Source organism: Dyella sp. C11 (assembly GCF_003121485.1).
Lineage (GTDB): Bacteria > Pseudomonadota > Gammaproteobacteria > Xanthomonadales > Rhodanobacteraceae > Dyella.
Window position 1 is genome coordinate 1 of sequence record NZ_QAVX01000023.1, and the last position, 57,671, is coordinate 57,671.

A 57,671-nucleotide genomic window follows, 5' to 3' on the forward strand; every position below is an offset into this window, starting at 1 on the left:
GGCAGCGGCAGAGGTGTATAACAGACATGGCGATCGCAGACAGGGGTGGCAGGCAGAGTTCAATGCAGAACTCGCGGGTACAGATAATACGCCTGCCTCGATCCAAGTCAATACCCGTCAGTTCAAAAATTCCCGGTATCCCGCCCGGGGCGAACCCATGACCTCAGAAACGGCGATACATCAGGGCTTCGGCAAGATGTGTGCGGTCCAGCAACGCGGCCCCGCCATCCAGGTCGGCAATGGTCCGCGCAACGCGCAGCGTGCGGTGATAGGCGCGGGCGGAGAGCCCAAGGCGCTCCAGGGCACCTTCGAACCAGCGCCGCTCGGCTGGCCCCAGCGCGCAGTCGCGCTCCAGTTCGCGCGTGCTGATATCCGCATTGGCGCGGCCAGCCCGCATCAACCCGTGATGGCGGGCCCGGATCACCCGCGAGCGTACGGTGGCCGAATCCTCGTCGCTGGCGCCCCGCGGTGCGCCGATCTCGCTCAACGGCACGCGCGGCACTTCCACGCCCAGATCAATGCGATCCATCAGCGGCCCGGAACTGCGGCTGCGATAACGCTGCACCTGGTCCGGCGTGCACTGGCAGCGGCCGCGCGGGTCACCCGCGTAACCACAAGGACAGGGATTCATGGCCCCGACCAGCTGGAACTGGGCGGGAAACGTCGACTGGCGTGCGGCCCGGGAAATCACGATATGCCCCGATTCCATCGGCTCGCGCAGCACATCCAGCACGTGCCGGCCAAATTCGGGCAGTTCGTCCAGGAACAGGACGCCGTTGTGGGCCAGCGAGATTTCCCCCGGCCGCGGCACGGCACCGCCGCCCACCAGGGCTATCGCGGAACTGGTGTGGTGCGGCGCTCGGAACGGGCGCCGGCGCCACAGCTTGGGATCGACCGCCTGGCCCGCCACGGACAGCACCGCGCAGGTTTCGAGCGCCTCGGATTCGCTGAGCGGCGGAAGGATGCCCGGCAACCGTTCGGCCAGCATGGTCTTGCCCGTGCCCGGTGGCCCCAGCAGCAACAGGTGATGGCCGCCCGCCGCCGTGATTTCCAATGCGCGACGCGCCTGAAGCTGGCCGCGCACGTCGGACAGATCGGGGCCAATGATGTCGTCATAAATGCCAGATGCTTCGCCCGGGGGCGCCAGCTCCTGCGCACCGCGCAGCCATCCGCAGACGTCGGCCAGCGTGTCCGCCACCAGCACATCCGCATCGGAAACCAGCGCTGCTTCCGCCGCATTGGCACGCGGCACCACCACGCGACGGCCCCGCGAGCGAGCGCGCAGCAAGGCGGGCAGCACGCCCGACACGCCGCGCAATGCGCCCGTAAGCGCCAGCTCACCCAGAAACTCGCAGTCGTCGAGCTTTTCGCGGGGCACCTGGCCGCCTGCCGCGAGGATGCCGAGCGCAATGGCCAGGTCGAAGCGGCCGCCATCCTTGGGCAGCTCCGCCGGAGCCAGGTTCACCGTGACCTTGCGGTTGGGGTATTCGAATGCCGTGTTCTGGATGGCCACCCGCACGCGGTCACGCGCCTCGCGCACGGCGGCCTCGGGCAAGCCCACGATGTTGGTGCCCGGCAGGCCGCCGGACAGGTGCACTTCCACCATGACCTGGGGCGCCGCCACGCCTTCCTGGGCACGGCTGAGGGTGACGGCAAGGCTCATGGCGCTCGCTCGACACGGGCGCGGGAGTGGCTGCCAGGCTGAAACACGGAGCGACTCCCTCAAGCGGCGTGCAGAAAAATAGCCGCCCCCGATCGTTCTCGGGGTGAGGGTGACGGATCGGGGGCGGCTCCCGGGACATGGGCCCGTGCCGCACCGGATCAGTCAGGTGCCAGCACCAGCCTCAAGATCTGCGATTCGCTTTTCCAGGGCTTCGACCTTGGCGCGGGTGCGCGCCAGGAGCTGGCTCTGGACTTCAAACTCTTCGCGGGTGACTAGATCAAGGCGGCGCAATCCCTGCGCCAGGACATCGCCGAAGTTGGTGCGCAAATCCTGATGCGCCTGAGCCAATCCCTGTGGAACCAACGAAACAAGACGCTGGGCAAGTTGATCGATATCCTGCCTATCCATCATGGATAGCACCTCGAGCTCGTCGGACTGAAGTTTAGGTTCATCTCTTTAAATGCCACTATCGGCACGCTCCGCTGCAATGTGTAGGAATTTTCCTACATGTAGCCCGCAGGCGACAGCCGAGGGGTGGGGAAGGCAAAATGCCACTTCTGGCCCCGTGACACGGGCGCCCCACGATTGAGAGGAATACCCATGAAGCTGGTCGTTGCGATCATCAAGCCGTTCAAGCTGGACGACGTGCGCGAGGCGCTGGCCGAAGTGGGCGTGCAGGGCATCACCGTGACCGAGGTAAAGGGTTTCGGTCGCCAGAAAGGCCATACCGAGCTCTACCGCGGCGCCGAGTACGTGGTCGATTTCCTGCCCAAGATCAAGCTGGAAGTCGCGGTGGCTGACGACCAGGTGGACCGCGTCGTCGAAGCCATCCAGTCCTCGGCCAAGACCGGCAAGATCGGCGACGGCAAGATCTTCGTCAGCTCGCTGGAACAGGTGATCCGCATCCGCACCGGCGAGATGGACGGCGACGCCCTCTGAGCCCTCAGGTGGCCGGCTGCGCCCGCTCGAAGCGGCGATGGTGCACCAGCAGGCCAATGAAGTAGCTGATGTAGTAGCCGAAGATGAGCCCGAAGATGGCCAGCGTCAGCGGGCTGTTGCCCATGGCGGGCGTGGCATGCGCCATTGCCGGATCCTGCAGCTGCGGCATCGACACGAACAGGCGCCACGCCAGGCGCCCGACCAGCAGCACGGTAAGAATGCCGCCGATCCACGGATTGGGAATGTAGAGATCGTTGCCGCTGGCATCGCGTTCGAAACGCGTCAGTCGCAAGCCGACGAATCCGAACAGGGCGCCGACCATGGCACCGCCAAGCAGGCCTTCCAGCAGGCGCGGGTTGTGCAGGCCGCTGAAGCCGAATACGCACAGGATGACGGCGAGGAAGACGATGCGCGTCATCATGCGCTGCCGACGGATGGGTTGACGTCCGAACGTGCTGCGTACACGGCGAAAGATGGCAAAGGCCATCAGCGGAACCATGAACGCCCAGATCATGTTCGGAGTCATCGCCATCACCTGTTGAGGGAATGGCGGAAGCTTAGCGAGAGAGCGCCCCAGACACGACTGACGTGCCGCAGCCATCGCGGATGACGCCTGTCATCCGCGATGCGAAAACACTTGCGACTTACTTGGCCTTGCCCTGGTTGGCCACGGCGGCCATCTTGGCGGCGATGGCATCGGCATCGCCCAGGTAGTAGTGGCGGATCGGCTTGAGGTTGTCGTCGAACTCGTACACCAGCGGCACGCCGTTGGGGATGTTGAGTTCCACGATTTCTTCCTCGGACATGTTGTCCAGGTACTTCACCAGCGCGCGCAGCGAATTGCCGTGCGCAGCCACCACCACGCGCTGGCCGGAGCGAATGGCCGGCGCCAGCACGTCGTGCCAGTAGGGCAGCACGCGGTCGACGGTGTCTTTCAGGCACTCGGTATCCGGAATCATCGACGGATCGAGATTGGCGTAGCGCGGATCGGTCACCGATTCGTTCTTGTCGCGCTCGAGCGGCGGCGGCGGGATGTCGTAGCTGCGGCGCCACACCTTCACCTGGTCTTCGCCGTACTTGGCGGCCGTCTCGGCCTTGTTGAGGCCGGTGAGGCCGCCGTAGTGACGCTCGTTGAGGCGCCAGTCGGTCACCACCGGCAGCCACATCTGGTCCACGCCTTCCAGCACGCCCCACAGGGTGCGCACGGCGCGCTTGAGCACGGAGGTGTGGGCCACGTCGAAGGCATAGCCTTCGGCCTTGAGCAGGCGACCGGCCTCGGCGGCTTCGGCTCGACCCTGTTCGGTGAGGTCCACGTCGGCCCAGCCGCTGAAGCGGTTGTCGAGGTTCCACTGGGACTGGCCGTGACGGATGAGTACGAGCTTGTACATGGCTGAGTTTCGCGGCGAGAAACCCAAGATGGTGATGCCCCGCCTGGGTTCCGTCAAATCAGGGGCCCATGTCGAAGGTCATGCTAAACCCCTGGCTATGCAGGTGCATCCTACGTAGGTCCCTACTTACACGGAGTTCGTCATGCGTCGTCATTTGCTAGCCATCGCCCTTGCGCTGACCCTGCCCGTCGTGGCCCAGGCCAGCGACAACGATATCGACAAGGTCAACGGCACCGTCCATGTGGACGCGGGCCAGCACGTCGGCAACGTGAGCACCGTCAACGGAGCCGTACGCGTGGGCGACAACGCCGTGGTGCAGAAGGCCAGCACCGTGAACGGTTCCGTGGAGCTTGGCGACCACGCGCAGGCCACGGGCGTGAATACCGTCAATGGCGCGGTGACGCTGGGCTCGGGCAGCCGCATCAGTGGCCTGGTCGACACCACCAACGGCTCGATCCATCTGAACAAGGGTGCCGACGTGGCCGGCAAGGTCGGCAACGTCAACGGCGGCATCAACCTGGACGCGGCGCATGTGGGCGGCGGTCTTCAGACCACCAATGGCGACATCATCGTGGGTGCCAACTCGCACGTGGAAGGCGGCATCCTGATCGACAAGCCCGGCGGCTGGTTCAACTTCAACACCAACAGCCGCCTGCCACACGTGGTGATCGGTCCGCACGCCGTGGTGCAGGGCACGCTGGAATTCCGCCGCGACGTGGTGCTGCAGGTGAGCGACACCGCGCAGATCGGCGCGGTGAAGGGCGCCACGCCGGTGAAGTTCAGCGGCGATGCGCCGACGGAGTGACGGGTATTGGGCGTGTCACGTGCAGACGCGTGACACGCCTTCGCATCACACCCAGTCCCGCGGCTTGAGGTAATCCGCCAACCGCGCTTCCGGCGATTCGGGTTCCGGCTGGTAGTTGTATTCGTAGCGCACGCGCGGCGGCAGGCTCATCAGAATCGATTCGGTACGTCCGCCCGACTGCAGGCCGAACAGGGTGCCGCGGTCGTAGACCAGGTTGAATTCCACGTAGCGACCGCGACGATACAACTGAAATTCGCGCTCACGCTCGCCATAGGCCTCGTGCTTGCGGCGTTCGACGATGGGCAGGTAGGCATCGAGAAAACCCTGCCCCACATCGCGCGTGAAAGCGAAGCAGCGTTCGAAGCCACCTTCGTTCAGATCGTCGTAGAAAAGACCGCCCACGCCCCGCGTTTCGGCGCGGTGCTTGAGATAGAAATAGTCGTCGCACCATTTCTTGTAACGCGGGTAGACGTCATCGCCATACGGTGCGCACAGGTCGCGCGCGACCGTGTGCCAGTGCATCACGTCTTCATCGCGCGGATAGAACGGCGTGAGATCGAAACCGCCGCCAAACCACCACACCGGTTCCACGCCTTCCTTGCTCGCTTCGAAATAACGCACATTGGCGTGCGTGGTCGGAATGTGAGGGTTGCGCGGATGCAGCACCAGCGACACGCCCGTTGCCACGAAACTGCCGCCGGCAAGATCAGGGCGATGCGCCGTGGCACTGGGCGGCAACTGGTGCCCGTACACGCGCGAGAAATTCACGCCCGCCTGTTCGAACAGGGCGCCATCGCGCAAGACACGCGTACGACCACCACCGCCCGCCGGGCGCGTCCATGCGTCTTCCTCGAAGCGCGCCTTGCCGTCGATCTGCTCGATCGCCGCACAGATGCGGTCTTGCAGTTCGCGCAGGAACAGTTCGGCTTGGTCGGCTTGCTGGCTCATGGGGCGGTCCGTCGTCGTTCGAAATACCGCAAGCTTAGCAAGCGCGGCTCGGGCCACTGCTGTGGCAGCGCGCCGCGGCGTGGTCAGCTCAGGCGCGCGGCGATGCGTCGATGGCCGATCAGCTTGGCCCAGCGCATGCCGATGTCGATCCACATGAGATAACCCGATTCGGCCAGCATGCGAATGACGTAACGTCGGTTGAGCACGAGCGACGGTTCCGCCGCCACGGGCACACTGTCAAAACCCAGTCGACGTGCCAGCAACTGGCAACGCGCCAGGTGATAACGGCTGGTGACCAATGCCACCGGCGGCAACGCGCGCATGATCGGCCCATCCTCCTGCAACAGGCTGCGCGCGTGGCGCAGGTTTTCCAGCGAATCCACCGAAGCCTGTTCCAGCTGCATCACCACACCAGGCGGCAACTCGTGCTGCGCCAGCCAGTCGCGTCCTGCCGCCGCTTCACTGACGGCACCACCGCTGCGGCCACCGAGCAGCAGCACGTGCTCAGTCTCGCGCGCACGCATCAGCGCCAGCGCGCGAAGCAGGCGCTGCTGGTAGTCCTTTTCAGGTTCGTCCCGCACCAGCCGGCGGCCGAATACCAGGACCGTCATGGGGCGCCCCAGCGCTACCGGACTGCGCGACGCCACCCGCCATACATGAACGAGATAACCGACCCAGACCAGGCCCAGGCTGAGCATCACGGCGGCCACCATCACGGCGAAGGCGTGCAGCACATCCCGGTCGCTGAGATAGCGCCAGGGGCCACGTCGAAGGGGTGCGGTGATGGGAGGCACGGGCGGGCAGGGAGGCGAAGGCCGGCACCCAGTGTGCGCAGGCGGCAGAAAGGCTGCAACGGCCAGGTGAAGAAGGCCATGACAAACATGAACGCGATGACCGCCATCGCCTGTCCAGACTAGGAAATGGGGGATCCCCTCGCTAGGCTCGCGCGATGTCAGTACTGATCCAACCCCTTGCCGTCAGCGCCTACACGGCCACTTCGGCGCTAGGCCACGGTTTAGAAAGTCATCTCGCCGCCCTTTCCACGCAACGAGGCGGCCTGCGTGAAAACGACTTCAGCAGCGCCCCGCTGGCGTGCTGGATAGGCCGTGTCGAAGGCGTCGAAGACGCCCCGCTGCCCGCTGCTCACGCCGCATGGGAATGCCGCAACAACCGCCTTGCCTGGCTGGGCCTCCAACAGGACCGCTTTCTCGACCGGGTGCTGGACGCCCGGCAGCGCTACGGTGCCTCGCGCGTGGCCCTGGTGCTGGGTACCTCGACCGCCAGCATCGGCGCCACCGAGGAAGGCTATCGCCACCTCGACGACGAAGGCCGCATGCCACCGGAACTGCGCCGCCCGCCGGTGCACGCCCCGCACTCGCTGGCCGGCTTCGTGGCCGAGGCGCTGGGACTGGAAGGCCCTTGTCTTACCGTGTCCACGGCGTGTTCCTCCAGCGCCAAGGTGTTTGCGAACGCCGAACGCCTGATCCGCCTCGGCCTGGCGGATGCTGCCGTCGTCGGCGGCGTGGATACGCTGTGCGATAGCGTGCTGTTCGGTTTCAACGCGCTGGAACTGGTGTCGCCCGAACCGTGCCGCCCGTTCGATCAGGCGCGCCACGGCATTTCCATTGGCGAAGCCGCTGGCTTTGCGTTGCTCGAACGCGTGAACGCAGCGCCTGACGCGCCGCGCTTGCTCGGTTATGGCGAATCCAGCGACGCGCATCACATGTCCACGCCCCACCCGGAAGGCCTCGGGGCCGAGCTCGCGTTGGGCGATGCACTCGCACGCGCAGGACTCAGGGCATCGCAGGTGGATTACATCAACCTGCACGGCACCGCGAGCCAGAAGAACGACGAAGTGGAGGCGGCCCTGGTGGCTCGCGCCTTTCCTGCATCCACGCGCGCCAGCTCCACGAAAGGCTTCACCGGCCACACGCTGGGTGCCGCCGGCATTCTCGAAGCCGTGGTCGCGCTGCTCGCCATCCGCGAGAACTTCGTGCCCGGCAACCTGGGCTGCACGCATCCGGACGAAGCCTGCGGCCCGCAACTGGCGCTGAAGAGCGAACCGCACACCGTCAACGTGGCACTGAGCAACTCGTTTGGTTTTGGCGGCAACAACGCCTGCCTCGCCTTTGGAAGGGCACCAGCATGAGTACGCTGAACGTCTGCGTGGAAGGCATGGGCGTGTGGTCGCCTTTGGCTGGCGATTTCGAGGCGCTGAAGGCCATGCTGGCGGGCGCCCCCACGGAAGCACCTCCGGCACGGCCCACGGCATCGACGCTGCCGGCCAACGAACGTCGTCGCGCGCCGGAAAGCGTGCTGCTGGCGGTGGAAGTGGCTGGGCAAGCCGTGGCCATGAGCGGCTACGACGCGGCCGAGCTGCCGTGCGTGTTCAGTTCCGCGTATGGCGACCAGCTCATCTCCGACTACATGTGCGCCACGCTGGCCTCGGCGCCGGCCGAGCTTTCGCCCACGCGCTTCCACAACTCCGTGCACAACGCGCCTGCCGGTTACTGGACCATTGCCACGGGCTGCCACGCCACGTCGAGCGCCATTTCCGCCGGACGGGCCAGCCTGGGCGCCGGCCTGCTGGAAGCGGCCACCCTGTGCGCTGCCGAAGAACGCCCGGTATTGCTGGTATGCAGCGACATCAAGGGCAACGGGCCGCTGGGCGACATGAGCGGCACCAAGAGCTCCTTCGGCATCGCCCTGGTGCTTTCGCCCGCGGCCACATCACGTACCGTGGCCCAGCTGGAACTGCACCTGGTGCCACACGCCAACCACGCCTTGCGACCGGCCCCCGCGACCGGCGCCTGGTACGAAACCAATCCCATTGCCGCATCCGCGTGGCCACTGATGCAGAATCTCGCCAAGGGCGAAGGCGAATGCACGCTTGCTGCCGCTGAAACCCTGGCCCTGAGAGTTGTGCTGGAGACATCTGCTTGAATACGTCCGACGCCCGCTGGTGCGTGCTGATTCCCTGCCTCAACGAAGAAGCGGCCATCGGCAACGTGGTCCAGTCCGTGCTCTCGCTCGGCCTTCCCGTCATCGTCGTCGACGATGGCTCGGACGACCGCACGCCCGACATCGTGAGCCAACTCCCGGTGACGCTGCTTCGCCACCCTCAACGCATGGGCAAGGGCGAAGGCCTGCGCACCGGTTTCCGCGAAGCCGTGCGCCAGGGCTTCGATGCCGTGCTCACCATGGATGGCGACGGTCAGCACCTGGCCAGCGACATCCCGCGCATTGCCGCCGCCGCGCAGCGTTATCCCAACCACATCGTCATCGGTGCGCGCCTGCTCGAACGCGAGCAGCAGCCCAAGGGTCGCCGACGCGCGAACGCCGTGGCCGACTGGGGTATCTCGTGGGCCTGTGCGCAACCGGTGGCGGACACGCAAAGCGGCCAGCGCTGGTATCCGCGCGCCGCGCTGGACCTGGCGGACCTGCCGGCCGAGAACTTCGTGTTCGAAGCGGCCATCCTGATTGCCGCGACGCGTGAGAAAGGACTGGGCGTGGTATCGGTGCCGATCGCCTCGCGTTATCAAGGCGAATTCCGCATCAGCCATTTCAGCCCGGTCAGGGATGTCACTCGCATCACCGTGTATACGGTCGAACAGATTTTCCGCCACGGCGACGTGCTCGCCAGCTATCGGCGTTCGCGCGCTTCGCGTCCTGTCCTGTTCGATACCGCAGTCACCTGAAGGCACGCCGGAGCATGAGGAGCAACGCCTGTCGCTCCTCATCTGTCACCTGGGCATCAGGCCATTCCGCCGTTGACGCCGATCACCTGCCCGTTGATGTAGCCCGCCGCGTCGGAACACAGGAAAGCCACCAGCGCCGCCACTTCTTCCGGCTTGCCTGCGCGCTGCGCGGGCACCATCTCGCGGATGCGTTCGGGCGGAAAATCCTCGCCGATCATGCGTCCCTCGATCACACCCGGCGCCACGACGTTCGCGGTGATGCCACGCGACGCCATTTCGCGCGCCAGCGAACGCGTGGCACCGTGCAATGCGGATTTCGCTGCCGCGTAGTTGGCCTGCCCGCGATTGCCCAGCTGTGCCGCCACCGAACTCACTGACACGATGCGACCGAAACGCGCACGCGCCATCGGCAGCAGCAGCGGCTGGGTCACGTGAAAGAAACCGTGCAGCGATACGTCGATCACACGATGCCAGGCCTCTTCCGACATGCCGGCCATCGGGCTGTCCTGGTGCACGCCCGCGTTGTTGATCACGGCGTGGATGGGTCCATCGGTCAGCAGGGTTTCCAGGGCGTGGCGCGTCGCTGCCGCATCGGTGACGTCGAACGCCATTGCCTGCGCGGTACCGCCCGCATCGCGGATGGCGGCAGCTACATCGTCCGCTCGTGCGATACCACCATTGGCGTGCACGATCACGTGGTAACCGCCCGCCGCCAGCGCCTGGGAAATGGCGCCGCCGAGATCGCCGCTGCCGCCCGTTACCAAGGCACGACGTGAGGATGTGGCGTGGGACATGGCGACCTCGCTGTCAGGAAACGGGATGGATGACGGCCGCGCGGCCGCTCACCAGCACGCGACCATTCTGCTCCACGCGAAACGCATATTGCGCTCCCGTGGCATCGGCATAGAGACTTTCCGCATGGACGTCCAGACGGCCATGCGATGGATCAACGTACTCGATCCGCAATGACACGTCGCGCAAGCTGACCAGCCGACCCGGGCGCTCACCGGTTTCACCGCGATCGCGGGCCAGCAGCGCGCCATGCACGGCCATCGCCTGCGCCCCGTATTCGGCAAGGTGCACAGCGTGCAGGCCTTCGTCACCGCGCAACGGGTGATCTTCCAGCGCATGGCTGTCACTGAGCGCGTAGATGGACGTCTCGTCCCAGGACACCACGACATCGAGCAGGCACATGGCATCGCGATGCGGAATCAGGTGCGCCCAGTCAGTCTTGTCGAGCATGGGGAGCCATCACTATCGAAAGGCAGAAATGGAAGGCCACACCAAGGCTCACCGTGAGACCGATGGCACGCAATACCGGAATGGTGCTCCATGCCAGCATGCCGAACACCAGCAGCGCGGACAGCACGCACACCAGCGTGGCGTGCAGGGTCCGGCGCTGTTCGGCGGCATCGCCGGTATCGCGCTCGAAGAACAGCGCGTAGTGCAGGCCAAGGCCCGCGGCGAGTATCAGCGCCACCAGGTGGAACAACGACACTTCCACGCCACAGACGCGCTCCACGGCCAGCACGAGGAACGTGGCCAGGGTCATCGGCGCCAATACATGCCACGCACGTCGCACACTGCGCAGGGCCGCGATGATCGCCACCACCAGCAGCAGTGTCGCACCAAGCAGGGCATGCAGGATGCGCGTGCGATAGTCCACGACCAGTGATTCGGCCGCTGCCTTGAGATCAAGCAGCCGCACGGTGCCGTCGCTGCGATCCGCCAGCGACTGCAAGGCGCCCATGTCATGCACGCCGCTGAGTGTGCCCAGGCCCAGCCAATGACCATCGCGCTGCATCAGCATGCCCGACAGGCGCTCACCCAATGGCGACGACACAAATCGCTCGGGCGTCAACACGGGCAGCGTGCGCACCTTCTGCACATCGTCGACGAACGGCTCGAACAGCCCTCGCTGGAACGGCATGCCGTGCTCGGCCTCGGCGAGCGAGCTTTCAAGCGTGTCCTTGTCTGGCAACCGCTGCTGCCGTGCGCGTTGCACGGCTTCGCTGGGCAGGTAACGGGAAGGCAGCTCGACCGCATCGACAGCATGTTGCGCGACAAGCGCATCGATCGCGGGCTCCAGCTTCTCCGACAGCGCCAGCACGCCCTGTTCGTCCGATGCCTGCAGCACCAGCAGGTAGCGTACATCCGGCGCGCCAAGCGCTTCGCGCAGGCGTGCATCGCGCATGAGCAGATCGCGCGGCAGCGGTGTCAGCGCGGACAGGTCGTTCTGCCAGAACGGTGGTTGCGCAAAGACCAGCATCAGCACCGTGGCAGCAGCCACCAGCAACGGAATCCAGCGCGGCCGTGGCAACCGATCGACGAGATGACGCGCGCGAATCAACCAGCCCATGTCGGCGACATCGTGCACGCGCGTCGGCAACAGATGAGGCAACAGGTATCGCGTGCTGAAGCCCGCCACCAGCAAACCGGTCACGGTGAATACGGCCAACTGCCGAAGGCCATTCACGCCCGATGCAAAAAATGCGAGATAGGCAATGCAAGCAGACGCGATGGCCGTCAGCAACAGCGGCCACAGGTCGCGCACGCTTTGCACGGCATCCTCGCCCGCGCGTCGATGACTCAATACGCGTATCGGATATTCCTGTGCCACGCCAAGCAGGGTGAAGCCGAAGGCCAGCGTGATGCCATGCACCTGCGGAAACAGCAGCACCAGGGCCGCAATGCCGGCCAGCGCAGCGCTGGCAATGGGCAGCGCGGAAAACAGCAACGAGCCGATGCTGCGATAGGCCAGCAACAGCAGCACGATGAAACCTACCGTGGAGATGCGCCCAATCCATTCGGCCTGCCCGCGCGTCTGCGCGTTCGCCACCACCGAAAAATAGCCTGGGCCGCTTACCACCAGCGATGCGCCGGCATGACCGGGCAGCGCGTCGAAGGCACGATGGATGCCATCGATGGCCTGCTCCTGCGCATCGGGGTCGAAGCCCGCCGCGCGTGTCAGCACAAGCATCAGGGCTTCGTGCTGGGGCGAGAACCACACGCCCTCCACGACTTCGGGCGATTTGGACGGCGACCACCGCTCGGCCAGCTTCAGGATTTCCAGCGTGGGATCACGCGGCAACAGCCCCTTGAGCAAGCTTGCCGCCGGTGACGAAAGATCATCCAGGCGCTGCTCCAGCTCATCGCGCAGATACGCGGTGTCAATAGCCTGCCGGTCGAGCGTGGGCGAAAGGAGATAACGGTATGGCAGCAGGGATTCGTCGAGCGCTCCCATGTCGAAGCTGCCATTGAGCACCTGCGTGTAGCGCGAATCCTTGTGCAGCGATGCGGCCAGCTGCTGACTCAACGCCGCGAGCTGTTCGTCCGACTTGCCAGCAATGGCAACCAACAGCAGGCGCGATCCGGGACCTTCGCCCACCTGCTCCATCAACAGGCGCTGGTCGGGCGTGGTGGGTGCGGGCATGAAGCTGCGCAGATCGGTGCTCACCGTCAGGTGCTTCACCACGAACACGCCTAGCGCAGCCAGCAGCGCCAACCATCCCAGGAGCAGCGTCAGGCGACCGCCAAGACGCACGCTCAGCCGCCTCGGCACATCGTGACGAGCCCATCGCGCGTCGGCGTGGCCGGCATTCGGGAGGCGTACTCACCCAGCAGGTCGATGGCCACATCGCCATCGGCCTCCTGCATGATCATGCAACGTGGTTCGTTGCCACTGCCATCGATGTCGATGCGATTGACGGTCTGGGCAAGCTTGGCGTCGCGCGGTGTCAATGTCAGCGTCCAGCGATCGGCGCCATCCACGCTGTGCTGCACCGTGAATGCCTGCTCCAGGTGCGCGGAATCGCCACCCAGCAAGGCAACGAAGCTGTCGACCAGCAGCTGCAGTTGTGGCGCGCGCTTGAGCGAAAAGCTTCGCGGTGAACGCCCTTCGCGCTGCTGCGTCACTTCGCCGTTGGCGATGGTCGACACTTCGCGCGTGGGCACTTCCACCGTGCGCTCCAGGCGATCGTCGCCGAGCCAGGCCAACTGGCCGGAGACCACCAGCGGCTTGTCCAGCATCTTCATGAAACGCGCCTCGGCGAATGCCGTGCGTGCCGGTGCCGGCCGACCCAGCGAGGAAACCAGTGCGCGCGCCGTGGCGGCGTCTTCAGGCGCCGACGCGTTCGCGCACAGCGACAGCGTCAGGCCGCACAGCAGTGTCCACGTCTTGCTGCCAGAAGTCATAGAAGTTGAACCAGTTGTAGGGGTCGACGTGGACGTAGTGTTCCACGCGGCGGGCGAAGCGGGCGATGACGTCGTCCAGCGCCTGCGCGCGATGCTGCCGCGGAATCTCGATGCGTTCGGCGAACGATTCGAAGATCAGGCGATACCGGTTGCCACCTTCGTACAAGCCGAAACACAGCACCACGGGAACGCGCAGCGTGTGTGCGAGCAACCAGGGGCCTACCGGAAAAGGCGCGGAATCGCCGAGAAACGGCGTGCGGCGCAACACCTCGTGCTCGCGCCCGCGATCGGCAAGCAGCGCCACCATGCCGCCACGCTCGCAGGCCTCGGCCATGGCCAGCACAATCGACGTGCCGCCTTGCGAGGCGTCGATGACACGAGCGCCGACGTCGGGCGCCAGCGCTTCAAGCAGCTCCGTCATGGCCGGCGTCTTCTGCTTGTCCAGCACCACGCGCAAGTCCACTTCGGGACGACGCGACTTGATGGCGCGGAGCGCTTCGAAGCTGCCCTGATGCGTGCCAAGCAACAGCACGCCCCGTCCCTGCGCAATGCAGGCCTCCAGCGCGTCGAGGCCTTCCACTTTCACATCGAAATCCCGCTCGCCGTGGGCGAGCAGAAAGATGCGATCGAGCAGCGTCGCAGCGAAACAGTGAATGTGCTTCATCACCTGCCAGGGCGTGACCGGCTTGCCCAGCACGCGCTCAAGGAACAGGCGCGAGGCACGTCGCTCGGGGCCGCGACGAAGATAGAAATACAACGTGATCGGGTAGAGCACCAAACGCGCGAACGAGCGTCCGCCGTATAACGCAGCGGCGCGAATCAGCCAGATGGCGAAGCGTCCGCCGCCTTCGGGTCGGCTTTGCCAATGCTCGGTCATCGCGCTCCCTCGATGGAACCCCGGGCGAGCAGGTCGTCCCCGCGGCGAATTTCGAAACGCACGCGACCGTTCGCTTCTGACAAGGCCACGTGTGCCTGCTCTGCAGGGAACAAGGGAGCGACGAATTTCGCGTCAATGACCCGGGCCAGCCGTTCATCGCGCCAATCGCGCAGCGCCAGTGCCACCTGTTCCAACAGCATCACGCCAGGGACCAATGGCGAACCGGGAAAGTGCCCCGGCAAGCTGGGATGGTCGGCCGCCACGGTAAACATGCGCTGGAAGGCTGCATGGCTCATGGCGATGCCGGATCTTCGCCGCGTACCAGCTTGGGCCAGCGCGCTGCCACGCCGAGCACCAGCTCGTGCAGGCGCGGGTGACGGATATGGCGCAGGTGCAGACGGCGGAACACATTCTCCAGCAGGAACGCGCAGGCGATCAGCACATAACCGCCCACGTGCGCGTACGACTGCGCAAATTCACCGGACACCGGCCATGGCGACGCCACGCCCAACGAACGGAGCAAGCCACCCGGCTCGGCGCACAACAGCAACACGGTCAGCACCAACGCCTGCGCTGCCGTCAGCAAGGTCCAGAACCAGGTGAGGTGACGCGCATACGTCGCGACCCCAGGCATGTCGAGGCGCTCTGGCCCTTCGATGGCTTCGATGAAGCGCGCGATCAGCGGCGAGGAACCCTTGCGCAAACTGCGGCCGAACAAACATGCCAAAAGAATGTTGATCGCAATCGGCACGCATTCCAGCAGCAAGCCAGCCATGCCACGCGAACCGAGCCACGCCATCACCAGCAACATGCCAAGCCACGCAGCCCAAGGCGCCGCACGCCGCGTGGAGAGCGACGATGCCATCACCACGGTGAGCAGCAACGCGCATGCCGCCAGCGAGACGCCCTGGCGATGCGTCAGCACACCGGCCATCGCCAGCACCGGATAGCCGAACATCAACGGCCACCAGCGGCGCGAAGTCGAAGTCGGTTTTGGGGTGGGTACGAACGACATGGATAACTCAGCCTGCCTGGCATCGAAACAGCGACAACCCAAGTGTGCCGCGCGCGCCGTGCATCATGCCCGACGGCGGTTAAACGGCGCGGTGCTGTTCAATGTGCTCGGAGAGGGTGCGAAGGCTGGTGAAAATCTTGCGATTTTCAGGGTTGTCCGAGCGCAACTGGAAACCGTAGCGCTTGGACACAGCCAGCGCGATTTCCAGGGCGTCGATGGAATCCAGGCCCAGATCGCCGCCGAAAAGCGGTGCATCAGGGTCAATCTGGTCGGCCGTGACGGTTTCCAGATTCAGGCTGGTCACGATCAGCGTGGCCAGTTCGTGTTGTGCGGTGCTCTGCTCGGCCATGCCGTTTTTTACCCGAAATTCTTGCGCCTCTCCCCCAGAGGCACCGGCCTGCCAGTGTAACATAGCGACTCGGTTTCTCCGGTTGGATGCCCATGGTTCAGGGTTGTGAAAACGTCAGGCCGGCGGTGCGCCGCGCGCCGCATGTGTCCTATCGGTTGACCGATCCGGAGACGATGTTGCAGCAGGTGGGCACCCTGGCGGTGTTCGGCTTCGGCAGCCATGTGCAAGGCAGCGACGATCCGCGCTGGCTCGGTGTTGATCTCGAAGCACTGCAGTCGCGCGCACCGCTGGAACTCTGGCAGGTGGAGGGTCCCGTCATTCACGGCCGCACCGGCGACGTGCAATGGTCCAGCGGCGAAGGCTGGCTGTTTGCCGCCGTCACGCTGGACGAGGCGGCCCACGGCGGCCCACGCGATACCGCCGCCAGCGCTTATGCGCAACTGTGCGGGTTCGTTGCCTCCCGTCGTGAGCGCCACGTACAGCGCATCTGGAATTACCTGGCCGACATCAACCAGGGCGAAGGCGATACCGAGCGCTACAAGCAGTTCTGCGAAGGTCGCGCGCAAGGCATGGGCAGCTTCTTCGAAGATGGCTTTCCCGCCGCCACGGCCATTGGCCACCATGCGTCGGCAGCGCGCCTGCAGGTGTACCTGCTGGCCTGCGATGAACCCGGTGGCCGCGTGGAAAACCCGCGCCAGGTCAGTGCATGGCGTTATCCGCGCCAGTACGGCCGCATTCCGCCCAGTTTTGCGCGCGCCATGACGCTGCCTGCCGGCGACGCCCTGGCCATCTCAGGCACGGCGGCCGTCGTCGGTCACGCCTCCGCCCACGAAGACGACTTGCCCGCGCAGCTGGACGAAACGCTGGTCAACCTGGAAGCGCTTCTGGCCAGCGCCGGCATGCCGACCGGCTTTGACGCACAGTCTCCCCTGAAGGCGTACGTGCGGCACGCCGCCGACGCTTCTGCCGCACACGATTTCCTGCAGCGCCATCTGCCCGGCGTGCCGCTGCTGCTGCTGCACGGCGATATCTGCCGCAGCGAGCTGCTCGTGGAAATCGACGGCTGGCGTTACGCCTGAGCGGCTGTCAGTTCTGCCAGCCGCGCGGCGACTGGCAGGCCGGAAAAGCCTGACGGAAGCTGCCCACCATGAACTCGGCGAGCGCGGAGCGCCCCGCCGGCAACGCCGCGTAAACCTCGGCCAGCGCGAGGTCACCCTTGCCCGTATCGAGTGCTGCAATCGGCACGCTGCTGAGCACGGCCGCATGGGCCATCAGGCTGCCGGCGCGATAGCGGAACAACGCTGTGCAATCGTCCGGCCGGGACTGCCAGCTCATGACGGGATTGGTTTGTCCCAGGTGAATGGGGACAGCGTCATGGCGTGAGGCGAGTGCTTCGCCCGCACCCGGCAACACGCCCTCGGCGTCACGCAGCAGGCACTCTTCGCAGGCAGGGATGACCGCGTAGGTCACCCAGCCCGATGCCGCTCCATCGGCCGCCACAAAGGTGTAGCGCGCATTGGCATCGACGCCGATGGTGGCACGCTGCACGCGCCAGCCGGCGGGCACCGCCATCCAGCCCGCGATGCTTCCATAGAACCATTGCACGGCTTCTTTCGCCGGCAGTCCGGATGCGGATGGCAGGGCGGGCAACTTGGCCACGTCGGGCCTGGTCCAGTCACCAACGCCGGAATGCACGTCGATCAGCGTGACCGTGGAACCGGCAAAGGTCACCGGACGCAGGGCGTAGTCGGTACCGGGTGCCGATTGGGTTTCGGGCGTGGTGGGCAGCTCGCGGATGTCCGTATCTGCCCGGGAAGGCGGGCACCATCCGATCACCGCTGCCATCGCCACGACCGCCAGAATGCTACGAAACTGAATGCGCATGAGCCGCCCCTGTCACGTGTGCAGGGAGCTTATACGCGAGCAAGCCCGTGGCGCGAGTCGGACGAAAGGTCAGGGGGTGGCAGCCGTCTCCACGCCGTAGGCCGGGTCGATATGGCGGATCACGTCATCGACGTACGCCGCCAGCGTGCCGTCGATATGTCCCCAGCCACGCCGGAGTATCACCTGATCGCGCAGCTGACGTGGCGCCGACAGCGGCGCGCCGGTCTGGGCGTCGTAGACGACGAACGAGGCCGAATAGCCCACCAGGGGCTGATAGGTATTGCCGGCGGAATTGGCGTAAGTCGATGAGACCGAATCCGCGATGTCCGGGCGGTAGGTGATCACCAGGCGATAGGGAACGTCCTGCTCTGCCGAGGGAGACGGCGTGCCCTGCTTGAACAGCGCGTCGCCCGGACTGGTGATGCGCAACGTCGCACGGCGATCATCCGCCCAAGCCTGGAAAGACTTCACCGCATCCGCGCAGTTCGCGGTATGGCTCGTGCAAGCGAGGTAGGCGTGAAAACGCGCCGTTCCATCCGCGGCAAACAGTGGGACGTTCGGGCGATGGGTAGCCGAACCCGCACACCCCTGCAGCAGCAAGGCACCCACCAGCATCATCTTCCCTGCATGACGTTGCATAACCACTCCCTGGTCGTGGGCGCGACGGTCGATGTCGAACACGCCGAATCAAAACGCACATCATCCTGACGGAAACAAACGCGACAAGGCGTGAAGAACCGCAACAGTGAATCAGGGTGCCGGTGCCGGGGTGTAGGCGGGATCGAGTCGCTTGAGGAAGGCGCGCACGTGCGCCTCCAGGTACGGATTGGCGGCACCCTGGGCCTGATCGACCATCTTCTCGTCGTGCATCGACATCGACTTGAGCAGCTTGCCGCTGCTTGCATCGAACACACGGACGTTCGCCACATAACTCACGACGGGCAAGCCGGTGGCACCGCCCTGCAGCGAATTGGACAGCGATGCCATTTCGGGCGCATAGCGCACGGAAACGCGATAGGGCAGCTTCTGCTCTGGTGCCTGCGACGGCGTGCCGTTGGAGAACGCCGCATCGTCGGGCCCTACCTCATGCAGGCTCACATCGCGCGAATCGGCCCAGCGATCGAACATGTGCTCGATGATGGAGCAGTTCACCGTCCTGCTGGTGCACGCCAGGTAGGCATTGAAACGCGGAGCGCCGTCTTCGCCAAACAGCTGCACGCTGGGCGCAGCGTGCAAGGCCTCGCCACTTCCCATCAACGACACGATCAGGACAACAGCCGAGAACTTCCCTGCACGCATGCGATGCTCTCCGTCGGATGGCCGATGGGCGAGACCATAGCGTTCCGGAAGCGAAAAATCACTTCTGCTTGGTGGGACGATGCCAACCGTGCAAGGTCACCTGCTTGGCGCGCGCAATGGTCAGTTCGCCGGCCGGCGCATCCTTGCCAATCACCGAGCCCGCACCGATGGTGGCGTCGGCACCGATGGTCACGGGCGCCACCAGTGCGCTGTTGGAACCGATGAAGGCACGATCACCGATGGTGGTGAGGTGTTTGTTCGCGCCGTCGTAGTTGCAGGTGATGGTGCCCGCACCGATGTTCACGCCACTGCCGACAACGGTGTCGCCAAGGTAAGTGAGGTGATTGGCCTTGCTGCCTTCGCCAATCACCGCCTTCTTGGTTTCGACGAAGTTGCCGACATGCACGCCCGCCGCAAGCTCGGTGCCGGGGCGCAGGCGCGCAAACGGACCGATGGTGCAGGGCCCATGCGTCACCACGCCGTCGAGATCGCAATGCGCCTGTACCACCGTGCCGGCCGCAAGCCGCACATGGCTGAGCCGCGTGAACGGGCCCACGCGCACGTCGTCGCCCAGCACCACGTCGCCTTCAAGAATCACATCGACGTCGATCTCGACATCCATGCCTGCCACCACCTTGCCGCGCACATCGATGCGCAGCGGGTCGGCGATGCGCACGCCGTCCAACGCCAGCGCGGTGGCAGCACGCTTGCGGTATTGCGCCTCCAGCTCCGCCAGCTGCAGCGGATTGTTGGCACCGGCCGCTTCGTATTCGTCATCGCACTCCACGCAGGCCGCGGCGCGATTTTCCTCAGCCGCCATGCCGAAGATGTCGGTGAGGTAGTACTCGCCCTGCACATTGTTGCGATCGAGTTTGGACGTCCATCGCTTGAGCGCCACGGCTTCCGCGGCGACGATGCCGGTGTTGATCAGGTTGACGGCACGCTGCGTGTCATCGGCGTCCTTCTCTTCAACCACCGAGCGCACGAAGCCGTTGCCGTCGCGCAACACGCGCCCGTAGCCAAACGGGTTGGCCACGCGCGTGGCGAGCAGGCTGACCGTGCCTTCGGCGCGAATCAGCTTGGCGAGCGTTTCGGCGCGCGTGAGTGGCACGTCGCCGTACAGCACAAGCACGGTAGCGTCGTCCGGCACATCGAGCAGCGCCTCGCGCACTGCGTGGCCGGTGCCGAGGCGCTGCGATTGAAGCACCCAGCGAAGATCGTCCTGGCCTTCGAACGCCGCCCGCACCTGGTCACCGCAATGGCCGTAGACCACGTGGATCACTTGCGGCTGCAAGGCCCGCGCCGCCTCGAGCACATGCGCCAGCAGGGGACGCCCGGCCAGAGGCATCAGCACCTTGGCCTTCTTCGACTTCATGCGCTTGCCTTCACCAGCGGCGAGAACGATGACGTGCAAGGGAGCTGTCTTGAGCATGGGCGCGGTATCTGTCTTTGATTAGCGGCGGAGGATAACAGCGGTGCCGACGGCGCTGGCGGCCCTGAGGATGTAGACCGTATGGCTATCGCGAGGCACTGGCGTCGGTCACGGGCTTGCCGTCCTTCCAGGTGAAGAGGAACACATAGTCGAGGCTGAAGGGGCGCGCCTCGGTGCTCACTTCGTGCGTATTGCCGTTCGCATCGCTTGCCCACTGACTGATGCGCAGGGGCTCGAATGTCCACTGCATCGCGGCGGCGCGCACAGCGGCGTCGAACTGGCGCGCTTGCGGATCGGCCTGCGCTTCGTCCGGCATGCGTATTTCGGAAACCTTGCCCTGCTCATCGACGATCAACTGCGCTTGCACTTCGTGGGCCGGCAGACGCTGGTCAAGGAGTGCGGGCGGATAGATGGGCGCGGGGTGATGCCATGGCACGGCACCCGTGGAAATCTGACCCAGGGCCAGCTGGTAGTGCGCCATGTCGCCGCTGGGAACGGCTCGGTAGGACGTGTCACCTTCCGTCATCGGGTGCGGCACGCCAGGCGAAGGCGCGCTGGCGCAACCGGCCAACGACAACCCCATGCCGAATGCCAGATACCACCGGCGCGTCACCGGCCCACGACGAAGCCCTGCGTCCATCGGTGCAACCTCCCTGGCGAGTGCGACCCAGCATAAACAAAAACGCCGGCCCAAGGCCGGCGTTTTGCGGATTCACCCAGCAAGTGCGCTCAGTGCTTGAGCGTCTTGCGGAGGCGCTCCAGCGCCTGCAGCTGCGTGATGGCTTCGGCCAGCTTGGCCTGCGCTTCGGCAATCTCAACGGCGTCGGTGCGATTGGCCAGCGCGTCTTCGGCTTCCTGCTTGGCGCGCTGCGCTGCGGCTTCGTCCAGATCGGAAGCACGGGCAGCGGTGTCCGCCAGCACAGTAACGACCTGCGGCTGCACTTCCAGGATGCCGCCGGACACCCAGAACTGCTGACGCTCGCCATTGGCCAGCACCACGTCGACGTGGCCGGGCTTCAGGCGCGTGATCAGCGGCGCGTGGCGGGGCGCAATGCCCAGCTCGCCGAGCTCGCCGGTGGCGACCACGAGCTGCGCGTCGCCGGAGAAGATCTCGGCTTCGGCGCTGACGATGTCGACACGAAGGGTATGACTCATTGGTGTTCTCGCTTTGCTCGAGGTAGGAGGGGCGAGGGGCGAGAGTTGAGGGAAAAACCGGCAACGCCTGAGCGTCGAGCTTTTGCTAATCCCTCGTCCCTGACCCCTCGTCTCTCGAAGATCAGGCCGCCTTCTTGGCGCCCATTTCCTCGGCCTTCTTGATGGCCTCGTCGATGCCGCCGACCATGTAGAACGCCTGCTCCGGCAGGTGGTCCACGTCGCCGTCCACGATCATCTTGAAGCCGCGGATGGTTTCCTTCAGCGGCACGTACTTGCCCGGCGAGCCGGTGAACACTTCGGCCACGTGGAACGGCTGCGAGAAGAAGCGCTCGATCTTGCGGGCGCGCGACACGGCCTGCTTGTCGTCTTCCGACAGTTCGTCCATGCCCAGGATCGCGATGATGTCCTTGAGCTCCTTGTAGCGCTGCAGCGTGCCCTGCACGCGGCGGGCCACGTCATAGTGCTCGGCGCCGACGATGCCCGGATCGAGCTGACGGCTGGTGGAGTCCAGCGGATCCACGGCCGGGTAGATACCCAGCGAGGCGATGTTACGCGACAGCGTGACGGTCGAATCCAAGTGGGCGAACGTGGTGGCCGGCGACGGATCGGTAAGGTCATCCGCGGGCACGTACACGGCCTGGATGGAGGTGATCGAACCGGTCTTGGTCGAGGTGATGCGCTCCTGCAGGACGCCCATTTCCTCGGCCAGCGTCGGCTGGTAACCCACGGCGGACGGCATACGGCCCAGCAGCGCGGACACTTCGGTACCGGCCAGCGTGTAGCGGTAGATGTTGTCCACGAACAGCAGCACGTCCTTGCCCTTGCCGTGCTCGTCCTTCTCGTCGCGGAAGTACTCGGCCATGGTCAGGCCGGTCAGCGCGACGCGCAGACGGTTGCCCGGCGGCTCGTTCATCTGGCCGTACACCATCGCGACCTTGTCGAGAACGTTGGAGTCCTTCATCTCGTGGTAGAAGTCGTTGCCCTCGCGGGTACGCTCGCCCACGCCGGCGAACACGGACAGACCCGAGTGCGCCTTGGCGATGTTGTTGATGAGTTCCATCATGTTCACGGTCTTGCCCACGCCGGCGCCGCCGAACAGGCCGACCTTGCCGCCCTTGGCGAACGGGCACACCAGATCGATGACCTTGATGCCGGTTTCCAGCAGGTCGTTCGAGGTGGCCTGGTCGGCATAGCTCGGGGCTTCGCGATGGATGACCCAGCTGTCTTCGGCGGCGATCGGGCCGGCTTCGTCGATGGGGCTGCCCAGCACGTCCATGATGCGGCCCAGGGTGGCCTTGCCGACCGGCACCTTGATGCCTTCGCCGGTGTTGCGGGCCACGAGGCCACGCTTCAGGCCGTCGGTGGAACCGAGGGCAATCGTACGGACGATGCCGTCACCCAGCACCTGCTGGACTTCCAGCGTGATGTCGGTGCCGTCGATCTTCAGTGCGTCGTAAACCTGCGGCACCTGATCGCGTGCGAACTCCACGTCGATAACCGCGCCGATGATCTGTACAACTTTGCCCTGACTCATGGATGTGCTCCGGATGGATCTTTTAGTGTTTGGGACTACTCGCGCCCTGTGACGGTCGCGTGGTTTTTGTGAATAGTGCGGCCATGGATGGCCGCTTTTTGATCTTCGCGATCAGGGATGATCGCTTTTATACAGCTGCGGCGCCGCCGACGATTTCCGAAATTTCCTGGGTAATCGCGGCCTGACGCGCCTTGTTGTAGATCAGCGTGAGTTCGCCGATCACCTTGTTGGCGTTGTCCGAGGCAGCCTTCATGGCCACCATGCGCGCGGCATGTTCGCTGGCGAGGTTTTCCAGCACGCCCTGGTACACGACCGACTCGATGTAGCGCGCCAGCACGTGCTCAAGCACGGTCGCCGCATCGGGTTCGTAGATGTAATCCCAGTCGTGCTTCTGCTCGAGCTTGAGGCCCGCCACCGGGAAATCCGGCGAGTTCGGCTTGCCTTCGCCGCTGACCATTTCCTCGGCCACGACCGGCAGCGGCAGCAGCGCATGGATCGACGGCTTCTGCGTCATGGTGTTGACGAAGTCGTTGTGCGCCAGGAACACGCGATCGAGCTTGCCGTCGGTGTAGGCGTCCAGCATCACCTTGATCACGCCGACCAGGTCTTCCACCTTCGGCTTCTCACCCAGGTGGGTGGCGCTGCCGATCAGGTTGACGCCCTTGAGGCGACGGAAGAACTGCACGGCCTTCTGGCCGACGGCGACCACGTCGATCTCGGCGCCCTTGTCCTGCCACTCGCGGATGACCGGGAGCAGGCGACGGAACAGGTTCGAGTTCAGGCCACCGCACAGGCCGCGGTCCGTACTGACGACCAGGAAGCCGACGCGCTGTACCTTCTCGCGTTCCTGCAGGAACGGATGGCTGAAATCCGTGCTGGCCTGGGCGACGTGCGCGATCACCTTGCGCATGGCACGCGCATAGGGACGCGAAGCCTTCATCAGATCCTGCGCCTTGCGGATCTTCGAGGCCGAGACCATTTCGAGCGCGCGCGTCACCTTGCGCATGTTCTGCGTGCTCTTGATCTTGGTTTTGATTTCGCGTCCGCTTGCCATTTCTTCTCGCTCGCTATTGCTCGCTTGGTTAGTCGCGCCGTTGGCGCTGTAAGTGGGTAAGTTGCGCCTTGGGCGCTGCAAAGGGTTTGTGGATCAAGAGCAAACGAACTTTACTCCTTGCCACTTACCCTTTGCCCTTTACGCACTTACCAGCTGCCCGTCTTCTTGTACTCGTCGAGCGAGGACTTGAAGGTGGCTTCGATCTCGTTGTTCCAGTCACCGGTGGCGACGATCTTCTTCATCAGCTCGCCGTGGTTCTGGTGCATGAAGGCGTGCAGGCCCTTCTCGAACGGCAGCACCTTGTTGACCGGCAGGTCGTCGAGGTAGCCCTTTTCAGCGGCGTACACGGACAGGGCGAGTTCGGCGATGGACAGCGGCGCGTACTGCGACTGCTTCATCAGCTCGGTCACGCGCTGACCACGGTCCAGCTGGGCGCGGGTGGCCGGATCAAGGTCCGAAGCGAACTGCGCGAACGCAGCCAGCTCGCGAAACTGCGCCAGGGCCAGCTTCACGCCGCCGGACAGCTTCTTCACGATCTTGGTCTGGGCGGCACCACCCACGCGCGACACCGAGATACCGGCGTTCACGGCCGGACGGATACCGGCGTTGAACAGGTCGGTTTCCAGGAAGATCTGGCCGTCGGTGATCGAGATCACGTTGGTCGGCACGAACGCGGACACGTCACCGGCCTGCGTTTCGATGATCGGCAGCGCGGTCAGCGAACCGGTCTTGCCCTTCACTTCGCCATTGGTGAACTTCTCGACGTACTCGGCCGACACGCGAGCTGCGCGCTCGAGCAGACGCGAGTGGAGATAGAACACGTCGCCCGGGTAGGCTTCGCGGCCCGGCGGGCGCTTCAGCAGCAGCGAGATCTGGCGGTAGGCCACGGCCTGCTTGGACAGATCGTCATAGATGATCAGCGCGTCCTGACCGCGGTCGCGGAAGTACTCGCCCATGGCGCAACCCGAGTACGGCGCGATGTACTGCAGCGCGGCCGATTCGGAAGCGGAAGCCACCACCACGATGGTGTTGGCCAGCGCGCCGTTCTCTTCGAGCTTGCGCACCACGTTGGCGATCGACGAGCGCTTCTGGCCGATGGCGACGTAGATGCACTTAATGCCGGAATCTTTCTGGTTGATGATCGCGTCGATGGCCAGAGCGGTCTTGCCGGTCTGGCGGTCGCCGATGATCAGCTCGCGCTGGCCACGGCCGATCGGGATCATCGAGTCGACCGACTTGTAGCCGGTCTGCACAGGCTCATCCACCGACTGGCGCCAGATCACGCCCGGCGCGACCTTTTCGATCGGCGAGCTGGTCTTGGCATTCAGCGGGCCCTTGCCGTCGATCGGGTTGCCCAGCGAATCGACCACGCGACCCAGCAGTTCCGGACCGGTCGGCACTTCGAGGATGCGGCCGGTGGTCTTGGCGGTGTCGCCTTCGCGCAGGTGCTGGTATTCGCCCAGCACCACGGCGCCGACCGAGTCACGCTCGAGGTTCAGCGCCAGGGCGAACGAATTGCCCGGCAGTTCGATCATTTCGCCCTGCATCACGTCGGCCAGGCCGTGGATGCGCACGATGCCGTCGGACACGCTGATGATCGTGCCTTCGTTGCGTGCTTCCGCGCCGAGCTTGAACTGCTCGATGCGAGTCTTGATCAGTTCGCTGATCTCGGACGGGTTCAAGGTGGAGCTGGACATGGGTCGATATCCTGAGATTTGAGTCTTTTTTGAAGAGCCAGCCGCTGGCGGCGGCGCTTCGCGAAACGGACTTCGCTAAATACTTGAGTGCTTACTGCGTCAGCGCGCGGGTCATGCGCGCCAGGCGTCCACGGGCCGAGCCATCGATCACTTCGCTGCCGGTATCGATCACCACGCCGCCAATCAGCGAGGCATCGACCTGGGTTTCCAGTTCGATCTCGCGCTTGAAACGGCGCTTCAGCGATGCCTTCAGCTGTTCGGCCTGGGCGGCGTCCAAGGCGAACGCACTGGTCACCTTGACCAGCAGCTGCGACTCGGACTCACGCTTGTAGGTTTCGTACAGCGCAGCAATTTCCGGCAGCAGCGACACGCGGCGGTGTTCGGCCAGCTCACCCAGGAACTGGGCGAACGGTGCATCGGCGGCCATGCCCTGCGGCAGGTGCAGCGCGACAAGCTGTTCCGGCGACACGCGCGGATCGTTGCCGAAGCCGGCCACGCGCGGGTCCTTCGCCACTTCCGCAGCGAAGGCCAGCGCCTGCGACCACGCGCCAAGCGAGCCGGCCTCGTGGGCCAGCTCGAAGGCAGCGCGTGCATAGGGGCGGGCGAGGGTGATTGCCTGCGCCATGGCTTAGATCTCGGCCACGAGCTGGTCGAGCATCGCCTTGTGGGCGTTGGCGTCGACTTCGCGCTGCACGATCTTCTCGGCACCCTGGACAGCCAGACGGCCAACCCAGCCGCGCAGTTCCTCGCGAGCACGCTGCTGCATGCTGACGATTTCCTCGGCGGCATTCGCCTTCAGGCGATTGGCTTCGGTCACGGCTTCGGCGCGAGCCTTGTCCACGATCTGATTGGCCTGCGCCTGGGCGCGCTCGATGATCTCGTTGGCCTGTTGACGGGCCTGCTTGATCTCGGTGGCGACCTTGGCGTCGGCGTCCTTCAGTTCGGCGCGCGCCTTTTCGGCGGCGGCCAGACCATCGGCAACCTTCTTCTGGCGCTCTTCAATCGCATGATTGAGCTGCGGCCAGATGAACTTGGTGGTGAACCAGACCAGGATGGCAAAAGAGACCATCTGGCCCAGGAAAGTCAGATTGATATTCATGAGCTTTCCAACTAACTCCGGTAACGCGTTAAACCGCCAATCGCCGCAGCGCACATGCGCCGCGGCGACTCATATCGCCGATTAGTGACCGGCGGCAGCCTGCACAGCGGCAAGCAGCGGGTTCGAGAACGCGAACAGCAGCGCCACGGCCAGGCCGATGATGAACGCAGCGTCGATCAGGCCGGCGAGCAGGAACATGCGGCCCTGCAGCAGCGGAACCAGTTCCGGCTGACGAGCGGCGGACTCGAGGAACTTGGAACCCATGATGGCGATGCCCAAGCAAGCGCCGAGCGCGCCGAGGCCAATGATGATGCCGATGGCGATGGCGGTCAGGCCCTGCACATGGGTAAGAAGTTCGGCGACGTTCATGGAATTCTCCTGTGGATCTTTCTAAAGAGTGATAAAGGCAAAGCGGTTTAAAGCGGAACCGGATGGAACAAAAACTCAGTGATGCTCGCGCGCCGTGGCGATGTACACGATGGTGAGCATCATGAAGATGAACGCCTGCAGCAGGATGATCAGGATGTGGAAGATCGCCCACGCCGTATTGAAGATCACGCCCGGCAGGAAGCTGATCCAGCCCGCGAACAGGCCGGCGATCAGCATGAACACCAGCTCGCCACCGTACATGTTGCCGAACAGTCGCATCGCGAGCGACACCGGCTTAGACAGGTATTCCACGACGTTGAGCAGGAAATTGAATGGGACCAGGATGGCCACGACCACCGGGTTGTGCGCATGGAACGGCGCGGTCATCAGTTCCTTGCCGAAGCCCAGGCCACCCTTGGCCTTGATGCCATGGGCCAGCACGATGAAGAACACGGCCAGGGCCAGGCCCACGGTGGTGTTGATATCGGCGGTGGGCACCCAGCGGAAGAAGGTGTGGTGGGCCACTTCGGCGCCGGCGGCGGTCTTCACCGTCCAGCTCGGGGCATCCAGCGGCAGCAGGTCCATCGCGTTCAGGAACGTGACCCACATGAAGATGGACAGCGCCAGCGGCGTCACCGTGCGACGGTCGCCGTGGAAGGTGTCCTTCACCTGGGTGTCGACGAACTCGACAATGATCTCGACGAAGGCCTGACCCTTGGACGGCACGCCCGAGGTCGCCTTGCGGGCCATCAGCCAGAACCACAGGCAGAACGCGGCACCCAGCAGGAAGGCCACGAGGATCGAGTCCACATGGATCTTCATGAATGCGCCATCACCCAGGCTCACCACATTGTGGTGAAGGTGATGCTGGATGTATTCGGTTAGTCCGCCCTGCGGCTCGCTTGCCATGTGTTAGCCCTTGAATCTGAACGCCAGCAGATTTATTGCGTAAGCAGCCACCAGCCCCGTGATGGCAGCTAGTGGCGGTAATTTCCATTGACCCAGGATCGTGATCAACCCTCCGAAGATCACGACCCACTTGAGGACCATACCGGACACCACGTGCCACAGGCTTGTTCCGCCGTCACCCAAACCCCTGAAGGTACGCCACGCCAACAGCGCGGTGCCCAGCGCCACGATGGTGGCGCCTGCAGTGGCTGCCAACGCTTCGCGCGGCCCCTGCATCAGGAAGGTGAGACCCACGATCGCCGCGACGGCAAGCTGCAGCAAGATAATGCGCAGCGCCAGACGACGACCGGAAGCAAGACTGTTGATCACGTGATGTTCCCGCGCGGCTTCGCTCTAGGCGGCACCGAACCAGCTGCGGGCCACGGTCCAATCCCAAAAAGTATATCAGCGAGGCATTTAGAGCGACAAGCCGCACCCGGCGCGACATCTTGTCCAGCCGCCGAACCGTTCACAAAAGAGGGGCGATCGCGAGAACTCGCGAATAGAAAAAGGGCCGGACAAGAGTCCGGCCCTTTGACGCAACTGGGGGGAAGAAGCGCTGCGTCTACAAGCGGTATTACTTGGTGGCGGCAGCCGCAGCCTTCTTGACGGCGGCGACCGGTGCGGCCACGGCGTCGTTGGCGGCCTGCTGCGGTTCCTGCACCAGGGCACCCAGCGATTCGGCGGTCTTCTGCGTCACGGCGATGATTTCCTGGGTGACCGACACGGCGCGCTCGGCGTTCTCGCGGCTCGCGGCGGCAGCCTTTTCCCACAGGACGCGAAGGCCGTCCACGTCGCGGGTTTCGAGTGCGCCACTGATGAAGTCAGCGGCCGCTTCGGACTGCTTTTCCAGCGCGCGGATCTGCAGTTCGGCGATCTGCTCGAAGCCCTTCAGGGCTACCGACTGAGCCTTGAAAGCGCTGTCGGCCAGCTGCTTGGCGTAGGCGAAAACCTGGGCATTCAGTTGCTGCGTCATGACGTGTTCCCTCGACGGGAGTGTGGGTAGTGGCACGTACCCTACCAAGTCATTTTGTGCAATGCAATATATCTTCGCTGAACGAAGATGCGTGTCACAAAAATTTCAAGATTACCAACACATTACATTCAAACGCTTGTTTATTGCGCCGCATCAAAAGCTGTCGCGGCTACAACTGGCGCCCGAGGTGCAGGTTTCGTGCACCACCACCTTGTCCAGCCCCGGCAGGGACGGCTCCAGGCGCTTGAAGATCCAGCGACACAGCATCTCGCTGGTGGGGTTCTCCAGGCCTTCGATCTCGTTGAGATAGTGATGATCCAGCTGGTCGAACAGCGGCGCGAACGCGGCTTTCACGTCGGCAAAATCCATGACCCAACCGAGCTTGGGATCAGGTTCGCCTTCCACGTGGATCTCGATCTGGAAGGAATGGCCGTGCAGCCGTGCGCATTTGTGCCCCGGCGGCACGTTCGGCAGGTGATGGGCGGCTTCGATATGGAAAATTTTGAAGATATGCATGCCCGCCATTCTACCGCCTGAGCCTTTCCGCTTCCGGAAGGCCTTTTCGGGGCGCCAGGAACGGGCCAAAACGCCTCGTTCCAGACGAACGGCATAGACCAAGTACCTACATTCTTTCTGCCACATGGCCAGGCGTCGGGCCACGTCGGCGGTGTTAGCGTCCCGCCGTTGGATGGGAAGGGCGTGCCACTCAGGCGCGGCGCAGGTCATCGTCGGGGACGCGAGACATGAAGGCACCCATCAGGACCAACAATTTCGACCTCATCCGCCTGCTCGCGGCGGCGCAGGTGGTGGCGCACCACGGCATTGATTATCTGGGACTGGATCGCGTCCACGGTTTCGTGGGCCTGCTGGCGCAGGCGATCCGTTTCTTTCCCGGCGTGCCGATCTTCTTTTTCGTCAGTGGATTCCTGATCAGCAAATCGTACGAAAGCAGTCCGAACGTGTTCGAGTACGCGCGCAATCGCGTGTTGCGCATCTATCCGGCATTGATCGTGTGCACGCTGCTCAGCGCAGGCGCCGTCTTTGCGCTGGGTTATCTTCCCCGCCCTGATGCGCCGCTGCCCAAGCTTGCCGCGTGGCTGGTCGCGCAAATGAGCATCGTGCAGTTCTACAACCCGGACTTCATGCGCGGCTTCGGCGTGGGCGTGCTCAACGGCAGCCTGTGGACCATCACGGTAGAGCTGCAGTTCTACGTGGTGACACCTGTCCTTTATGCGGCGCTGGGACTGAAGCACCGGCGCGGCACGCTTCCCTTGCTGATGCTCACACTGGCATTGCTGATACCGAACCTCGCCTACTGGCATGCCGACCCGGAAAACCATCCCGCCACCCTGCTCAAGCTGTTCGGCGTGTCGTTCCTGCCCTGGTATTACATGTTCCTGGTCGGCGTGCTGGCGCAGCGCAACTTCCACCGGCTGCATGCATGGCTCGCAGGCAGGGCGTTGCTGGCCGGAGCCGCCTACGTGGCCGCCACGCTGTTTGCCGTAAGGGTGCTGAGCTGGGGCGCGAGCAATGACATCCACCCCGTGCTTTACATGCTTCTGGTGGCCTTCGTGTTCTCCATCGCCTACACGTGGCCCACGTTGGCGGAGAAGCTGCTGCACCGGCAGGACATCTCCTATGGCGTGTACATCTATCACATGCCCTGCATCAACGTGCTTCTGGTGCTGGGCATGAAGGGCCACCCGTCGGCGCTCGCGCTGACGTATGCGCTGGTACTGCTGGTTGCATCCCTGTCATGGGCGCTGGTGGAACGGCCCTGCCTGTCGATGAAACGCGGCGGCCTGCGTCACGGCATGCAAACCGATGAGCAGCCATCACTGCCGCTGGCGACAAGTGTTACTACGACGGCCGCGCTGACACCGCACAACAAGTGACGGCGCCGAACACGCCACTCAGTCGACACCCGCTCACGAATCGAACCACTCCAGGACAAACCACGCCGACAACGTTTCCCCCGGGGCGAGCACGCGCGCCCGAGCGAGATTCACGGCATCCGGCGGCGCCGTTTGCGGCTCGACGCAGGTGGCATGGGTGGGTTGGTCGTACACCACCCAGTCGTGGCAGTCGGAGGTCAGACGCACGCGCTGCCCTTCGCGGTGGAGAACCACGGGCTTCACATTGACGAAGCAGTCGTCCCACGGTCCCGATGGCGGTGCCGCTGTGGGCAGCGTTGCCATGCCTTCCGCATCACGCGGATAGATGGCCTCCGGATGAAAGTCGAGCCGATCGGGCTTGTGGAACCACGGGTGCCATCCCAGCGTGGCCGGCATCGCATGCTCGCCCGCGGTGACCGACATTTCCATGCGCAGCACATGCCCGCTCACGTGGAAGCGCTGGTGCGCACGGCCGCCGAATGGCCAGCGCGTGTCCACGGGCAGCTCCAGCGACAACTCGACCTCGTGCGGGCCATGCGCATCCACCTGCCATGGCATCGCCAGGCCCACGCCGTGGATGGCGTGTGCACCCAGGTTGACCGGCAGCGCATGCGCATCGCCGTCAAAGACAAACTTGCCGTGCCGGATGCGACCCGCCCACGGCACCATCGGATAGCTACCCCACGCGATCATGGCGCGGTGATCGGCATCGTGACCCACCAGCCACTCCACGCCATCGCAGTGAATCTGCGCCACGCGCCCACCGGCCGAGGGGGCAATGGCGACACTCAGCCCATCACTGCCGATATGCACCAGCTCGCCCGGCGCAAGCGCCGCCTGCGCGCTATCGAACGACATCACGGAACCGTCGCGCTCAGCCGCCATAGGGATCGATCTGCCGGATGCGTCCGTCCGCATCGTAGGTAAGCTCGGTCATCTTGATGGAGCGCAGGTGCGTCACGCCGCCCGACAAAAGCGAGTCGTGATAGAAGAGGAACCACTTGCCTTCGACTTCGCAGATCGAGTGGTGCGTGGTCCAGCCCACCACTTCCGTAAGCATCACGCCTTGATAGGTGAAGGGCCCGTACGGGTTGTCGCTCACCGCGTAACACAACCGATGCGTGTCGCCGGTGGAGTAGGACAGGTAGTACCTGCCCTGGTAAGTGTGCATCCACGGGCCTTCGAAATAGCGTCGATCATGATCGCCGGCCAGCAGCGGCGCGCCGTGTTCGTCGACGATGACGATCTCGCGCGGCGCTTCCGCGAACTGCTTCATGTCGTCGCCGAGGCGGGCGATGCGCGGTCCCAGCGCAGGCTGGTGCGGCAATGGCTCGCGATGACCTTCGTCATACGCGTTGTCGCGGTACTTCTGCAGCTGTCCGCCCCAGATGCCGCCGAAAATCATGTAGAAGCTGCCGCCGTCGCCAAAGACAGCCGGATCGATGGAATAGCTGCCTTCGATGGCTTCGGGCTCCGGTGCGAACGGACCTTCGGGGCTATCGGAAACCGCCACGCCGATCTGGAACAACCCGTTGCTGCGCTTGGCGGGGAAATACAGGTAGTAGCGGCCATCTTTGTTCGCCGCATCAGGCGCCCACATCTGTCGCTCGGCCCACGGCACGTCCTTGACGTGCAATGCCACGCCGCAATCCACGACTTCTGCGCCCGGCTTTTCCATGCGGAAGACGTGGTAGTCCTCCATGCAGAAGTGATCGCCGTTGTCGTTGAATGGCACGCCGCCCTCGATGTCGTGCGAGGGGTAGATGTAGATCTTCCCGTTGAACACATGCGCCGACGGGTCGGCGGTGTAGATGTGCGTTACCAACGGCTGCGAAATGGCCTTGGCGGCCAGCGCCTTCAGATCGGCCGACGTCGTTTCATCCGACATGAGTAGTTCCGTCAAAACGGGTGTTCAGGAAGCCGCAGCGGCCGCGAGTCGTCGTTCGCCCAATTCCTGCTCGATACGCCGTTCCATCGACCGGTCGATGCGATAGAAAAAGAGCAACACCACCGCCAGCAGGAACGGGATGGAGCAGAACACACTCACCGTGAGGCGAATGCCGTTGACCACGCCCGGCGATTGCGATGCCGCTTCGGCGACATAGCCGTAATGGGCAAGAATGCCGGCAACCAGCGCGCCACCCACGCTCAGGCCCACCTTCAAGCCACAAAGCATGGCCGAGAAAATGATGGCCGTCGCACGGCGCCGGTTGCGCCATTCCGAGTAGTCCGCCACGTCGGCGATCATCGCCCACAGCAACGGAATGGTGATGCCGTAGAAAAAGCCATGGAAGATGTAGGACACCACCACGAAGCCGATGGCATCCGGCGAATAGACATAGAACGCCAGCAGGAACAACGTGGAAGCGAACAGTGCACCACCGAACACGTCGCGCTTGCCAAAGCGGTCGGCCAGCTGCTTGGAAAAACCGATGCCGATGATCATGAAGATGATGCCGAGCGCGTTGAACACGCTGAACGCGGACGTCGGCGCATCTTTCGGCCATCGGAACTCGGTGAGGCCCACGCTCGCGAGCACGTGGTTCAGTCCGGCGATGAAGCCGTTGAAGCCCACGCGATCGAGAAACGAAGTCAGCTGCGCATCGTCCAGGTAGTACTTGAAATAATAGATGTACATGCCGCCCTTCAACGCAAGGTTGACGAACAGCAGCACCGTGATGGCCAGCGTGATCTGCCAAGGCCGATTGCGCAGCAGGTCGGTCAGGTCATCGCGAATGCTGGAAGATTGTTCCTTCGCCGGCACGATGCGCTCGCGCGTGGTGAAGAACGTGATCAGGAAGAACACCGTGCCCACGATGGCGAAGATCGTCATGGTGTTGTGGAAACCGCGCGCCTTGTCGCCGTCACCCAGGATGAGCACCAGCGGCAGCAGCAGTACCTGGATGATGAACTGCGCCACCATCACCGCGACGAAGCGATACGACGACAGGCTGTTGCGCTCGGCCATGCTGCCGGTCAGCACGCCGCTCAGCGCCGCATAAGGGAGATTGTTGGCCACATATACCAGCACCAGCAGCGTGTAGGTCGCCATGGCGTAGGTGATCTTGGCCTCGCCGCCCAGGGACGGCGTGCTGAAGGCAAGCAGTGAAAGCACACCGAACGGCACCGACGTCCACAACACCCATGGACGGAACTTGCCCCAGCGCGTGTGCGTGCGATCGGCCACCAGACCCATGATGGGCGTGAACACGAAGGCACCGAGCAGGCCCACCACGAAGATGATGCCGGCGGCGGTGCCTGCGGGAATACGGAATACATCCGTGTAGAAGAACGCCAGGAACGTCACCAGCGTCTGGAAGATCAGGTTGGCCGCGAGGTCACCCAGGCTGTAACCGATCTTCTCGACGACGGAGAGGGTTTGCGAATGGCTGTTCATGCGAATCGATACCACGGCAGGTCATGACCGAAGTGACGCGATACGACCGAGTCGACCCGCCCCACGTCGCGACCCGGCCGGCGAGGGAGGACGCCGGACGGGCCGCGGAAGTTTCGTGCAACGGTTCGTTGATCAGAACGTACCGCGCACGCCCAGCATGATCGTATAACCCGGCGTGTAGTACGAGTACGCCGCGTTGTTGTACGTGATGGTCTGACGGAAGTTGGCCTTGGTCAGGTTGATCGCGTTCAAGGTTACCGTGGGCTTGGAGATCACGTCAGCAAACTGGTAACTCGCCGACAGGTCGAGCTGGCCGCGCGCATCCGTCTTGATCTGCGCAAAGGGCAGGCCGTTCTGGTTGGCGGTGGAGCTGATCTGCGCGGAGTTCCACGTGTACGACAGGCGCACCATCGCACCGTAGTTTTCCCAGTACGCCGTGGCGTTGTACGTGTGTGGGGACACGCCAATCGCCTGCGCCGGAACGCCCGCACCAATGTTCTTCTGCGAGGTGACCGTGTAGTTGGCCTGCACGCCAAGGCCCTTCACCACGAAGTCCAGCGGCTGCACCCAGTTCGCTTCGGCACCCTTGATGAAGAGCGTACCATCGGCATTCACCTGTTGCGTCACCTGTACCTCGGCCTGCGACGGACCACCACGCAGGTTGATCGCCTGCTGCTGCGTGTCGGTGAGCGAGGCAAACGGAATGCCGAGCTGATCGAACGGAATCAGGTTGGTGCCGTTGACGGTAAAACCGTTGATGCGCTTGCCGAACAGGTCCAACGCGAGGTAACCCTCGTTGCCGGTGTACCACTCGCCGCCAAAGTCCAGGTTGGTGGACAGGTACGGTGCCAGCTTCGGATTGCCCTGCGTGGCGATTTCCGCCGCCGGGTCGCTGAAGTTGGTGTTGGGCACCATCGCGCTCGGGTCCGGACGCGTCAGCGAACGGGAAGCGGCGAGGCGCAGGATCACGTCATCGGTGGCGTTGAAGGCCGCGTTGAACGACGGCAGGTAGTAGCCGTACGAATTCTTGAGCGTGATGTACTGCAGCTGCGTGCCGATGGTCGACGGACCGGCAATGGTCTGGTCGGTAGCCGCGTGACGCACGCCGCCGTTGACGCGCAGCTCGTGACCATCCAGATCCCACTTGCCGTTGCCTTCCAGGTACCAGGCCCACGTACGTTCCTCGATGTTGCCCGCATTGGCGCCGCTGGCGGCGGCAGTGGTGAGCGGCGCGGTGGCGTTGAGGTAGTCGTAGTTGGTGTCGGCCATCAGCTGGGCGTAGTTGATGGCAATGAAGCCATCCTTGCCCGGCGTGATGTACTTGCCCCAGCCGTTGGCACCGACGGCAGCGTTCACCGCCGTTGCCCAGGCGGCCGAGTTGTCGTAAGCCTTGATTTCGCGCGTGACGTCGTCGTACGCGATACCCGTACGCAGGTTGTTGCTGTCATCGCCCCACTGCAGATCCCAACGCGTGCCCTTGTTGTCGGTGGTGCGCGTTTCGTTCTGGATGTTGACGCGGTAGTACTGCCAGCCCAGGTTCGGATCGTTGAGATCCACGCTCGGCGTGATGGTGGGATAAGCACCACCGGTGTTGTTGTAGTTGACCGAAATGTTCTGGTTGAGCGGCGTCTGCACATCGATCGACGGCGCGTACTGGCGGTACCAGCTGCGCTGCGTATAAGCCTGGAAATCCACCTTCCAGTCGCCATCGCCCAGCAGCAGCGTGCCGCCCGGATTGATGTTGTAGAACTTGGTGTGCTGGTCGTACGGGCGATCTTCCAGGAAGTACTGCGCATTGGCGAAGTTCGCCTGCGTCACCACGTTGTTCTGGTCGACCTGCATGTCGGTCGGAATCAGCTGGCCGCTGCGACCCACCAGGTTCATGTCCAGGCGATCGAAGTGCTTTTCCTTCTGCGAGAAAAGCGTATCGAGGTAGAAGTGCGCCGCATCACTCGGGCGCCATTCAAACGACGCCATCGCGGACTGGTGATCGTTGGTGCCGTCCGTGTAGGCATCGCGACCCAGGCGCGGAATCAGCGCGTTGGCGATCTGCGACGTGGTCAGGCCCGGGTTGTTCGCGAGCAGCCAGGCGTTGTTGATCACCTGACCCTGCGTGAGACCAAGTCCGGCGTTCGCCGGCACCGTGCCGGGAATGACCCAGCTGCCACCCGCCGGGCTGCAATGGCCCGCCGCCGTGCCGCACTGCGCCGCGGTGAGCTGCGGCGTGGTCCAGCCAACGGTTTCAAAACCCTTGACGTCGTAGTCGCTCCTCGACGCGGTGTAGCCCACCGTGGCGCCGAAGGTGCCTTCCTTGTTGGTCCAGCTGCCGATCAGCGAACCACGCGGCTTGGTGTCCTTGCCGATGGAGTTGTACGAGCCCTGCGCCGAATACGTCAGGTGCGTACCCGGGTTGTCGAACGGGCGCGTGGTGCGCATGTCCACCACACCCGCCACGCCGCCTTCGGTCATGCTGGGCGTGGGCGTCTTGTTGACGGTCAGCTGCGTGAAGAATTCCGTCGGCAGCAGGTCAAGGTCGACTTCGCGATTCTGGTTCTGCGAGTTCAGGCCGCCGGCCGACGCCACGGCAAGCTGGTCGCCGTTGAGCATGATCTTGGTGAAGTCGGTGCCCAGGCCGCGAATCTGCACGTTCACGCCTTCGCCGTCGACGTCGCGCGTGAGCTGCACGCCCGGCACGCGGTTCAGCGATTCGGCGATGTTGGTATCGGGGAACTTGCCGATGTCTTCGGCGTATACCGAGTCGGTGACGTTGGTGGCGTCACGCTTGGCGTCGGTCTGGAACTGGATACTGTTGCGGTAGCTGCCGCTCACGTTCACCGCGCCAAGCGTCTTGCTCTGCTCGGGCGATGCCGGCGACGCAGCGTTGCTGGTGTTGGTGGTGTTCTGGCCATTGGCCGGCGCCGTGGTTTTCTTCGGCGGCTGGGTCTGGTCCTGGGACGGCGTCTGCGATGGCGTGGCCTCCTGTGCCTGCGCGGCTCCCACCGCACCCAGCAAGGCAAGACTCAATGCATGCGACAACACGGTTCTAGCGATACGGGCTTGCACCATACTCCCCTCTCGATTCTGTTGGCGAAATCGCCCCCGAGCACCTGAGCGGCACTCGCCGATTCCTTCATGTGCTGCAAATCGCTGGCCACACACTAGCTCCCCCAGTTGCGGCCCGGGAGAAAAGGTAGCGCTAACAATCAAGACCCGCACGCTGCATGGCAGCATGCCTTTTTAGATCCTGAAAAATGCTTTGAAAGCAGGCTTAAACAGGCTATTTCGGCCATGTGCACATGCACAACGAAACCAAAGTGACTTTCCTGAAAAGCGGTGGCAATAATGGTAGCGCTATCAATTACAGCGCGACGCAAACGGGGACGGGATGGCACGTGCAGATGACACAGGCGACGTGATGTTGCAGGCGAACAGCGCCGACATGCCGCATGCGAGCCATGCGGATGGCACCGCGCTGGCAGCGCTGCCCGGCAAGGTCGGCAACTATCGGTGGCGCATCTGCGCCATGCTTCTAGCAGCCACCACCATCAGCTATATCGACCGCCAGGTGCTCGGCGTTCTGGCGCCTTTCCTGCAGGAAAAAATCGGCTGGACCGAATTGCAGTACAGCAGCATCGTCACCGCGTTCCAGGCGGCGTATGCCATCGGCCTGCTCTGTGCCGGCGCGGTGATCGATCGATTCGGCACGCGCATCGGTTACGCATTGGCGATCGGCTTGTGGAGCGTGGCGGCGATGAGTCATTCGCTGGCCACCGGCGTGCTCAGTTTTGCCGCTGCGCGTTTTGCCTTGGGACTTGGTGAAGCGGGCAACTTTCCGGCGGCCATCAAGGCCGTCGCCGAGTGGTTTCCGCAACGCGAGCGCGCACTCGCCGCCGGCATCTTCAATTCCGGCTCGAATATCGGTGCCATCGTGGCGCCGTTGCTGGTGCCGATTGTTGCGGCGCAATGGGGATGGCAGGCCGCTTTTCTGTGCACCGGGGTGCTGAGCGCCACTTGGCTGGTCGTCTGGCTGCGCACCTACCGCACGCCGGAGGAAGAGCCGCGGCTGTCCCCGCGGGAGCGTGCCTACATCGGCACGGAGCCGATGCGGACCGCATCACGCATGCCGTGGTCCGCACTGCTGCGCCACCGCCAGACATGGGCTTTCGCCGCCGCCAAGTTCATCACCGACCCCATCTGGTGGTTCTTCCTGTTCTGGCTGCCCAAGTTCCTGCATGCCGAATACGGGCTGAGCCTGCTTGAACTGGGCGCGCCGCTGATCACCATCTTTCTGCTCGCCGATGCAGGCAGCATTGCGGGTGGCTGGCTGGCAGGCCGACTGATCAAGCGCGGCATGAGCGTGAATCGCGCGCGCAAGACCACCATGCTGATCTGTGCGCTGCTGGTACTCCCGGTCATGTTCGCGGCCAAGGCGAATCATCTGTGGCTGGCCGTGGCGCTGGTGGGACTGGCGACTGCGGCGCATCAGGGTTGGTCGGCCAATGTCTACACGCTGACGTCCGACCTGTTCCCACGTCACGCCGTGGCATCCGTGGTCGGCATCGGCGGCTTTGCCGGCGCCGTGGGCGGCATGTTGATTTCCACCGTGATCGGCCTGTTGTTGCAGGCCACCGGCAGCTACGTCCCGGTGTTCCTGATGGCAGGCAGCGCGTACGTTCTTGCGTGGATCGTCGTGCAATGCCTGGTGCCACGCATGGAGCCGGCCGTGCTCGAAGCGGTCACTGGCACCGGAGAGGCGTAAGTCATGCGCCTCTTGCCCGCCGTCGCATTGATGCTCGTCGGCGCATTTCTGTCATTGCATGCGCAGGATGCCTCCTTGGCCGCCAACCAGCCTAAGTTCCTGGGCAGCGCCTACAGCGCCAAACAGATGAAGGATTTCGCTGCGTACTGGAACAAGGTCACGCCGGAGAACGCCGGCAAGTGGGGCAGCGTCGAAGCAGTACGCGGCCAGATGAACTGGGCCGCGCTGGATGAGGCTTATCACTTCGCCAGGTCGCACGGTTTCCCGTTCCACATGCACGTGCTGGTCTGGGGACAGCAGCAACCCGCCTGGATACGGAACTTGCCGGCTGCCGAACAACGCCGTGCCATCGAGGCCTGGTTCGACGCCGTCGCCGCGCGCTATCCCGACCTCGACTTTGTCGAAGTGGTGAACGAACCCCTGCATCATCCACCGCGCGGCAAGCGCAAGGATGCCGGCAATTACATCGAGGCGCTCGGCGGCGACGGCGCCACCGGCTGGGACTGGATCATCACGTCCTTCCGTCTTGCGCGTGAGCGCTTTCCGCACGCGCGGCTGCTGATCAACGACTACGACATCACCCACAGCGATGCCAACACGCGACGCTATCGCGACATCATCGCGCTGCTGCAGAAAGAACACCTGGTCGACGGCATCGGCCTGCAGGAGCACGCGTTCGAAACGAAACCCGATGTTCCCATGGCCTCGCACAAGGCCAACCTGGACCTGCTCGCGCAGACAGGGCTGCCGATCTACATCACGGAACTCGATATCGACGGCCCCAGCGACGCGCAACAGCTCGCCGACTACCAGCGCATCTTTCCCGTGTTCTGGAGCCACCCGGACGTGGCCGGCGTCACGCTGTGGGGGTTTCGTCCCGGACTGTGGCGCCAGAAACAGAAGGCCTACCTGATTCGCGCCGACGGCAGCGAACGCCCCGCGTTTGCGTGGCTGACCCAATACGTACGCGACACGCGCGTTACCGCACCATCTCACTCCCTTGCTTCGAACGATCAACCCCGCGCGCCACAACAGACACCCGACACGCCATGACCACGACACCCCATCCCCTGACGCTGCACGACGATCGACTCTTTGCGGCCGACCCCGTGCAGCGCGCCATCGCGCAGCGCTTGTACAGCCACACCCGGCATCTGCCGATCATCAGCCCGCACGGTCACACCGACCCCTCGTGGTTTGCCGGCAACGAAGCGTTCGCCAACGCCACCGAACTGTTGCTGCTGCCCGACCACTACGTGTTCCGCATGCTCTACAGCCAGGGCGTTCCACTGGATGCGCTGGGCATTCCGCGAGCGGATGGTACGCGGGCCGACGTCGATCCGCGGGAAGCCTGGCGCGTATTCGCCAGCCGTTTCCACCTGTTTCGCGGCACGCCGTCGTCGATGTGGCTCAACCACGTGTTCCACGATGTCTTCGGCCTTCGCGTGCGGCTGGACGCGACCACGTCGGATCACTATTTCGACCATATCAACGAAGCCCTTCAAACGCCGGCGTTTCGCCCGCGTGCCTTGTTCGAGCGCTTCAACATCGAACTGATCGCCACGACCGAATCGCCGCTCGATCCACTCGACCACCACGCCGCCATCCGGAGCAGTGGCTGGAAAGGCCGTGTGATCACCGCTTACCGACCCGACGCGGTGGTCGATCCCGAGCACGAGCAGTTTCCGCATGCACTACGCGCATTCGGGGAGATTACGGGTGAGGACGTATACACGTGGGAAGGCTACCTGCGTGCCCATCGACAGCGGCGTGACTACTTCGCGCGCATGGGCGCCACATCGACCGACCACGGCCACCCCACCGCGGCAACGGCCGACCTTTCGCGCATCGATGCACAACGACTGTTCGAGAAGGTCGTGCGTGGGGGTGCCTCCGCAGCGGACGCCGAACTGTTCCGCGCCCAAGTGCTCACCGAAATGGCAGCCATGAGCCTGGACGACGGCCTGGTGATGCAGATCCATCCTGGCTGCTTCCGCAATCACAACCGTGCCTTGTTCGAACGCTTCGGTCGCGACAAGGGCGCGGACATCCCCCTTCGCACCGAATACGTGCACGCCCTGAAACCGCTGCTGGATCGCTTCGGCAACGAACCGAATTTCCAGCTGCTGTTGTTCACCCTTGACGAGAGCACCTACAGCCGCGAACTCGCCCCACTGGCCGGCCACTACCCCGCACTGTTCCTCGGCCCCGCATGGTGGTTCCACGATGCCCCGGAAGGCATGTGGCGCTTTCGCGAACAAACACTAAGCAGCGGCGGGTTCTACAACACGGTGGGCTTCAACGACGACACCCGCGCGTTCCTTTCCATTCCTGCACGGCATGACGTTGCAAGGCGCGTGGATTGCGCCTTCCTCGCCAAACTGGTTTCCGAGCACCGCATGGATGAGGACGAGGCGATGGAGGTGGCGATGGATTTGGCTTATCGGCTGCCGAAGAAGGCGTACAAGCTGTAGTTGGGTTTGAGGATAGGGCGGTGATGTCTACGCCCTCCCTCTTCACCGTAATGATGAGTTGGGCTCGCCGAAACCTCTCCGAGCTCAGCTTTGGCTTTGGCTTTGGCTTTGGCTTTGGCTTTGGCTTTAGTTATTTTGCTCTTCGGGGTCCCCGTATGACAGCGGCGTGCGGGTGAAGGACCAGCCCGCAGGGTGGCTCGCATGGATGCGAGCCAGTTTGTCGTCAGGGCAGGATGCCCTGTCGACAAACCCCGTAACCCGCGCGCGGACCTGGAGGGCTGAAAGCCCGGAAGGCGCGGTCATCCGGGGGGCCCTTTCTTTTGGTTACTTTTCTTTGGGCAAGCAAAGAAAAGTGACCCGGCGATCGGCAGATCGTCGGAAGCCCGCGGCAGGCGGGCCAGGTCGCAAGAGCGCAAAAGAAGAACCAATCATCGTCACGCGACAACCTAACGCGAAGGCGCTGGATCCCGGCCTGCGCCGGGATGACGGTGAGGGGTAGAGACGTCATCGCGAAGATGACGGTGAGGGATAGGAGCCTCGTCGCCAAGATGGTGGAGCGCGATAGAAACGTGCCCGCCAGCACCCACCCCTCACCCCAACCCTCTCCCCGAAGGGGAGAGGGAGCTAAAGCCCTGGCCCCAGATGTTGTCTTCGCAAGCAGCGAAACAAGACATCACCGCGTAATCGCATTCACCCGCACCCGATACATATGAAACCCCTTCGGGTCCATCATCAACTGCCGCCCCTGGTTACTCTGATCGCCATTCAGCCGCCGCAACACGACCCATTCAGAACCATGGCGCTCAACCTCCTCGATGCTGCTGATGCCCGCCACTCGCGCATCCACATCCGGATCGCGCTTCACGTTCACGTACAGCCCGCTACCGATCACATAGAACTCATCCGCACTGGTTTGCAGCACCAGCATGGCGCCGTCGTCCGTCAGCAGCTCCTTCTTTGGCCACGACCGCGCCAGCGTGCCCTCGAACACGTAGCCGCCCAGCGCAACTGCCTGCGTGGGCCGTGGGCTCTGGGCATGCAGCACCAGTGCGCGTGTGCGACCCGCGGCTTGCGCGGAGGGCAGCATGTCGCCCAGTGAACCCAGCAAGCCGTAGACCTGCATGATCAGCGGCTCGGCTTCGTCCTTGGCCGGCATGGGCACGCTGTCGATGTCGAACGGTGAGAACCCGAAGCCCCTCGCTTCGCCATAGGCGTAAAGCGCGTTGTAAGGGGAAGGCTCGAGCCTGGCTTCGGGTACGAAGATGGGATTGCCAAGCGCCTGGTAACGGGTGATCCAATACTGGAATTCCGGCCAGTAGATGTCCGGCGAATAGAAGTCGATGTGCGTCGCCACGGCGCGATACACCTGCTGGAAATACGGGTGAGGTCCACCACTGGGATATTCGCCCGCCCGCTCGAGAAATGCCGGCAGCTGCACGTTCAGGTACATCGGCAAGGCATATTTCGCTTTCCCTGCCGCGGCCACGGCATCGATATAGCCGGCGTAGTGGTATGCCATGAATACCTCGTTGGCCGCGTCGCCGAACACCTCGCTCCACGTGTGTCCCTGCGGATTGAAGTGCGCGGCGAGCTCAGGCGTAAGGCTCGCACGGCCGGCTTGCAGCGTGGCGATGAGCGAGCTGGGCACGTCACCTCGAAACGCCTGATTGGCCGTGTCGGAGCGATCGCGTCGTTCACCGACCACGCCCACTTCGTTCTCCACCTGCACCATCAACACGGTTTGCTGCGCATCTTTCTGCCGCACGTGCTCCATCAATGCGGCGAACGCCCGGCTATCGCTTTTCAGCGTCTCGGCGCCAAAGGTGGAGAGAATCTCCAGCGGCGATCCATCCACCGCTTTTGCCCTCGGGAAGCGAACGGCGTCCGCCTTGACCCAGGCCGGCGCGTATTCGGAAAAGCCGTTCTTCCACGTGCCGAACCACAGCAGCACCAGGTGCTGTTTGTGACTGCGCGCCACATCGATCCAGTGGTCGAGGATGCGGAAATCGAAGCTCCCTTCGGTCGGCTCGATCTGCTCCCACGCCACCGGCATCAGCACGGTATTGACGTGCTGGCTGGCGAGACGCGGCAAGATGGTGTCGGCCTGCGCGGCCGTGCCCGCCGACGAATTGCCAAGTTCGCCAGCAAACATGATGTACGGCTTGCCATCGACCAGCAGCTGGCTGGCGCCGTCTTTCAGCGTGACGCGTGGCAGGTCGGCTGCATGCACGACGGTCGCCAACAGCGCGACAAGTGTGCCGACCAGCAGGCGGGCGTTCTTTCCGTGGGGCATGCGTGGCTCTCTTGCACGTGATCGTCTGGTGGTTTTCATGCGGCGCAGGCGTCGCTCAACGCCCGTTCCACGACATGTGGCGTGCCTTCGCCGAGTACGGCGTAAGCGTGGCGAAGCGCCCCGATGAACCGCGTATCGTCGGACAGGGGCGCGAACACCGCATCCAGCGCCATGAATGCCGCGACGTCGCCGGCAGCATTGCCGGTGCACGCCACGCCGATGGCCGTGAGCACGTCGTTCATAGGGTCAATCAACGCTACGCCGCGCGTCGCCTGACGACGAACAAAGTGCATCCAGGCAGCGATGGGCAGACAAAGTGCATCGATGTTCCGGCCAAGCGCCAGCGATTCACCGATGGTGCTGAGCAGTCGCACGGGAAGCTTCTGCGAGCCATCCCATGCAATCTGCGAAAGGCGATGGCGAATGGATGGATTGCGGAAGCGCTCAAGGATGGCATCGATGTACGGGTTTGCATTCATGCCATCGGGCAAGGCGATGGCCGGTGCGATGTGTGAGCGCATCAGTTGTTCGACGAAACCGCACAGCGCCCCGTTGGCCATGGCGTCGCCCACGCTGTCCAGGTCCATCAGCGAGCCCAGATACGCCAGCGACGAATGCGCGCCGTTCAGTAGCCGCAACTTGGCGCGGTCGTAGCCGGCGATGTCGGTACTCAGGGTGACGCCGACGTGTTCAAGCGGCGGGCGTTCGTTGCAGAAGCGATCCTCCACTACCCACTGCGTGTAGAGCTCGCGCTGGATGGGCCATGCGTCGTCCACGCCGAGTTCGCCACGTACGCGCTCGCGCAGGGCATCGTCGGTGGCCGGTGTAATGCTGTCGACCATGGAACAGGGAAAAGCCACGTGGTCTTCCATCCATGTGGCAAACGTCTTGTCGAGCGAACCGGCGAACTGCAACGCCGCGCGCCGCAAACGATGGCCGTTCGCGGCAAGGTTGTCGCAGCTGAGTACCGTGTAGGGCGCCACGCCCTGCTGCCAGCGTCGATGCAGGCCGGCGACCACGTAACCGATGGCACTGCGCGGCGCGTGCGGCGTGGCCAGGTCATGGACGATATCCGGATGCGACAGATCGAGTCCGTCGCCGGCCAGGCAATAGCCCTTCTCCGTGACCGTGAGCGTGACCAGGCGCACCTGCGGCTCAGCGAGTCGCGATAGCACGAGGGCCGCGTCTTCCTTCGCCCAGAGCAGTTCGCGGATCGAGCCGATGACACGCAAGTGGCTTTCCTGCCCCAGCAGGGCCAGGGCGTAGAGCCCATCCTGCGGTTGCAGCGCATCGCGCACATCGCGGCTGTGCAGGGACACGCCGCAGATCGCCCAGTCAGGATGCTGAGCCAACACGTCGTCCAGATAAACCGCCTGATGAGCACGGTGAAACGCGCCCGCACCGATGTGCACGATGCCGAGGCGAGTCTGCGTGATGTCGTAGGCCGGACGCTGCACCGATGGCGGCAACGCGCCCAGTGTCTGCGCCGAAAGCCGCGCGCCGTGTTGCTGCCTGTCCATCAACGCCTGACCTCGAAACCTTCGTTCCGCAGGAAAGCCTGCATGTCTGCTTCGCGCAGCAGGTTCACATCGCCCGGTACGGAGTGCTTGAGGCACGCGGCGGCAAGGGCGAAATCCAGCGAAGTCTGTTCGGTCATGCCACGCAGGAAACCGTGCAGGAGACCCGCGGCGAAGGCATCGCCACCGCCGATGCGATCGACGATGCCCGTGAGAGCGTGCGCGCCCGTGCTGAACGTATGTTCGCGTGTGGCGAGTTGGGCGCTCAGCTGCTGATCGTCGACGTTGCTGTGGCGGCGATCGGTGGAAGCGAGGTACGCCAAACGGGGAAAGGCCTCAAAGGCCGCGCAGGCGGCTGCGTGGAAACGCGTGCCTGCCGGCGCCTGGGTGAAGTCGCTGCCCAGCGCCAATGCCATGTCGCGATCGTTGCCGAAGACCAGATCAGCCTCGCCCATGATCCGACGCAGCCACGATGGCGCCTGCGGCAGGCGATCGCCCCACAATTTGCTGCGGAAGTTGCCATCGAAAGACACGCGCACGCCCAGTGAACGCGCAGCTTGCGCGGCAGCGATCGCAGTCTCTGCCGTGCCTTCGCACAAGGCGAGATTGATGCCGGACAGGTGCAGCCACTGCGCACCATCGAGCAGCTTCGGCCAGTCGTATGTGCTGGCAGGCGTGCGCGCAAACACCGAATCGGCACGATCATAGATGACCTCGGAAGGGCGATGCATGGCGCCGGGCGGCAGGAAGTACATGCCCATGCGCCCAGCCGAAAAATGCACTGCGGAGGTGTCCACGCCATGCCGACGCAATTCACCCGCACAGGCATATCCGATGGCCTGGTTAGGCAGCGCGCTCACCATCACGCTGTGGTGACCGAGGATGGCAAGCGATGAAGCGACATTGGCTTCCGCGCCGCCAAAACGGGCCTCAAGGCGTGGCGACTGCAGCAACATCTCGGTGCCGGGCGGCGAAAGACGCAGCAGCAGTTCACCGAAGAAGACGACTCGCGAAGGCTGGTTCATCGAAAATCTCCGTCAGTCGCGCACGTCGAAAGATGCGGTGAGTCGAATGTCGGCGCTGGATGCACCCACCTGCACCGCGTAGCGACCCGGGTCCACGGCGTACGCGTGGCGGGTGTCATCGTAATAGCGCAGGTCGTTGCGCGGCGCGATGTCGAAGCTCACGCTTTTTTCTTCACCCGCTTCCAGGCTCACCCGCTGGAAGCCGCGCAGGTCCTTGTTGGAACGCCACGGGCCGTTGTGCGCGGCTCGCACGTAGAGCTGCACCACCTCATCGCCTGCCTGCTTGCCGGTGTTCTTCACTTTCAACGTAACCTTGAGCTGCCCATCGGCACCCACGCTCGACTGATCCAGCTGGATATCCGAGTAGCCGAACGTGGTGTACGAAAGGCCATAGCCGAAGGGATACAGCGGCGTGCCCTTGAAATAGCGATAGGTACGGCCTTCCATGCGGTAGTCGTCGAAAGCGGGGAGCTTCTCGTCCGCCTTGTAGAACGTGACGGGCAAGCGCCCGGAGGGATTGGTATTGCCGAATAGCACATCGGCGACGGCATTGCCGCCCCGCTGGCCGGGATACCACGCGAGCACGATGCCCGGCAGATGTTGTTGAGCCCAATCAACTGCGAGTGCGGAACCGGAGGTGAGCACCAGGACTACCGGCTTGCCCGTGCGACGAAGGGCTTCCAGCAGCTTTTCCTGTGTGGCAGGCAGGCGCAGGTCGGTACGGTCGCCACCGGCAAACCCGGGGTAGTTCACCTTCATTTCTTCGCCTTCGATATCGCTGTTCAAGCCGCCGACAAAGACGATGGCATCGGCATGTCTTGCCGCATCCATGGCTTCCTCGAACGGCGGCTTGGCGCCCGGCATGCGCCAGGCGAGGCGCACATCGGCGTTGTGGTCGGCCTTGGTGTAATCGAGGCGGATGTCGTACGCCTTGCCGTCTTGCAGATCCAGCGGCACGCTGGTGGCATGTGCAGCGTTGTCTGCACTCCACGCATCGAGCACGAGTTTCCCATCGACATACAGGCGATAGCCTTGCGACGCGGCCGCGCTCAGCTCGTAGCGACCGCTCTTGGGCGGCACCAGCTGGCCGCTCCAGCGCGCGCTGAAGTGGGTGGCATCCAGCGCCTGGTCGGCAGGCAATTCGCCGCGTGTGATGAGATCGTCGGTGGGCGCGCTGTGATCCCAGCGAAAACCCACTTTGCTGTCCACGCGCGTCATCACGGGAGTCGTGGAAAAATCCCCGCCGCGGAAATACTCGCCCTTGAGTCCATGCTCGGATGAATCCGCCGATGGACGCAGGTACGCCGCGTCAATCAGTGGAAATCCGCTTTGATCGTCGAAGCCTTCCACCAGCGTGGCGCCCTTGGCATAGACCACTTCCGTCTGCGGTACCGCGGCGCGAATGCCCTGCAGGATGGTCACCGGCGCAGTCGGCGTGCCGTGGTAGTTGCCCAGCAACGCCGTTACGTCATCTGCCGTGGGGCCGATCACCGCGATGCGACGCAAGCTGGATTTAAGCGGCAGTACGCCGTCGTTCTTGAGCAACACGATGGATTCGTCCGCCGCGCGCCGCGCCAACGCATCGTGCTCGGGAGACTGGTTCACCGAGTAGGGAATCTGCGCCCAGCGCACGCGCTCCGGCGGATCGAACATGCCGAGGCGGAAGCGCGCGAGCATCAGGCGCGTCAGTGATGCATCGATCTCCGCTTCGCTGATCAGCCCCTGTTTCACGGCTTGGGTGAGCGCCGCGTAGGTGTGGCCGCAGTTGAGATCGTCGCCTTTCTTCACGGCCAGCGCCGCGGCTTGTTCGGCCGTGGGCACGATCTGGTGATGAAGGAAGATGTCTTCCACGGCATCGCAATCGGACACCACGTAGCCGGTGAAGCCCCAGTCCTTGCGCAGCACGTCCTGCAACAGCAACTGGCTGGCCGATGCCGATTCGCCGTTGACGCGGTTGTACGCGCCCATCACGGCATCGACTTTGCCTTCCTGCACCAGGGCCTGGAAGGCCGGCAGGTAGGTTTCATACAGGTCCCGCTCTTCCGGATGCACATCGAAACGATGGCGTTCCGACTCGGGCCCGCTATGCACCGCGAAATGCTTGGCGGTGGCATCGAGCTTGCGGTAAGTCGGGTCGTCGCCCTGCAGGCCGCGCACGAAGGTGACGCCCATGCGCGAGGTAAGGAAGGGATCTTCGCCGTACGTTTCCTGGCCGCGGCCCCAGCGCGGGTCGCGGAAGATGTTGATGTTGGGCGACCAGAACGTGAGCCCCTGGTAGCGCGCGTGCATGTCGCGGCGCAGGAACTCTTGATGCTTGGCGCGCGCCTCGTCGCTGATGGCATCCGCCACCTGCGCCATCAACGAGGTGTCGAACGTGGCTGCCATGCCGATGGCCTGCGGAAACACCGTGGCCTCGCCCGCGCGCGCGACGCCGTGCAATGCCTCGTTCCACCAGTCGTACGCGGGCACGCCAAGACGTGGAATGGCCGGCGCGGCATTCATCATCTGCGCGACTTTCTCTTCCAGCGTCATGCGAGCGACGAGATCGGCGGCACGATCCTCGAAGCTCCGGTTGAGGTCGAGATACACCGGTGTCTCCGGCGTCTTTGCGTTGCCGGCGCCTGTGCTCGCTGCCACAGCCATGCAGGGCAAACCTGCAGCCAGCAGTGCCACTGCGATCACCGTGCGGAGCATGCCGCGTCCTGTTGGCTTCGTTCCCATCGACATCCCCTTGCTCCGTCCTTTACCCGTGGCCCAGACGACGGGCATAAGGCCCCAGCGTTGTGCCGATGAATCCGCCGGCCACATCGGTGCTAAGCACCGTGCCGTCCGCGTGTTGTTCCAGCCACTTCCACCCGTCGCCCGCGTTGTATGCGAAGCCGTAGACGCCACCGTTGCCGGTGATTTTCAGTGCCAAGGTGTGGACGCCCGGCGGCAACGCGGCCGTGGCGACCACGGCCACTTCATCGCCGCGATGGCGGCGCAACGTGAGCAGCAGGCTTTTTCCCTTCCGCTGCACGCCGAACGCATACCAGTAGCGCTCGTTCTGGAACGCGGCGATGCCGGCTTCAACACCGGTTTCCGTCGGCACTTCCAGCGACGTGCTCGCTTCGAATACGAGGTGTTGCTGCCGTCGCGCGAGGAACGACGGGTTGTCGCGGGTGTCCAGGTCCAACGGGAGCGGATGGATCGCGAGCTTCCCCGGGTGCGATGCCAGATCTGCCCAAGACTGCGCGGGCGCGCGCATGAACATCCACGCCGAGTCCAGGGTTGGCTTGTCGAAGTCGTCGTGCCAATGGAAGTTGCCGCTGATCGGCGCCTGCGCCTGGTTGCGCTGCATGAAGGAAGGACCCGCGGCAACGCGCGGAATCGCCTGCTCTTTCGGCAGAATGATCGGCCAGTCGTTCTTCCACGTGACGGGCAAAAGGTAGGTTTCGCGACCCGTGTTGTAGTGCGTGCCATCGTACGCGCGACTGGCCAGGAACACCGCCCACCAGCTGCCGTCGGCGGCTTCCACCAGATCCGCATGACCGGCATTGATTATTGGCTCCGCCCGGTCGTCGGGCAGGTCGCGCTGGGTAAGGATGGGGGTGCCTTCATAGGCGACATACGGGCCCCACACCGAACGGCTGCGCAACACCACTTCGGAATGCTGCGGACCCGTGCCGCCTTCCGCGCACATCAGGTAGTACCAGCCGTTGCGCTTGTACAGGTGCGGCCCTTCGATCCAGATCGGCTTCTTCGCGATGTCGGTGCCGCCGTTGAGGATCACCTTGCGTGCGCCCAGCATCTTTCCCGCGGTGACATCGATCTGCTGCAACCAGATGGCACGGTGACCTTCGTACAACGGCTCGCCTTCCGGTGCACCGTTGTTGAGCAGATAGGCCTTGCCATCGTCATCGAAGAACAAGGATGGATCGATGCCATCGACATCGCGCAACCACATGGGATTGGACCACGGGCCCGCGGCATGTTTTGCCGTGGCGATGAAATTGCCGCCGCCATCCACCACGGTGTTGACCACGTAAAAGGTGCCATCGTGATACGCGATGGCGGGTGCAAATACGCCGCGCGAGGCGCCCAATCCATCGAGCTTCACTTCACCGGGACGATCGAGCACATGGCCGATGGTCTGCCAGTGCACCAGGTCGCGACTTTCGGCAACGGGAATACCGGGGAAATAGCCGAAGCTGGAATTCACCAGATAGAACATGTCACCCGCGCGCACCACGCTGGGGTCGGGATAGAAACCGGCCAGCACGGGGTTGCGGTAGTGATCCGGCGGCAGCGGCTGCTCGAAGGCCGGGTCGTGGCCTTCGTAGTCGAAAGCATCGAACAGCACGGCATCCTGGGCATGCGCTTGCGTGCCGGCAACGGCAAGCAAACACAGCCACAGGACGCACAGCCGCCGGAGCAACGTCATCACCAATCCCACATCGAGCCATCTTCCAGGCGCGCGATGGGCAGCTGCTTGGGCGAATAAGGGAAGCGAGCGGCGAGTTTTTCGTCGATGGTGACGCCGTGGCCCGCCGTCTCGCCGCAGTGCAGGCGACCGGCGCGGAACTCGTAGTCGTGCGGGAATACTTCGTTGGTTTCGTCGGCATGGAACATGTATTCCTGGATACCGAAGTTGGGCACCCACGTATCGAAGTGCAACGCTGCACCCATGCATACGGGCGAAAGATCCGTCGCGCCGTGGAATCCCGTGCGCACCTGATGCAGCCCGGCGAAGTCAGCGAGGCGACGCAGATGGGTAATGCCGCCGCCGTGCACGATGGTGGTGCGGATGTAGTCGATCAGCTGGTTTTCGATGAGGTGCTTGCAGTCCCAGATCGAATTGAACACTTCGCCCACGGCCAGCGGCGTCACCGAGTGCTGGCGGATCAGCTCGAACGATTTCTGGTTTTCGGCCGGCGTGGCGTCTTCCAGCCAGAACAGGCGGTACGGCTCCACGCTGCGTGCCAGGCGCGCGGCCTCGATGGGCGTAAGGCGGTGATGCACGTCGTGCAGCAATTCCACTTCGTTGCCGTGATCGGCGCGCAAGCGTTCAAACAATTGCGGCACGATCTCCAGGTAGCGCGGCGTGGACCACACCGTTTCCGTGGGCAGTTCGCTTTCCGCCGGCTCGTAGGGCTTGCCGCCCACGGAAATACCATAGGCTTTCTTCACGCCGGGCACGCCGCACTGCGCGCGAATGGCAAGGAAACCCATCTCGCGGAAGCGGCCGACTTCTTCGCTGGCTTCGCTGATGTCGCGACCATTGGCATGGCCATACACCAGCGCGCCTTCGCGCGAGCGGCCGCCCAGCAACTGATAGATCGGCTGGTTGGAAAACTTGCCCAGGATGTCCCACAGCGCCACGTCGACGGCGGCGATGGCGGTCATCGTCACCGGGCCGCGACGCCAGTACGCACCGCGGTAGAAGAACTGCCAGATATCTTCGATACGACCCGCATCGCGGCCGATCAGGTTCGGCACCACGTGATCCTGCAGGTACGACGCCACGGCCAGTTCGCGACCGTTGAGCGTGGCATCACCCAGGCCGGTGACGCCCGAGCGCGTGGTGATCTTCAGCGTGACGAAATTGCGGCCGGGGCAGGTGACGATGACCTTGGCGTCGACAATTTCGCGATCACGGGCGGAAGCATGGGAAGCAACGGCGGTGGTGCTCATGGATGGCTGTCCTGGGAAGCGCGGTTTGACGTGAGGGGCAGTTCAAAGGGGCCGGCGGGCAGTCCCGAGTGGTCGTAGAGCGTGCACACCGGACTGTCAGCCCAGCAGTAGCGCACGCGGGTGATATCTGCGCCGGCCATGGCTGCACGCAGCATCACCGTGTCGCCATGCACGTCCGCATCGGCGTAGTGGCAGGTACCGGCCTGTGCGCCGCAGAGTTCGAAGCCCACGGGATGATCCGCGCCGTAGACAACGAGCCCGTCGGTGACATCACTGAAGCGCACGCTCACGGCGTCGTCCTGGCGTTGCGCAGCTACCGGCACGGGGCCAGAGGGCGGAAGGTTCTTTTCGCCATAGATCACATGGCGCGCGGCGCGCGCGAGGCGGCGACCCAGCTCCTGCTTGTTGGCCGGATGAATGTCGGTGCGCTCGCCAATATCCACGGCAACCGCCAGGCCCGAATTCGCATCGCCGGCAGCGGCCAGGCGCTGCGCTTCGCGAATGCCGGCCGTGCCACTTTCGGTGGGATGCGTGGGCGCCGCACCGTAGCCGGCCAGCTGCACGATCAGCATCGGCAACTTCGCTCCAAACCGTTCGCGGAAATCGGTGCGCAACGCTTCCAGCAGTGCCTGGTAGTGCGCCGGATCGCTGGTGTTGGACTCGCCCTGGTACCAGAGCGCACCGCGGAAGGTGAAATCGGCGAGCGGTGCGATCATGCCGTTGTAGATGGTGGAAAGGCCTTGCGTGGATTGCCACGGCACGCTGGGCGGCGGGCCATAGCTCGACGGCACCGCGCGGTACTGCCAGTGATCGGCCAGCGATACGTTGCTGCCGCCGGCCAGATGCAAGGCGCGCTGCGACGCATCGCCGTAAAGGCCGCCGTCGCGATACGTATTGAGCACGTTGATGGCGATGAGGTTGTCGCCCTCATGCAACGTTCCCGGGGCAATGGCGTAAGAACGCGGATCGCCACCATAAGTAGTGCCCACCCAGCGTCCGTTCACCCAGGTCTGGTCGGCTTCGTTCACCGTGCTCAGTTGCAACGTGGCCGCCTGCGCTGCCTGCGCAGAGGTGAGCTTCACCACGGTGCGATACCACACGGTGCCCGTGAAATTGGCCAGTTCCGGCTTGCCCCAGCGCTGCCACGCTCCCTTGTCCAGCGGCGCGGTCTGCCAGCCTTCCTGCGTGACATGCGCAGGATTCCACGGCTCATCGTTCGCGGTGACGCCGGGACGCGAATGCCACCATGCACGCCACTGCGTGTCCCACTGCTCGCCGGCCTTCTGGCGATCCATGGCGTACAACGCAAGCAGGTCGAGCGGTGCATCGTAGCCACCAACCTTGCGCAGCGCCTGTGCACTCATCCACGGCTGGATGCGCGAGCCACCCCAGGCGGATACAACCAGACCCATCGGCACGTCCTGGGTCTTCTGCAATTCACGCGCGAAGAAATAACAGGCCGCCGAAAACTCCGGCACGTTCTCGGGCGTGGTCTTCAGCCAGCGATCCGTGGCGGGAATGCTGTCCAGCGGTGTCACGCTGCTGACGTTGTCGACGGTGAGCATGCGGATGCGGTCGTTCGACGCGTTCTGCACTTCCGCGCGTGCATCGAGCGAGCGCTTCACCTGCAGCACCATGTTGGACTGGCCCGTGCACAGCCAGACGTCGCCCACCAGCACGTCGTTGATGGTTTGCGATGCGCCGCTCCTGGTCGTCGCCGTCAACACATAAGGGCCGCCGGCATGCACGGCAGGCAGCGAGATTTCCCAGCGTCCGCTGGTGTCTGCCTTTGCGCTGGCCTTCTTGCCCGCGAACGTCACCGTGACCTGGTCACCCGCTTTCGCATGACCCCACACGTGATTGGGCTGGTCACGCTGCAGGATGGCGTGATCCTGGAACAGCGGGTTGAGCAGCGGCGCAGCAGCATCCGCCGCGCGCGCGGCGAAGGAGCCGACACAGCACAGCGCCAGCAATGACGCCGTGGAAACCTTCCGCATGATCTGGTCAATCTTCATTGATAGCCCGGGACATAGGGGAACGTGAGGGATTGGTAGTAGCTGAGCGGATGCGCCGGCGGCTGGTAGCCCGCGGGCAGCGGCAATCCATTGAGACTCTGGAAATAGGCGATGGATGCGTCGCGCCACCACTGCGCCTCGTCCTGCTGGATGGCGAGGAAGGCAGACGCCTTGCGATAGCGTTCCGCATCGATCACGCCATCGAGGCGCGACCATGTCGCCCGCATCGTCGCCACATCGTTCACGCCGGTCGTGTAGTGGTCGACCAGCGCATCCCACAGCGTCCGGCCGGATGCCATGCGCCAGGTCCACGGCAAGTGGTGGAACCAGAGCAGGAAGGCTTCCGGCGTGCGGTGCGCATCGTTGAACTCGGCGGCCACAGGCGGTGCGTACTGCGCCGCTGCGTTGCTGCCCGTGCTGCCGCGGTCAAAACCGATGCCGTCGTGATCGGCGCGGTGGTAATACACCGGCGTCCAGTCCGCGCGCGGGCCGCTGGCGTCCCACGGTTCCGGCCCGTAGTGGTGGCCGTGACCCATCAGGTGATGCAGGCCGAGTGGCGTCATGTAGTCCACCACCGCTTCGCGCGAGAGCATCATCATGTCGACGACGGAAGCGACGAAGGCGCTGTCGTTGCTGAAAGTCATGCGCACCCAGTCATTCGCGATGTCACGCGATGATGCATCGGGATTCCAGGCAAGACGTCCGTACGCGTACCAGTTCGCCTGGTTGAAATCCGATCCGGTCCAGTCACGATCCGCGCCAATGTTCGCCACGCCCGCGATACCGGTGAGCGTGTGGTGGTCGAGCTGGCCGTCGACGACCTTCGCCACCGTCGAGCCCTTGCCCTGCGCCATGGTGTCGGCGCGCAGCACTTCCTCGAACAGCGGACCGAGATACACCAGGTGCGTGGCAAAGCCGAGATATTCCTTGGTGACCTGGAATTCCATCATCAACGGCGTTTTCGGCATGGCGCCGAACAACGGGTTGAACGGTTCGCGCGGCTGGAAATCGATGGGGCCGTTCTTCACCTGCAGCAGCACGTTCGCGCGGAACTTGCCATCCAGCGGCTTGAACTCGGTGTACGCCTGCTTGGCACGATCGTCGGTGTTGTCCTGCGAGTAGACGAACGCGCGCCACATCACCACGCCACCATGCGGCGCCAGCGCATCGGCCAGCATGTTGGCGCCGTCGGCGTGCGTGCGATGGTAATCCTGCGGGCCAGGCTGGCCTGCGGAATTGGCCTTGACCAGGAAGCCGCCGAAATCGGGAATGAGCGCGTAGATCTCGTTGGCTTTCTCATGCCACCAACGCTGCACCTGCGGGTCCAATGGATCGGCGGTTTTCAATCCGCCGATCTCGATGGGCGCACTGAACTTCACGCTGAGGTAGACACGAATGCCGTAGGGACGAAACACGCCCGCCAGCGCCTTCACCTTCTGCAGGTACAACGGCGTGAGCACCGCTGCCTGCGCGTTGACGTTGTTGAGTACGGTGCCGTTGATGCCGATGGACGCGTTGGCGCGCGCGTAATCGGTGTAGCGCGGGTCGAGCCAGCCAGGCAACTTCTGCCAGTTCCAAAGCGAATTACCGGCGTAGCCGCGCTCCACGTGGCCGTTGAGGTTGTCCCAATGGTCGAGCACGCGCAGCTGAAGCTTGGGCGTTTCGCGTACGTCGACATGGTCGAGCGGTTGCTGCGTCTGCATGAGGCGAAGCAGGTGGAACGCGCCGTAAAGCGCGCCGACATCGCTATCGGCCGCAACCACCGTCACCGCATGGCCGTCGACGGCGGTGGTGCGGATCAGATAACCGTCCTTGCCCAAGGCTTTGGTATCGAGCTTCAGGCGAGCCACGACGGGGGATGAGGCGGGCGTTCCCACCACGATGGCGCCATCGCTGTCGACCGAATCGCGCAGGGGCGTTGTCCGGCCCATGAGCCCATCCAGGCCGCGTTGAAGCTCCTGGCGGGTCACCTGCTGCGTGGGCATGGACGTGGGCGCGACAAGCTCCGTGGCATGCGAACGGTAGCCGTGCACCACGGCAGTCGGCAGCGTGTGGTAACGGAGCCACAGGTCATAGCCATCTTCGGCGCGGGCCGCGCCTGGACCCAGCAAGCCGCACAACATCAGCAGGCAGGCAGGAAGCACGACGCCCCATCGCGCGCGCCGGCCGAGGGCAGCAGCCCTTGTGACGCGCTTCCCGGCGCCCGATGTTAGAAAAACAGTTAACGCTAACATATGCGAACATGTGTCCATATCTGAGCCAGAATCACAGTCGAAATGACCCCGCGGCCAGCATGGCACGGGCTCTGCGGAATCGACCGCGCGAGGGGGAACGGCAATGAAGAAGACAGGGAAGAAATCGGTCCGCCGCAAGGGCGGTTCGGTCACCATCGACGACGTGGCCGCGCTCGCCAAGGTATCGCCCATGACGGTATCGCGCGTGGTCAACGGACACAGCAAGGTCCGCGATGCGACGCGTGAACGCGTAATGGAAGCGGTGCGCGAGCTGGGCTACATCCCCAACCTTGCCGCCAGCTCGCTCGCTGCCGCGCAGGACGCGCGCATTGCACTGATCTACACCAACCCGTCGGCCGCCTATCTGCGCGAGCTGTTGCTGGGCGCGCTGCGCGGCGCCGCGCGCACGGCCGCGCAGCTGGTGATCGAGGACTGGGACGAGCTCGACGCCAACGGCGACCGCAAGGCCGCGCGTGCGCTGGCCCGCAGCGTGGCCGGCGTCATCCTGCCGCCGCCGCTGTGCGAGTCCAAGGTGGTGATCGAGGAACTGGTGGAAGCGGGCGTGCCGGTGGTGGCGATTGCCTCGGGTCGATTCAATCACGACATTTCCAGCGTGCGCATCGACGACTTCCTCGCCAGCAAGGAAGTCACCGAACACCTGATCCGCATGGGCCACACACGCATCGCCTTCGTGAAGGGCCATCCCAACCAGACGGCCAGCGCGCGGCGATTCGAGGGTTACCAGGCTGCGCTCAAGGAGGCCGGCATCGCCCCGGATGCAGCGCTGGTGCAGCAGGGTTACTTCACCTACCGCTCCGGACTGGACGCGGTGGAGAAGCTGCTGTCGCTGAAGCAGCCGCCCACGGCCATCTTCGCCAGCAACGACGACATGGCCTCGGCTGCGGTGTCCGTGGCGCATCGCCGCGGCCTTGAAGTGCCGCGCGACATTTCCATCGTGGGCTTCGACGATACGTCCGCCGCCACCACCGTGTGGCCGGAGATCAGCACCGTGCGCCAGCCGATCGCCAGCATGGCCGATTCGGCCGTCGACATCCTGCAGCGCACG

52 protein-coding genes and 1 pseudogene (1 of these 53 running past the window's edge) are annotated in these 57,671 nt (G+C 64.1%); 11 read left to right on the forward strand and 42 right to left on the reverse strand.

The window, feature by feature from the left end:
* Window positions 1-163 precede the first annotated feature (163 nt).
* Window positions 164-1,663 (reverse strand): YifB family Mg chelatase-like AAA ATPase, encoded by a 1,500-nt coding sequence (locus DK366_RS17960; protein ID WP_109126928.1) that lies wholly within the window; start codon window positions 1,661-1,663, stop codon window positions 164-166.
* Between the two features lie 162 nt (window positions 1,664-1,825).
* Complete coding sequence (locus tag DK366_RS17965) at window positions 1,826-2,074, reverse strand: accessory factor UbiK family protein (RefSeq protein ID WP_109126929.1); 249 nt, start codon at window positions 2,072-2,074, stop codon at window positions 1,826-1,828.
* A gap of 189 nt (window positions 2,075-2,263) precedes the next feature.
* Between DK366_RS17965 and glnK the strand changes: the two genes are divergently transcribed.
* On the forward strand, window positions 2,264-2,602 hold the full coding sequence (gene glnK, locus DK366_RS17970; RefSeq protein ID WP_109126930.1) for a P-II family nitrogen regulator: 339 nt from the start codon (window positions 2,264-2,266) through the stop codon (window positions 2,600-2,602).
* A 4-nt stretch (window positions 2,603-2,606) separates the two neighbouring features.
* Here glnK and DK366_RS17975 read toward each other — a convergent pair whose 3' ends face one another.
* Both DK366_RS17975 and gpmA read right to left on the reverse strand, forming a co-directional pair.
* Window positions 2,607-3,128, reverse strand: coding sequence for a CcdC protein domain-containing protein (locus DK366_RS17975; RefSeq protein ID WP_109126931.1), 522 nt, complete (start codon window positions 3,126-3,128; stop codon window positions 2,607-2,609).
* A 118-nt stretch (window positions 3,129-3,246) separates the two neighbouring features.
* Window positions 3,247-3,990 (reverse strand): 2,3-diphosphoglycerate-dependent phosphoglycerate mutase, encoded by a 744-nt coding sequence (gpmA, locus tag DK366_RS17980; protein WP_109126932.1) that lies wholly within the window; start codon window positions 3,988-3,990, stop codon window positions 3,247-3,249.
* Window positions 3,991-4,132: 142 nt separating this feature from the next.
* On the opposite strand from gpmA, the gene DK366_RS17985 reads away from it, so the two are divergent.
* On the forward strand, window positions 4,133-4,795 hold the full coding sequence (locus DK366_RS17985; protein ID WP_109126933.1) for a hypothetical protein: 663 nt from the start codon (window positions 4,133-4,135) through the stop codon (window positions 4,793-4,795).
* A gap of 45 nt (window positions 4,796-4,840) precedes the next feature.
* On the opposite strand, the gene hemF is transcribed toward DK366_RS17985, so the two are convergent.
* Window positions 4,841-5,743, reverse strand: coding sequence for an oxygen-dependent coproporphyrinogen oxidase (gene hemF, locus DK366_RS17990; RefSeq protein WP_109126934.1), 903 nt, complete (start codon window positions 5,741-5,743; stop codon window positions 4,841-4,843).
* Window positions 5,744-5,826: 83 nt separating this feature from the next.
* On the reverse strand, window positions 5,827-6,477 hold the full coding sequence (locus tag DK366_RS17995) for a YdcF family protein (protein ID WP_232821105.1): 651 nt from the start codon (window positions 6,475-6,477) through the stop codon (window positions 5,827-5,829).
* 215 nt (window positions 6,478-6,692) lie between these two features.
* Between DK366_RS17995 and DK366_RS18000 the strand changes: the two genes are divergently transcribed.
* From DK366_RS18000 to DK366_RS18010, 3 genes are read left to right on the forward strand one after another with little or no spacing between them, the layout of a single operon-like run.
* Window positions 6,693-7,892, forward strand: coding sequence for a beta-ketoacyl-[acyl-carrier-protein] synthase family protein (locus tag DK366_RS18000; RefSeq protein WP_198651619.1), 1,200 nt, complete (start codon window positions 6,693-6,695; stop codon window positions 7,890-7,892).
* The gene (locus DK366_RS18005; protein WP_109126935.1) at window positions 7,889-8,686 is read left to right on the forward strand and encodes a beta-ketoacyl synthase chain length factor; all 798 of its coding nucleotides are present in this window, start codon (window positions 7,889-7,891) and stop codon (window positions 8,684-8,686) included. Before DK366_RS18000 ends, DK366_RS18005 begins: the two co-directional genes overlap by 4 nt.
* A complete protein-coding gene (locus DK366_RS18010) occupies window positions 8,683-9,441 on the forward strand; it encodes a glycosyltransferase family 2 protein (RefSeq protein ID WP_109126936.1) in 759 nt (252 codons plus the stop codon). Before DK366_RS18005 ends, DK366_RS18010 begins: the two co-directional genes overlap by 4 nt.
* Window positions 9,442-9,497: 56 nt before the next feature.
* On the opposite strand, the gene fabG is transcribed toward DK366_RS18010, so the two are convergent.
* From fabG to DK366_RS18050, 8 genes are all read right to left on the reverse strand, one after another.
* A complete protein-coding gene (gene fabG, locus DK366_RS18015; protein WP_109126937.1) occupies window positions 9,498-10,235 on the reverse strand; it encodes a 3-oxoacyl-ACP reductase FabG in 738 nt (245 codons plus the stop codon).
* 13 nt (window positions 10,236-10,248) lie between these two features.
* Window positions 10,249-10,683, reverse strand: a complete 435-nt coding sequence (locus DK366_RS18020) for a phosphotransferase (protein WP_109126938.1) — start codon at window positions 10,681-10,683, stop codon at window positions 10,249-10,251.
* Window positions 10,667-12,985, reverse strand: coding sequence for an MMPL family transporter (locus DK366_RS18025; RefSeq protein WP_232821106.1), 2,319 nt, complete (start codon window positions 12,983-12,985; stop codon window positions 10,667-10,669). Before DK366_RS18025 ends, DK366_RS18020 begins: the two co-directional genes overlap by 17 nt.
* A 2-nt stretch (window positions 12,986-12,987) precedes the next feature.
* Window positions 12,988-13,635 carry a LolA-related protein gene (locus DK366_RS18030; RefSeq protein ID WP_109126940.1) on the reverse strand — a complete coding sequence of 216 codons (648 nt, stop codon included), beginning with the start codon at window positions 13,633-13,635 and terminating at the stop codon, window positions 12,988-12,990.
* The gene (locus DK366_RS18035; protein ID WP_109126941.1) at window positions 13,559-14,512 is read right to left on the reverse strand and encodes an acyltransferase; all 954 of its coding nucleotides are present in this window, start codon (window positions 14,510-14,512) and stop codon (window positions 13,559-13,561) included. Before DK366_RS18035 ends, DK366_RS18030 begins: the two co-directional genes overlap by 77 nt.
* Window positions 14,509-14,808: a hydroxymyristoyl-ACP dehydratase gene (locus DK366_RS18040; RefSeq protein WP_109126942.1), complete on the reverse strand. Its 300-nt coding sequence runs from the start codon at window positions 14,806-14,808 to the stop codon at window positions 14,509-14,511. Before DK366_RS18040 ends, DK366_RS18035 begins: the two co-directional genes overlap by 4 nt.
* A complete protein-coding gene (locus DK366_RS18045) occupies window positions 14,805-15,527 on the reverse strand; it encodes a xanthomonadin biosynthesis protein (protein WP_232821107.1) in 723 nt (240 codons plus the stop codon). The genes DK366_RS18040 and DK366_RS18045 overlap by 4 nt, the downstream gene beginning before the upstream one ends.
* A 79-nt stretch (window positions 15,528-15,606) precedes the next feature.
* Window positions 15,607-15,876: a phosphopantetheine-binding protein gene (locus tag DK366_RS18050; protein WP_109126944.1), complete on the reverse strand. Its 270-nt coding sequence runs from the start codon at window positions 15,874-15,876 to the stop codon at window positions 15,607-15,609.
* Between the two features lie 92 nt (window positions 15,877-15,968).
* On the opposite strand from DK366_RS18050, the gene DK366_RS18055 reads away from it, so the two are divergent.
* On the forward strand, window positions 15,969-16,955 hold the full coding sequence (locus DK366_RS18055; RefSeq protein ID WP_109126945.1) for a pteridine-dependent deoxygenase: 987 nt from the start codon (window positions 15,969-15,971) through the stop codon (window positions 16,953-16,955).
* A 7-nt stretch (window positions 16,956-16,962) separates the two neighbouring features.
* Here the strand turns inward: DK366_RS18055 and DK366_RS18060 are convergent, their stop codons facing one another.
* From DK366_RS18060 to queD, 16 genes are all read right to left on the reverse strand, one after another.
* A complete protein-coding gene (locus DK366_RS18060) occupies window positions 16,963-17,760 on the reverse strand; it encodes a hypothetical protein (RefSeq protein WP_109126946.1) in 798 nt (265 codons plus the stop codon).
* A 69-nt stretch (window positions 17,761-17,829) separates the two neighbouring features.
* Window positions 17,830-18,399 carry a hypothetical protein gene (locus tag DK366_RS18065; RefSeq protein ID WP_157956605.1) on the reverse strand — a complete coding sequence of 190 codons (570 nt, stop codon included), beginning with the start codon at window positions 18,397-18,399 and terminating at the stop codon, window positions 17,830-17,832.
* A gap of 111 nt (window positions 18,400-18,510) precedes the next feature.
* The gene (locus DK366_RS18070) at window positions 18,511-19,059 is read right to left on the reverse strand and encodes a hypothetical protein (RefSeq protein ID WP_109126948.1); all 549 of its coding nucleotides are present in this window, start codon (window positions 19,057-19,059) and stop codon (window positions 18,511-18,513) included.
* Window positions 19,060-19,117: 58 nt separating this feature from the next.
* Window positions 19,118-20,491: a bifunctional UDP-N-acetylglucosamine diphosphorylase/glucosamine-1-phosphate N-acetyltransferase GlmU gene (gene glmU, locus DK366_RS18075; protein ID WP_109126949.1), complete on the reverse strand. Its 1,374-nt coding sequence runs from the start codon at window positions 20,489-20,491 to the stop codon at window positions 19,118-19,120.
* Window positions 20,492-20,576: 85 nt separating this feature from the next.
* Window positions 20,577-21,131, reverse strand: a complete 555-nt coding sequence (locus DK366_RS18080; protein ID WP_232821108.1) for a hypothetical protein — start codon at window positions 21,129-21,131, stop codon at window positions 20,577-20,579.
* 89 nt (window positions 21,132-21,220) lie between these two features.
* Window positions 21,221-21,646 carry a F0F1 ATP synthase subunit epsilon gene (locus tag DK366_RS18085; protein WP_109126950.1) on the reverse strand — a complete coding sequence of 142 codons (426 nt, stop codon included), beginning with the start codon at window positions 21,644-21,646 and terminating at the stop codon, window positions 21,221-21,223.
* A gap of 121 nt (window positions 21,647-21,767) precedes the next feature.
* The gene (gene atpD / locus DK366_RS18090; protein WP_109126951.1) at window positions 21,768-23,180 is read right to left on the reverse strand and encodes a F0F1 ATP synthase subunit beta; all 1,413 of its coding nucleotides are present in this window, start codon (window positions 23,178-23,180) and stop codon (window positions 21,768-21,770) included.
* A 127-nt stretch (window positions 23,181-23,307) separates the two neighbouring features.
* Window positions 23,308-24,234, reverse strand: coding sequence for a F0F1 ATP synthase subunit gamma (atpG, locus tag DK366_RS18095; RefSeq protein WP_109126952.1), 927 nt, complete (start codon window positions 24,232-24,234; stop codon window positions 23,308-23,310).
* A gap of 146 nt (window positions 24,235-24,380) precedes the next feature.
* Window positions 24,381-25,931 (reverse strand): F0F1 ATP synthase subunit alpha, encoded by a 1,551-nt coding sequence (gene atpA, locus DK366_RS18100; protein ID WP_109126953.1) that lies wholly within the window; start codon window positions 25,929-25,931, stop codon window positions 24,381-24,383.
* Between the two features lie 91 nt (window positions 25,932-26,022).
* Window positions 26,023-26,556 carry a F0F1 ATP synthase subunit delta gene (locus DK366_RS18105; RefSeq protein WP_109126954.1) on the reverse strand — a complete coding sequence of 178 codons (534 nt, stop codon included), beginning with the start codon at window positions 26,554-26,556 and terminating at the stop codon, window positions 26,023-26,025.
* Window positions 26,557-26,559: 3 nt separating this feature from the next.
* Window positions 26,560-27,030, reverse strand: a complete 471-nt coding sequence (locus tag DK366_RS18110) for a F0F1 ATP synthase subunit B (RefSeq protein ID WP_109126955.1) — start codon at window positions 27,028-27,030, stop codon at window positions 26,560-26,562.
* 81 nt (window positions 27,031-27,111) lie between these two features.
* Window positions 27,112-27,399, reverse strand: coding sequence for a F0F1 ATP synthase subunit C (gene atpE, locus DK366_RS18115; RefSeq protein ID WP_109126956.1), 288 nt, complete (start codon window positions 27,397-27,399; stop codon window positions 27,112-27,114).
* A 75-nt stretch (window positions 27,400-27,474) separates the two neighbouring features.
* Window positions 27,475-28,308 (reverse strand): F0F1 ATP synthase subunit A, encoded by an 834-nt coding sequence (gene atpB, locus DK366_RS18120; RefSeq protein WP_109126957.1) that lies wholly within the window; start codon window positions 28,306-28,308, stop codon window positions 27,475-27,477.
* Between the two features lie 3 nt (window positions 28,309-28,311).
* Window positions 28,312-28,677, reverse strand: a complete 366-nt coding sequence (locus DK366_RS18125; protein WP_109126958.1) for an ATP synthase subunit I — start codon at window positions 28,675-28,677, stop codon at window positions 28,312-28,314.
* Between the two features lie 247 nt (window positions 28,678-28,924).
* A complete protein-coding gene (locus DK366_RS18130) occupies window positions 28,925-29,323 on the reverse strand; it encodes a phasin family protein (RefSeq protein ID WP_109126959.1) in 399 nt (132 codons plus the stop codon).
* 153 nt (window positions 29,324-29,476) lie between these two features.
* Entirely contained in the window at window positions 29,477-29,839 is a 363-nt protein-coding gene (gene queD / locus DK366_RS18135) for a 6-carboxytetrahydropterin synthase QueD (protein WP_109126993.1), read from the reverse strand.
* Window positions 29,840-30,066: 227 nt separating this feature from the next.
* Here queD and DK366_RS18140 point away from each other — a divergent pair, with 227 nt between their 5' ends.
* Entirely contained in the window at window positions 30,067-31,218 is a 1,152-nt protein-coding gene (locus tag DK366_RS18140; RefSeq protein WP_109126960.1) for an acyltransferase, read from the forward strand.
* Between the two features lie 33 nt (window positions 31,219-31,251).
* Here the strand turns inward: DK366_RS18140 and DK366_RS18145 are convergent, their stop codons facing one another.
* From DK366_RS18145 to DK366_RS18155, 4 genes are all read right to left on the reverse strand, one after another.
* On the reverse strand, window positions 31,252-32,103 hold the full coding sequence (locus tag DK366_RS18145; protein ID WP_232821109.1) for an aldose epimerase: 852 nt from the start codon (window positions 32,101-32,103) through the stop codon (window positions 31,252-31,254).
* Window positions 32,093-33,106, reverse strand: coding sequence for a glycoside hydrolase family 43 protein (locus DK366_RS21465; protein WP_198651620.1), 1,014 nt, complete (start codon window positions 33,104-33,106; stop codon window positions 32,093-32,095). The genes DK366_RS18145 and DK366_RS21465 overlap by 11 nt, the downstream gene beginning before the upstream one ends.
* A gap of 24 nt (window positions 33,107-33,130) precedes the next feature.
* Complete coding sequence (locus tag DK366_RS21470; RefSeq protein WP_198651621.1) at window positions 33,131-34,615, reverse strand: MFS transporter; 1,485 nt, start codon at window positions 34,613-34,615, stop codon at window positions 33,131-33,133.
* Between the two features lie 132 nt (window positions 34,616-34,747).
* Window positions 34,748-37,678, reverse strand: a complete 2,931-nt coding sequence (locus tag DK366_RS18155) for a TonB-dependent receptor (RefSeq protein WP_109126995.1) — start codon at window positions 37,676-37,678, stop codon at window positions 34,748-34,750.
* Window positions 37,679-38,054: 376 nt separating this feature from the next.
* Between DK366_RS18155 and DK366_RS18160 the strand changes: the two genes are divergently transcribed.
* From DK366_RS18160 to uxaC, 3 genes and pseudogenes are all read left to right on the forward strand, one after another.
* Entirely contained in the window at window positions 38,055-39,374 is a 1,320-nt protein-coding gene (locus DK366_RS18160; protein ID WP_232821110.1) for an MFS transporter, read from the forward strand.
* A 30-nt stretch (window positions 39,375-39,404) separates the two neighbouring features.
* Window positions 39,405-40,340, forward strand: a pseudogene (locus tag DK366_RS18165) (endo-1,4-beta-xylanase); the annotation flags it as partial.
* 83 nt (window positions 40,341-40,423) lie between these two features.
* A complete protein-coding gene (uxaC, locus tag DK366_RS18170; protein ID WP_109126963.1) occupies window positions 40,424-41,848 on the forward strand; it encodes a glucuronate isomerase in 1,425 nt (474 codons plus the stop codon).
* 673 nt (window positions 41,849-42,521) lie between these two features.
* Here the strand turns inward: uxaC and DK366_RS18175 are convergent.
* The 8 genes from DK366_RS18175 to DK366_RS18210 form a co-directional block, all read right to left on the reverse strand.
* Window positions 42,522-44,141 carry a DUF5597 domain-containing protein gene (locus DK366_RS18175; protein WP_198651622.1) on the reverse strand — a complete coding sequence of 540 codons (1,620 nt, stop codon included), beginning with the start codon at window positions 44,139-44,141 and terminating at the stop codon, window positions 42,522-42,524.
* A gap of 35 nt (window positions 44,142-44,176) precedes the next feature.
* Complete coding sequence (locus DK366_RS18180) at window positions 44,177-45,661, reverse strand: mannitol dehydrogenase family protein (RefSeq protein ID WP_109126965.1); 1,485 nt, start codon at window positions 45,659-45,661, stop codon at window positions 44,177-44,179.
* Complete coding sequence (locus DK366_RS18185) at window positions 45,661-46,683, reverse strand: sugar kinase (RefSeq protein WP_109126966.1); 1,023 nt, start codon at window positions 46,681-46,683, stop codon at window positions 45,661-45,663. Before DK366_RS18185 ends, DK366_RS18180 begins: the two co-directional genes overlap by 1 nt.
* 12 nt (window positions 46,684-46,695) lie before the next feature.
* On the reverse strand, window positions 46,696-49,326 hold the full coding sequence (locus DK366_RS18190) for a glycoside hydrolase family 3 protein (protein WP_198651624.1): 2,631 nt from the start codon (window positions 49,324-49,326) through the stop codon (window positions 46,696-46,698).
* Between the two features lie 100 nt (window positions 49,327-49,426).
* Window positions 49,427-51,106, reverse strand: a complete 1,680-nt coding sequence (locus DK366_RS18195; protein WP_109126968.1) for a glycoside hydrolase family 43 protein — start codon at window positions 51,104-51,106, stop codon at window positions 49,427-49,429.
* The gene (gene manD / locus DK366_RS18200; RefSeq protein ID WP_109126969.1) at window positions 51,106-52,356 is read right to left on the reverse strand and encodes a D-mannonate dehydratase ManD; all 1,251 of its coding nucleotides are present in this window, start codon (window positions 52,354-52,356) and stop codon (window positions 51,106-51,108) included. Before manD ends, DK366_RS18195 begins: the two co-directional genes overlap by 1 nt.
* Entirely contained in the window at window positions 52,353-54,371 is a 2,019-nt protein-coding gene (locus tag DK366_RS18205; RefSeq protein WP_109126970.1) for a sialate O-acetylesterase, read from the reverse strand. The genes manD and DK366_RS18205 overlap by 4 nt, the downstream gene beginning before the upstream one ends.
* The gene (locus DK366_RS18210; RefSeq protein WP_109126996.1) at window positions 54,368-56,494 is read right to left on the reverse strand and encodes an alpha-glucuronidase family glycosyl hydrolase; all 2,127 of its coding nucleotides are present in this window, start codon (window positions 56,492-56,494) and stop codon (window positions 54,368-54,370) included. Before DK366_RS18210 ends, DK366_RS18205 begins: the two co-directional genes overlap by 4 nt.
* Window positions 56,495-56,708: 214 nt before the next feature.
* Here DK366_RS18210 and DK366_RS18215 point away from each other — a divergent pair, with 214 nt between their 5' ends.
* Window positions 56,709-57,671: the 5' portion of a LacI family DNA-binding transcriptional regulator gene (locus DK366_RS18215; protein WP_109126971.1), read on the forward strand. The gene runs 114 nt beyond the window's last position; 963 of the gene's 1,077 nt are visible here — the first part of the coding sequence; the start codon lies at window positions 56,709-56,711; the stop codon falls past the right edge of the window.

Coding starts and splice junctions, on each gene's coding strand:
- DK366_RS17960 (WP_109126928.1), bottom strand. CDS start 1,663: ATGAGCCTTGCCGTCACCCTCAGCCGTGCCCAGGAAGGCGTGGCGGCG.
- DK366_RS17965 (WP_109126929.1), bottom strand. CDS start 2,074: ATGATGGATAGGCAGGATATCGATCAACTTGCCCAGCGTCTTGTTTCG.
- glnK (WP_109126930.1), top strand. CDS start 2,264: ATGAAGCTGGTCGTTGCGATCATCAAGCCGTTCAAGCTGGACGACGTG.
- DK366_RS17975 (WP_109126931.1), bottom strand. CDS start 3,128: ATGACTCCGAACATGATCTGGGCGTTCATGGTTCCGCTGATGGCCTTT.
- gpmA (WP_109126932.1), bottom strand. CDS start 3,990: ATGTACAAGCTCGTACTCATCCGTCACGGCCAGTCCCAGTGGAACCTC.
- DK366_RS17985 (WP_109126933.1), top strand. CDS start 4,133: ATGCGTCGTCATTTGCTAGCCATCGCCCTTGCGCTGACCCTGCCCGTC.
- hemF (WP_109126934.1), bottom strand. CDS start 5,743: ATGAGCCAGCAAGCCGACCAAGCCGAACTGTTCCTGCGCGAACTGCAA.
- DK366_RS18000 (WP_198651619.1), top strand. CDS start 6,693: ATGTCAGTACTGATCCAACCCCTTGCCGTCAGCGCCTACACGGCCACT.
- DK366_RS18005 (WP_109126935.1), top strand. CDS start 7,889: ATGAGTACGCTGAACGTCTGCGTGGAAGGCATGGGCGTGTGGTCGCCT.
- fabG (WP_109126937.1), bottom strand. CDS start 10,235: ATGTCCCACGCCACATCCTCACGTCGTGCCTTGGTAACGGGCGGCAGC.
- DK366_RS18020 (WP_109126938.1), bottom strand. CDS start 10,683: ATGCTCGACAAGACTGACTGGGCGCACCTGATTCCGCATCGCGATGCC.
- DK366_RS18030 (WP_109126940.1), bottom strand. CDS start 13,635: ATGACTTCTGGCAGCAAGACGTGGACACTGCTGTGCGGCCTGACGCTG.
- DK366_RS18035 (WP_109126941.1), bottom strand. CDS start 14,512: ATGACCGAGCATTGGCAAAGCCGACCCGAAGGCGGCGGACGCTTCGCC.
- DK366_RS18040 (WP_109126942.1), bottom strand. CDS start 14,808: ATGAGCCATGCAGCCTTCCAGCGCATGTTTACCGTGGCGGCCGACCAT.
- DK366_RS18045 (WP_232821107.1), bottom strand. CDS start 15,527: ATGTCGTTCGTACCCACCCCAAAACCGACTTCGACTTCGCGCCGCTGG.
- DK366_RS18050 (WP_109126944.1), bottom strand. CDS start 15,876: ATGGCCGAGCAGAGCACCGCACAACACGAACTGGCCACGCTGATCGTG.
- DK366_RS18055 (WP_109126945.1), top strand. CDS start 15,969: ATGGTTCAGGGTTGTGAAAACGTCAGGCCGGCGGTGCGCCGCGCGCCG.
- DK366_RS18060 (WP_109126946.1), bottom strand. CDS start 17,760: ATGCGCATTCAGTTTCGTAGCATTCTGGCGGTCGTGGCGATGGCAGCG.
- DK366_RS18065 (WP_157956605.1), bottom strand. CDS start 18,399: ATGCAACGTCATGCAGGGAAGATGATGCTGGTGGGTGCCTTGCTGCTG.
- DK366_RS18070 (WP_109126948.1), bottom strand. CDS start 19,059: ATGCGTGCAGGGAAGTTCTCGGCTGTTGTCCTGATCGTGTCGTTGATG.
- glmU (WP_109126949.1), bottom strand. CDS start 20,491: ATGCTCAAGACAGCTCCCTTGCACGTCATCGTTCTCGCCGCTGGTGAA.
- DK366_RS18080 (WP_232821108.1), bottom strand. CDS start 21,131: ATGGACGCAGGGCTTCGTCGTGGGCCGGTGACGCGCCGGTGGTATCTG.
- DK366_RS18085 (WP_109126950.1), bottom strand. CDS start 21,646: ATGAGTCATACCCTTCGTGTCGACATCGTCAGCGCCGAAGCCGAGATC.
- atpD (WP_109126951.1), bottom strand. CDS start 23,180: ATGAGTCAGGGCAAAGTTGTACAGATCATCGGCGCGGTTATCGACGTG.
- atpG (WP_109126952.1), bottom strand. CDS start 24,234: ATGGCAAGCGGACGCGAAATCAAAACCAAGATCAAGAGCACGCAGAAC.
- atpA (WP_109126953.1), bottom strand. CDS start 25,931: ATGTCCAGCTCCACCTTGAACCCGTCCGAGATCAGCGAACTGATCAAG.
- DK366_RS18105 (WP_109126954.1), bottom strand. CDS start 26,556: ATGGCGCAGGCAATCACCCTCGCCCGCCCCTATGCACGCGCTGCCTTC.
- DK366_RS18110 (WP_109126955.1), bottom strand. CDS start 27,030: ATGAATATCAATCTGACTTTCCTGGGCCAGATGGTCTCTTTTGCCATC.
- atpE (WP_109126956.1), bottom strand. CDS start 27,399: ATGAACGTCGCCGAACTTCTTACCCATGTGCAGGGCCTGACCGCCATC.
- atpB (WP_109126957.1), bottom strand. CDS start 28,308: ATGGCAAGCGAGCCGCAGGGCGGACTAACCGAATACATCCAGCATCAC.
- DK366_RS18130 (WP_109126959.1), bottom strand. CDS start 29,323: ATGACGCAGCAACTGAATGCCCAGGTTTTCGCCTACGCCAAGCAGCTG.
- queD (WP_109126993.1), bottom strand. CDS start 29,839: ATGCATATCTTCAAAATTTTCCATATCGAAGCCGCCCATCACCTGCCG.
- DK366_RS18140 (WP_109126960.1), top strand. CDS start 30,067: ATGAAGGCACCCATCAGGACCAACAATTTCGACCTCATCCGCCTGCTC.
- DK366_RS18145 (WP_232821109.1), bottom strand. CDS start 32,103: ATGGCGGCTGAGCGCGACGGTTCCGTGATGTCGTTCGATAGCGCGCAG.
- DK366_RS21465 (WP_198651620.1), bottom strand. CDS start 33,106: ATGTCGGATGAAACGACGTCGGCCGATCTGAAGGCGCTGGCCGCCAAG.
- DK366_RS21470 (WP_198651621.1), bottom strand. CDS start 34,615: ATGAACAGCCATTCGCAAACCCTCTCCGTCGTCGAGAAGATCGGTTAC.
- DK366_RS18160 (WP_232821110.1), top strand. CDS start 38,055: ATGCCGCATGCGAGCCATGCGGATGGCACCGCGCTGGCAGCGCTGCCC.
- uxaC (WP_109126963.1), top strand. CDS start 40,424: ATGACCACGACACCCCATCCCCTGACGCTGCACGACGATCGACTCTTT.
- DK366_RS18175 (WP_198651622.1), bottom strand. CDS start 44,141: ATGCCCCACGGAAAGAACGCCCGCCTGCTGGTCGGCACACTTGTCGCG.
- DK366_RS18180 (WP_109126965.1), bottom strand. CDS start 45,661: ATGGACAGGCAGCAACACGGCGCGCGGCTTTCGGCGCAGACACTGGGC.
- DK366_RS18185 (WP_109126966.1), bottom strand. CDS start 46,683: ATGAACCAGCCTTCGCGAGTCGTCTTCTTCGGTGAACTGCTGCTGCGT.
- DK366_RS18190 (WP_198651624.1), bottom strand. CDS start 49,326: ATGGCTGTGGCAGCGAGCACAGGCGCCGGCAACGCAAAGACGCCGGAG.
- DK366_RS18195 (WP_109126968.1), bottom strand. CDS start 51,106: ATGACGTTGCTCCGGCGGCTGTGCGTCCTGTGGCTGTGTTTGCTTGCC.
- manD (WP_109126969.1), bottom strand. CDS start 52,356: ATGAGCACCACCGCCGTTGCTTCCCATGCTTCCGCCCGTGATCGCGAA.
- DK366_RS18205 (WP_109126970.1), bottom strand. CDS start 54,371: ATGAAGATTGACCAGATCATGCGGAAGGTTTCCACGGCGTCATTGCTG.
- DK366_RS18210 (WP_109126996.1), bottom strand. CDS start 56,494: ATGTTGTGCGGCTTGCTGGGTCCAGGCGCGGCCCGCGCCGAAGATGGC.